The following is a 45138-nucleotide window of genomic DNA, read 5'->3' on the forward strand; positions in this document are numbered from 1 at the left end:
TATCTCACCGCTAACTATTTTACTAGATAGGGTTTGGTTAGCAGCTCATTTTAATTGGAGGTCTGATGGATTGGAAAATATCTGAAATTTAGAATATTCATCGATCGCTAGAGTGGAGGGCGGGTTTGTTATAGATTTTTAGCAGGATCGCAAATCCTGGCATAAACCCGCCCCTACAGATCCATATAATATTTGGCAACTATTCACTATCCACTATTCACTATCCACTATTCACTATCCACTATCCACTAATGAACATCTCTCGAATTATTATTAGTATCTTTCTGGCTTGTATTCTCGTCTTGAGTTGTGCGACTCAAGCGATCGCCTTTTGTGGTTTCTATGTCGGTGGAGCTGATGCCAAACTATTTAATAAAGCCTCGCAAGTAGTTATCGCCCGTAATGGCGATCAAACCATCCTGACAATGGCCAATGATTTTCAAGGTGCTGTCAAAGATTTTGCAATGGTGGTGCCCGTTCCTGTCGCCATCAAAAGAGAACAAGTCCATGTCGGCAAACGCATCGCGATCGAAAAATTAGATGCCTTTAGTCAACCGCGACTAGTTGAATATTTTGACCCCAATCCTTGTGCTACACAATTTAATGAATCTGTAGGGGATGCCAGTAAAGTAGCTCCAGCCGCACCAATGGCAAGCAGAAATCGGGCACCAGCAGGAAGAGATGGCGTAACGGTTGAAGATACATTCAAGGTCAATGAATACGAAATAGTTATCCTGAGTGCTAAAGAATCCAAAGGATTAGAAACGTGGTTGCGTCGCAGTGGTTATAACATCCCCAAAGGTGCGAGCGCATTATTAAGTCCATATATCAAGCAAAATCTGAAATTCTTCGTTGCTAAAATCGATCTCAAAGAATTCGATAAATCTGGATATAAATTATTGCGTCCGCTGCAAATTGCTTATGAATCACCTAAGTTCATGTTACCAATCCGGTTGGGGATGATTAATGCGCGTGGCGATCAGGATTTGGTAGTCTATATTCTTTCGCCTAAAGGCAGAGCAGAATTGACAAATTATCGGACGGTGAAAATTCCAACAGATAAGGCAATTCCTGAATATGTCAAATCAGAATTTGGAGAATTCTATAAATCGACATTCCAGAAAGTGTACGAGCGCGAACAGAAAAAAGTTGCTTTCTTAGAATATGCTTGGAATGTTTCTAATTGCGATCCTTGTTCAAGCGATCCACCAACTGCTACTGAATTAAAAGAAGTTGGTGTTTTTTGGCAGAATAGTGGTGATATATCTAAACCTTCATTCCCTTCAAGACGTCGATCTATCTCCTCTGGTAATACGTTTATTACGCGGCTGCACGTTCGGTATACTCGCGATAAATTCCCTGAAGATTTGATGTTCCAAGAAACTGGCAATCAAGAAAACTTCCAAGGTCGGTATGTGATGAATCATCCGTTCAAAGGAAATCTCAGTTGTGAAGCTGGCAAAAAATATCAACGCACGCTGCGCACCAGATTGGAGCAAGAAGCGGGGACTTTGGCCAATCTGACTGGTTGGAGTATTCGTGATATCAATCGCAAGATCGATTTCTCAATTACTCAGCCTAAAAAAGCTGAGGCGAATACTCAATTTTGGCAAAATGTCTGGAAAGAAAACTAATTTTAGAGATCGCGATCAAAAATCGATAAATTAATGGAGTAGAGACTACCTCAATTGGATGACTCTACTCCATTTTCTAGCTCACGCCCTCTGCTAGTAGCTAATGTCGATGCCAAGAAGTCGGGGATCTGATGATGTCCAAATCACCAGAGATAGGAAGACAAACAGGTAGGTGTGGTTTTAGTCTGTAGCTCAGCGATGGTGAGTTCCGCCGTTGCTGCCGTGCTGGTTGTCAAATCGTTGGGGGCACGAGGACGATCGATATTAGGGGGGGTAATTGAGAGCCTAAATCGATCGTTGAGTGGCACGATGGTGCGAGTTGATTCGAGCAGGAGAATGCCCTTGCACAGGAGATCGTAGATAATTTGACGATTGCCAGGATTGACATATCCACCACATTGGGGCTGAGTTGTCAAAATCTCTTGCAATAGTCGATCGAGTTGTGTGCCGATGGGATAGGTGGTGAAGTAGAGATTGTCTGGGGCAAATAACTCGATCTGTTGCGTTCCCGTCTGCGGATCGAGTTCGTACCGACAACGGAGCGCGGGGTTGAAAGTGAGATAATATTTACCTACTTGTGGCGCACTCAGGCGATCTCGTTGCTCAAAGTATTGCTGCACCTGAAGATCGATCGGTTGGTGGGGATTGTGAATTGTGCGGGTGTAATAGGTGCCGGCACGATCGCGGCTGGTAATCCGTTCGATCAGAATATAACCAAAGTTGACAGCGGTTAAGCCAGCGGCGCGGAAATTGCTCACCCAGCGATCGAGTTCGGTATTATAGTCAGTGATACTTTGCCCGAAGGGTGCGTGGGCATGGGGGACAGAGAATAAAATCTCATCGCGATTGGCTGTATGCAGGATTAAGGTATCCGCCGCACCACCTTGCCACCACTGGGCGAGTTTAGTCTGATAGGTGGGTAAGTCTACTAAATCGGTAACGATAAATAATCGGCCGTTAGGAGTCAATCGAGCAGCACTACCACGGACAATTTCGGCGAGAATTTCCTCACCATTAGCACCGCCATCACGGAAACGGTAATCTTGGCTGGGGCTAGGTACGAAGGGGGGATTGGCGAGGATGGTATCAAATTGGCCGATAACTGCGGCATAAAGATTGCCCAGCCGGAAGCTCACATTTTCAATCCCATTGAGTTGGGCGTTAAATCTGGCAAACCGGAGCGCGCGCGGATTGATATCGACACCGATGACTTCGCAGGCATAACGACTGGCGGTTAAAGCTTGAATGCCGCTACCCGTACATAGATCGAGCGCGCGATCGACCAGATCGCGGGGAGCTGTATATACCAGCCCCATACTATCCATCCCCAAATACATCACCGGATCTTCATCGATCCGATCTTCGGGCAACAGCATGTAACGGCGATCGGTCGCAATGTATAATCCTGCTGCCTCAAATAAATTCACCCGCGCCGCCCAATCTTCGCCGCGTGGCATCAACAAACCTAACTGAATCAGGGCAACAACTAGCTCATCGCCAAATAGTTCGTGCAAACTAGAGATCGGCAAGGCTACTTGGAGGTGAAACAGGCGAATCAGATTACCTAATGGTAGATCCGGTAACAGATAGCGATCGTAGTAATGGAGGCGAGTTGGTTCGATGTGTTGTTGGGAGGTAACGCCTAATCCAGCAGCGATCTTGGCATCGGTATATTCGGCACGGTGGAGACAATCGGCAAGTTGCGATAATATTTGTCGTGCCGAAAAATCAGGATCGGCAAATGGTGCGAAGGTACGATCGGCTGTCTGAGTGAGGATTGAATCCGATGTCATCGACTCAAGCTGCGGCGGCAGGGGTGTTATGTGATAGCGATCGAGTTGTTGTCGCGCCCAAGTAACTCGCGCCTGGAGTTCGCGGGGGGTGAGTTGACGGGTGTGGCGCAGTCGCTCTAGCTCGCCAGTCGTACCGCCCTTGACGGTCAAAATTAGTTGTACTTCTGGCCAAGTATAGGTTGTGGGCTTAATTTTGCCCCAGACATCGACGATTGTCGATTTACCCAAGGGATCGGGTAATAGCAAGACATCCGGCGCAAGTTGGGTCTGAAATCGATCGATTCCCGGCGGATCGGGAAACAGGTGGCTAGTTTCTTTGTAGATCGCACCAGTCGCTGACAACTGTTGCAATTCGGCCACCGACCACGGACAATTAGTGGTTTCGCCATTAAATAAGGCTCGATCGAGTTGTGCCATGAGATCGGTCACTGCGGGCACTTCTGCCGCTAAGCCTTGAGGGAGAGTACTATCGCCGACTTTTGATAAGTGTTCGGTATAGTTGAGGACAGGGACATGTTGCTTGCCAATCCAGAAATTTTCGATCGCCAGGTAGTCGATATCCGTATCCAAGAAAGTCGCGATCGCTTCAGCAGGAGTTTCGACAATCGGTTGTCCGGCGACATTAAAACTAGTGTTTAATAATACGGGTACACCTTGACGGGTGGCAACTAACCGATGGCAGAGCTGATAGAAAAAAGGATTAGCCGCTGCCGTGACTGTCTGCACTCTGCCCGTCCCATCAACATGCGTCACTGCTGGAATCAGATCATGAAACTCCGCTTTGATTTTGGGCACCACTAGCATAAACGGTGCGGCGACCTGTTGCTCGAAAACATCTGCTACCGCTTCGAGTGGAATCACTGGGGCAAAGGGGCGAAATGCCTCGCGAAATTTCACCCGCGCATTGATGATATCCTTCATCCGCACAAAGGTCGGATCGGCGATAATCGATCGCTGCCCCAATGCCCGTGGACCATACTCGGCACCACCTTCAAACCGAGCTACGACATGCCCTTTCGCCAAGGATGTGGCCGTGCGATCGAGCATTGCGACTGGATTTAATTCTTCGACAATAATATCCCCCGCAAACTGCGCGATCGCTTGCCGCACATCGTCGTTACTATATTGTTTGCCCAAACTGGCCTGAGTTAACGTGACTCGCTTGGTACCACCCGCGATCGCCTGATAAGCCCACAAGGCACAACCACTAGCAATGCCACTATCTCCCGCCGCTGGAAAAATAAAAATATCATCGAGCTGGAGTTGGTGGAGCAGTTGATAATTTGCCACTGAGTTTAAACCCACTCCGCCAGCAATACACAACTTACGGACACCCGTGCGCTCGACAGCGACATTGACGATATGGCATAAGGCTTGCTCTAATTCCTGTTGCACCTTATAAGCCAGATCGACCAGATAGGGGCGTAAATACGGTTTGCCCTCGCCATTGTCATAAAGTTTGGCTAGTGCCGCAACTTCGAGGAAAATATCATAGGCAGCAATCTTTAAGCTAAAATCATCCGCCATCGTCTGCACCCAGCGATGAAAATTGGGTTGATGCTTGCCAAAAGGAGCCAAACCCATTAATTTACCCGATTCAGGGTGGCGAACTCGTTCGCTAATTTGACTGACAAATCCCGCTTTGCGAGTGATATATTCATACATAAACCCCAGGGTAGACAGTCCCGCTAAATGAGCGGCAACAGTCTCACAATGTAGGGTCGTCAGATTTTCGCCGCCACCATTATATAGGGTATAAGACTCGGTTTGCCGATCGATGGTTTGCCCCGAAGCATCGGCGACTAACACGATCGCGCGATCGAATCCTGATGGATAATAGGCCGAATAAGCATGAGCGAGGTGATGACTGGGAATGCGATGTACTTTACTTGCTAATTCTGGTGCTAATACTCGCTGTAAAATATCGGGCGCGTAATCGACACCGGGCATATTGCCCGTAATTGTTTCGAGATCGGCGAAACTAATCCCCACCGTATCGAGTGCATATCTAATCGCTTCATGGGGTAACTGGATCTGATTCCCATCGCCAGGAGAATGCAACATATATCCAGGACTGTATTTCTGGCGATCGAGTCGCTCTTGCTCGATCGCGACTAAAATTTCCCCATCTCTGACAATTGCGACTGAGCGTTCGTGCCCTAAATTCATGCCCAAATGGTAGCTCATCTCGATATCTCGCACACGACACGTAAAATAATTATTTAAAGTTTATACTACTGCTGGAACTTTACACTCTGCGATGGGGCGATGGGGCGATCTGAATCGAAGTCCGCAGGCAAGGATCTTTAGACATTTCACACGGTCATGATCTAGCCAGAATGTCGGAGCGCAGCAGCATCCAGCATTTGCAACTATCCGGCGATCGGGAGATCTTCTGCGGCGATCGAGATATGTTTGCCAAGCTGGATGTTACTGTAGATTGAGACACATTTGGATCGATTTGCACCGAGTGCTAGCGATTGAATACCAAGTGTCCCATCCTCAATAAACTTGTAATAATTAACTCCCAACTGTTGGCTTATGGATGCTAGAGAACTGTTTGAGAAAGGTGGCCCCGTCATGTGGCCATTATTCGGTCTATCAATTTTATCCTTAGCGACTATTTTGGAACGGCTGTGGTTTTGGTTTAAGACGACTAGGCGAGAGGAAGAACTAGTCGAGCGCGTGCTAGAAGCTGGATCTAATGACGAATGGGATATCGCCGCTCAGATTGCCAAACAAGAGCGCAACCTTAAACCGATTGGGCGGTTTCTCTACGCGCCGCTCAAGCGGACAAATCCCGATCCAGAGACATTTAAACTCGCACTCGAAGCTTCCGCAGAAGATGAGATCGCGACGATGCGCAAGGGTGACAAGACGCTCGAATCGATTATTGCGATCGCCCCGTTGTTAGGATTGTTGGGTACAGTACTCGGATTGATTCGCGCGCTCAGTGGGATCAAATTGGGCGATTTAGGAACGGCGGCTGGTTCTAACCTCGTCTTGGGGATTAGCGAATCGTTAATTGCCACAGCGACAGGAATGCTCGTCGCGATCGTCAGCCTCAGTTTTTATCGCCTGTTCCAAGGTTTGATTTTCAATCAAATCAAATTGTTTCGCGGTGCGGGTAATCAGTTAGAGTTGCTCTACCGCGAACATTGGCTCAAGCTCCAGCGTCAGGCTAATGAAGATCCTGAGACAGAATTTATCCGCTGAGTTTAGGCTTGAGGCTTGAGGCTTGAGGCTTTAAGAGGGTGGGCAGTGCCCATCCTTTAGATCTCAGGTGGATAGAGTGAATCCTCTACTCAAATCGCCATCTTTGGGCATTTCTTTGGATATCTGTCGCAAACCGATCGATCGCCGCAATCACCGACTGATAAGGCTAAATCTTTCGGGTCTAAAATAAATGTATCGATCGGCACCCAACCATCGCTAAACGATCGACAATTAACTAATATTCTGTGGTAACTTAGCATACCAAATCGATCGGACATCATCACTGAAGGATCGATCGCCGCCCCAGTAACTAAAACATATATTTAATCCTAAACTCGTGAGGTTTATTTGTGGTCTCCCAACGTGTCATTGAAGTCGCAACTACCCAACCAGCATCAATTGTGACCGCTACCCAGCCAGTATCGATCGTCAATGCGATCGCTCAACGTCAGACTGGTGCTTACGCCCTCCTCGACAGCCTCCACCGTCATGGCGTCCAACATATTTTTGGCTATCCAGGTGGGGCGATCCTGCCCATCTACGATGAAATTTACCGCTTTGAAGCCGCAGGTAAAATCGAGCATATCCTCGTCCGTCACGAACAAGGTGCCGCCCATGCTGCCGACGGCTATGCCCGCGCGACGGGGCAGGTAGGGGTCTGTTTTGCGACTTCTGGCCCTGGAGCCACCAACCTGGTTACGGGCATCGCCACCGCCCAAATGGACTCGATTCCGATGGTCGTTGTCACCGGACAAGTCCCCAGTATGATGATCGGTACCGATGCCTTTCAGGAAACCGATATCTATGGGATTACGCTGCCGATCGTCAAGCATTCCTACGTCGTCCGCGATCCGGCAGAGATGTCGCGGATCGTGGCTGAAGCATTCTACATTGCCGCTTCCGGTCGTCCGGGTGTCGTCTTGATCGATATCCCCAAAGATATCGGAGCCAAAATGTGCGACTATACCCCCGTCGCCCCTGGTAGCGTCAAATTACCTGGTTATAAACCCACAGTACGCGGTAATTTTCGCCAGATCGACCAAGCCGTCCAACTGATCGCCAAAAGCCATCAACCATTACTTTACGTCGGTGGTGGCTCGATTTCGGCCAGTGCGCATGAAGAAATCAAACAACTCGCCGAACTCTTCCAAATCCCCGTGACTACCACCTTGATGGGTAAAGGTGCCTTTAATGAAATCCATCCCCTTTCGGTAGGGATGCTGGGGATGCACGGGACGGCGTATGCGAACTGGGCAGTCACCGATTGCGACCTGCTGATCGCTGTCGGCGCGAGATTCGACGATCGAGTCGCCGGTAAATTAGAAGAATTTGCCGCGACCGCCAAAGTCATCCACATCGATATCGACCCCGCCGAAATCGGCAAAAATCGCACTCCTGATGTCCCAATCGTCGGGGATATCAAACAAGTTCTGATCCAACTACTCCAACGCGTGCGGGAACTGAGCTTGGGTGGCAATCTCGACCAAACTAGACCGTGGCTCGACACGATCGAAGGTTGGCGGGCAGACAATCCGCTCGTTGCCCCCAGCTACGATGGATTGCTCGCACCCCAAGAAGTCGTCGTCGAGTGTCGCCGTCAAGCTCCCGATGCCTATTACACTACCGATGTCGGTCAACATCAGATGTGGGCAGCACAATTCCTCAATAACCTCCCCCGCCACTGGATTTCGAGCGCGGGTTTGGGGACGATGGGCTTTGGCGTACCCGCAGCGATGGGCGTCCAGAAAGCCCTTCCCACCGCGCAAGTGATCTGTATCAGTGGTGATGCCAGTTTCCAGATGAATCTCCAGGAACTCGGCACCCTCAAGCACTATGGACTGAACGTCAAAATCGTCATCATCAATAATGGCTGGCAAGGAATGGTCAGACAGTGGCAAGAAGCCTTTTATGAGGAAAACTACTCTTCCTCGGAAATGGCACCCTCTCAGCCCGATTTTATGCTGTTAGCACAGGCTTATGGCATTAAAGGGATGAGTATCAATAATCGCGAAGACTTGCCAGACGCGATCGCGGCAATGCTCGCTCACGATGGCCCCGTCTTGCTCAATGCCCAAGTCAAACGGAACGAAAACTGTTACCCAATGGTACCTACGGGTAAATCCAATGCTGAAATGGTCGGATTGGCCAAACCCAAGCGATCGATTTCGGGCGCATTAGCGATTCATTGTGGCAGTTGTGGGGCAATCCATTCGGTACAGCATAAATTCTGTCCTGATTGCGGTAGTCACCAGTAGATTCGGACTCGATCGATCGAATTTTGCCGAATTTCATAGGCAAAAGGTGGGGTTAATTCATGAATTGACCCCACCTTTTGTAGATACGAAACTTGCTTAACATGAGTTCGGGATAAGATTAGCCTGGAGACTGTTCGCGTTCGCGTAGCGTCTGCCTCCGCAGAAGCGTTCCCTTTCGCGTAGCGTCTCCGCAAGGATATGAAGGAACAAAAGAAGGTTGCTATGGATTTTGCACGTCGAGGGGGCTTTTTTTCGACCATTGTTGGGTACGATCGGTCGATCTAATTGTCGATCTTACAGCCGACCAATTTGGTGATGCAGCAGTCATCATCACCTCAATCAATGACTCTAGATACCATCCAAACTTAGAAGAAATAGATCTTGATAGAGAGATTACCAAACTGTCTCATCGTTCAGAAAGATGGCTACGATCGTGGCATGAGCAAAATCGCGATCGCTCATCAAATACGCTCTGGATGGAAAACCGCCAGCGCATCTTCTAAATGATTGAAAAATCGAGTCTCCCCTGGAGCGGCTCCGCCACCACTGTCGATCAAATCTGTCAACCCATCTCGATCGAATTGTCTTTTGACATCTGGCGAGAGACCAGAAACGACGAAAGTGATATCTTGACTCGATAATTCCATCACCACATCTCGAATCGTCAGGGACGCCGAATAGTCAATGCCCGTAATCGCTCTAGCCTCTAAAATCAGACATTTTATCGGCGGTTCGGCAGACTTCGCCAAGCTCTCGATCTCCTCTGCAAAGAAGGTCGCATTTGCATAAAACAAATCGCGACTAAAGCGGTAAATAATCAAACCTGGTGCCGACACACTCCCTGGACACACGGGAATTGGCTGCCAAAAGCGATCGCCGTCAGGCACGATCACCGCTGAATGCGGTCGGTAGCTATGACGTACATGTAAAATCAGCGACAGCATCACAGCGACAATAATTCCCTCCTTCACCCCCACAAATACGACTGTAGCCGCAGTGACGATCGCCAGATAAAATTCTTCGCGGTGAGTGCGATAAATCCCCCTCAGCCCCCGCAGATCGACCAATCGGAGTCCGATTAAAAAGACAATTGCCGCTAAAACAGGATTGGGCAAATAACCGATCGGTCGTGTCAAAAACAGGATAACCGCTAACACGACTGCGACCATACTCAATTGTGCAACTTGGCTGCGGCCTCCGGCTGTATTCACAATTTCGGTTTTGGTAGGACTCCCATTCACCACAAATGTCCCACTCAAACCAGCCGCCAAATTAGCCACTGCCAAACCTTCAAGATCGGTGTTTTCATTAAAGCTCTCATGATAGCGAAAGGCATAAGCGCGTGAAGTAGCAGCACTTTGGGCGATAATCACGATCCAACAGGATAAAGCGATTCCGACTATTTGGGGAATTTCGCTCCACTCGACGGCGGGCAACCCTAGAGATGGCAGCCCCATCGGAATATTTCCGACGATCGAAACCCCGCGACTGGCAAAATCAAACAACCAACTAGCGATAATCGAGCCAACTACCGCCAGCAATGCCCCTGGAAACTTTGGCATCAATTTGTCAAATACCAAGATTGTTATCGACACAGCTCCCGAAATCCCGATCGTTAAGGGATTGACATGCGGCAGTCCCCTAGCTACCGCGAGTATTTGCGCGATCGGATCGCGCCCCCCGCCCTGGAGATCCAGCAACCCTGGCAATTGACCGATCGCAACCTGAATGCCTACTCCAGTCAAAAAGCCAATTAATACCGTCCGTGAGAGGAAGTCTGCCAAAAAGCCGAGCCGAAATAGGCGTGCTAACAGCAATAGTCCTGCCACTAAAATAGCCACTGCTGCCGCTAAAGCTAAATAATGTGCGCTGCCCACCGGAGCCAATCCCGACAACCCAGCCGCCAAAATCGCCGCAGTTGCCGAATCCGCCGCTACGACTAGATGTCGAGAAGATCCCAGGATGGCAAACATCACTGCTGGCAGGAGCAGTGTATATAGTCCAGTCGCAATCGGCGTTCCCGCAATCTTGGTATATCCCATCACTTCTGGTATTCCGATCGCCGCCAGTACCATCCCCGCAACCAGATCGTTCCCGATTGTCGATCGTTTCAAAGGTAAAATTCCTTGGCACAAGCGAGAAAGCTTTTTCACTAGGTTCTGGGTGATATTTTCGTTTGAACTGACAGGCAATTTAGCCATGTCTAGTAGTCAGAACGATAATTTGCGATCTAAAATGAGTCGAACAGCCACAGGTGGCGTAGTTCTAGGGTGGAGATAGAGCACCTAGTTTGAAGACTGGATAAGAATTGAGATTGCATCGTCTCAACTACAACAGCGTGAATCTCGATCGGTGCTGCGAATATCCCTATGCCATCACCATTCCACCATCGACATTAAAAGTTTGACCTGTAATATACGCCGCCGCCGGATCGGCAGCCAAAAATCTCACCATCCCCGCGACTTCTTCGGGTTGTCCGTATCTGCCCAGGGGAATAAATTGCAAAATCCCTTCCGCTTTGAGATCGTGAGTCATATCGGTGGCAATAAACCCTGGTGCCACTGCGTTGACGGTAATTCCCCGACTGGATAATTCCTTCGCTACCGTCTTCGTAAAGCCAATCACCCCAGCCTTAGACGCACTGTAGTTTGCTTGCCCAGGATTACCCATTTGTCCGGCTACTGAGGCGATATTAATAATTCTGCCGGACTTTTGTTTGAGCATAATTTTACTCACGGCGCGGGTGCAGGAAAATACGCCCGTCAGGTTGGTATCGATCACAGCTTGCCAATCTTCCAATTTCATCCGCAACAGCAAGGTGTCGCGGGTAATGCCAGCATTGTTGACGAGGACATCGATCCGTCCCCATTTGTCCATGACGGTACTCACCAGTGCATCGACTTGTTCGGCTTTGGAGACATCCGCACCGACAGAAATCGCTTCGCCACCACCGCTGACAATTTGAGCGACTAATTCATCAGCAGCACCGTTAGAACTTGCATAATTGACGGCTACTTTCGCACCAACTTGTGCTAATTGCAACGCGATCGCGCGACCGATGCCTCTCGATCCACCTGTGACGATCGCGACCTTTCCTGCTAATAAATCTGACACTTTTCAAATCTCCATCTATCACAAATACAACTCATTTATCTAATCGAGAATTATTAATCCTCGATTAATTACTTACTTACTGCTAACGACTAACCGACGACGCAAGGACTCACCCCGGCGTTTGGCTGTTTCATTATTTGGCTCGATTGCCAAGGCTTGCTCATAAACATCTAAAGCTTGAGGCGTCATTTTTTTCTGTTCGTAAGCATGACCGAGATTATTCATCGCCATCACATATTCTGGTTCGAGTTTAATCGCTTCTTTATACTGGCGAATTGCTAGATCGTACTGTTCTTGGCCAAAATAAGCGTATCCCAAAGCATTATAGATCGGAGCCATTTCGGGGATTTTGTCGTCTTCAATCGCGATCGCTCTTTTGAGCATCGCGATCGCTTGAATAAACATCTTTTTCTCTAGATAAATACTCCCCAGTTCGTAATATTCAGGAACGGTACCGCGTTCGTTTTTGAGTTTTTTCTCTAATTTTGAGAGCGCGTTTTCAATTTTCTGGGTTTTCAGAATTTGTTTGAGGATAAAGAATGCCGCGACGCTCAATAGCAGGAGGAAGGCACTCAGGTAAACGATAAGTAAATTTTTATCTGAAAAGTCCATTATTAAGCAGTGGCTAGTGACTAATTAATTAATTGCGGCTGGTAGCGATGCTCCAGTGGAGAGGCTATGCCAACGATCGCCGCACCACTAGGTAATCCATACCTAGCTATCTATGATAACTTGACTCCCATCTGACGATCCTGGGGCTTGATAACAATTAACTAGGCTTTAGGTAGAGGGTTATGAATTTAGATCCCCAGTCTCCCAGTATCCCAGTCCCCCCGTCATCATTGCAATCCCCAATACTCAATCCGCTGCTTTAGCCAGCCATCGGCTTGCCAGCGGACGATCGCGCGATCGATTAGTTCGCGCAGTGGCTCGTATTGCTGTCCTTTGGGGATGACGACACCTAGGGCTTCGGTGGATAATTTATCGGGTAAGAGATGATATTTGGGATCGGCTTTACGCCAACCGATGAGCATGCTGCGATCTGCGGCGATGGCGACGACTTTGCCACTGGTGAGTAGCGATCTCGCTTGTTGGTAACTATTTACACCGACTAACTTTGCATTAGGAATAAAAAATTGCAATGACGCGATCGTGCTGGAATTATTTAAGACGGCAACGGGTTTCCCGACTAAATCGCTATTTTTAACGATATTAGCACGATCGGTAATTATTGCTGTCCCGTCCAAATAATAATACCGACTAAAATCGACTACACGCGATCGAGTGGGCGTAATTGTGACTCTGGCAATTGTCAGATCGACAGTACCGTCAATCGCTACTTTCAGGCGATCTTGATTGGCGACGGGGACGAGCTGAATTGATTCGGGATTACCAAAGATTTCGGTGGCTAATTTACGAGCGATATCGATTTCCAAGCCCTGTAAATTACCAGTACGATCTCGCGATCCTAGCAGTGGGAGATTATCTTTGACAGCGACAATGATTTTTTTGCGTTGCTGAATTTCCTTGAGCGTTCTCGCTTGGGTTGGGGTTTGCCAACCACTGATAATGATACTAGCGATCGCTAATGAGACGAAGAATAAAGACTTGCATCGATGAAATTGTCGCTGATTCTTCATACCAAATTAGTGGATGGTCTTAAAGTAAATAGTGGATAGCGAACAAGAAGAACTATCCACTATCCACTATTCACTATCCACTTACCTTTCGATCTATGTTGCTGCGGCAGCCAGTTTAACTACTGCTTCAAAACTAGCCGGATCGAGAATGGCGATTTGGGCGAGCATCTTGCGATTGAGCTGGATGTCAGCTTTTTTCATATTGCCAATCAGTTGGCTGTAGCTCATGCCATGCTGACGCGAAGCGGCGTTGATCCGCGCGATCCACAGACGACGGAAATCACGTTTTTTCTTCTTGCGATCGCGATAGGCATTCCGTAATGCCTTCATTACTTGTTGGTTAGCAATCCGATACAGTTTTGAGTGAGCACCTCTAAAACCTTTGGCTAACTTGAGAATCTTGTTGCGGTGCTTCCGCGCCACGTTACCGCGCTTTACCCGAGTCATAGTTTAAATTGTGTTAGTTGGTGATTAAAATTGCTCTACGGCATTGTTGTGAGCGATTTGCTATCGTCAGTCCTCAAGCTACCAGTGTGTGGATCGTGCGATAATTTACGGATAGTCGATAAATTACAAGTAGGGGAGCATCCCACGTACTCTGAGTACATCAGTCTCATCAACCGCAGTTGCCTTAGAAAGGCTCCGACGACGATCGGCGTTTTTGTGTTCGAGCAGGTGGCTTTTGAAAGCCTTCCGGCGCATGATTTTACCAGTGCCGCTAGCGCGAAAACGCTTCGCTGCTGCCTTACGGCTTTTGAGTTTCGGCATTTTTTTAGTATGTTCAGACACAATTTATTATTATACTCGATCGCTGTCGTAAATAGCTAGTTTTGGATCTATTCTGAGTATTGCCGATCGAGATCGCTTGACTCATCAACAAAGATCGGTTATGATGCGTAAGCGTAAAAACGCGGACGGTTAGCTCAGTTGGTAGAGCTCCTGCCTTACAAGCAGGCTGTCACAGGTTCGAGTCCTGTACCGTCCATATTTGCGATCGCGGTCTTAAATATCTATGTTGTGACTTCACGCATAACGTAGCCGCAACAATATTAACTTTAAAAATCCCCGATTTCTATATCAGAAATCGGGGATTTTTTGACTATCGATTGGGGAGAGTACACTACCGATAGTGTTTGACAATAGTCAATATCCCTAGATTTAATTCTTCTTCATAAAATAGCATACTATTATCGATCGATACGACAACTACGAAAGATCCGCCATTCGGACGATCACTATTTTGTCATTAGTTAATTACAGAATAGATGAACTATTAGTTTGTCCATATTACGCTATCACTAGTGTTTTAAAAAAGTCAATATCCCTACATGCAATCGAGCAAATTCTTTTTTATCGATCTCGGTTTTTCCGAGAAATTTCGATTAGAATATGAATCCCTCCTCGCACTTGCAGATCGTCATGGTACAAACCAATTTAGATCGTGCCCACCATAACGAACTAGTTACTGCTAGTAATATCGATCGTGAATTAGTCACTCTAAATTTTAGATCTTTACGAGGAAATTCTACTTACGATTGCTTATTTATCTCACCACAAATTCCGCGCAATAATAGCGGTCAAGTCATTCCTAGTTGGATGAAAAGATATAACCACTGTGCTAAAGGTGGTTGGTGGTGTCATGGTTTAGATCCCTTAAATGATTGGCAGCCGATGGAGTGGGGGACTTTCAAGCCCAATTCTCCGGCGAAAAGTCAAGATGGCAAGGTTATTAAATACGAACACCCACCGAATATATCGACGCGATTATTTTGTTTGCGCGTAACGAAAGAAATCTGGACAAAAACGGCTAATTTATTTAAAGCAAAACTACCAGCAAAGATTGAAGTAGATGCTCAAGGTGAAGCCATTGGCTTTTGGGAGTGGATTCTCGATCGTCAAATTCCGATCGTCATCTGTGAAGGTGTCAAGAAAGCCGCTACCCTATTGACTTATGGCTATCCAGCGATCGCCTTGCCAGGGATTAATAGTGGTTATCGAGTCGTGCGCGATTTTCAGGGCAATACGATTGGGAGAAACCTCATTCCCGAATTGGCTATCTTTGCAAATCGTAAGCAAGAGTTATCGATTTGTTTTGATTATGAAATTATTCCCCGTAAGGCTAAGTTACTCGATACCGCGATTGTCCATTTAGGCGAGCTGTTACAGCAAGCTGGCTGCAATGTTAAAGTAATTAGGTTGCCAGGGATTGAAAAGGGTGTTGATGACTTTATTGTCGCCCAGGGAATTGATGCTTTCCACTCAATTTATCAACAATCATTAGAATTAGAGATCGATCTCGCCCAATCAAAAAAGCACAGTGAATTAAGTTATCCGGCTAATCTGTCCTTGGAGACTCGGTATTTACATAATATTGATTTTCCCGATGCTGGAATCGTCGGGATTAAGTCGGCTAAAGGGACTGGTAAAACAACAGCATTAATTCCAGTCGTCGCTGCCGCGCAAGCCAATAATCGCCCCGTATTGTTATTGACACATCGGATTCAATTAGGTCGATTTTTGTGTCAGCGCATTGGGGTGAATTGGATCAACGAACAGCTCCCCAAACAGCAATCTGATAGCCTCGGCTTGTGCTTAGATTCGATGTGGAAGCTCAATCCTCAGGATTGGGAAGGGGGTGTAATTATTTTAGATGAAGTCGAACAATCGCTGTGGCATTTACTGCATAGTTCTACCTGCAAAAAGAAGCGACTGGCAATTTTAAAAACCTTTCAACACTTAATTGCCAAGGTGGTAGAGACAAATGGACTGGTGATCGCGCAAGATGCCGACTTATCCGATATCTCGATCGATTATCTCAAGAAATTAGCCGATTGCGAAATCGAGCCGTGGATTGCGATCAATCAATGGCGCGCTGAGAAGGGGTGGGAGGTGTATTTCTACGATAGTCCCAATCCGACTGCGTTGATTCATCAGCTAGAGCTAGATCTCCGCGCTGGACACAAATGCTATGTTACCACTGACAGTCGATCGGGTCGCTATGGCTCCGATACGATCAATCGCTATATCCAACAAACGCTCAAGCAACTCGAAGATAGTTATACCAAAACCTTGGTCGTTTGCAGCCACACTACTAATACCACCGGACACCCAGCCGTCGATTTTGTCTCGTCGATCAATACTCAGGCTCCCGAATATGATGCGGTATTTGTGACACCGACTTTAGGTACAGGCGTGAGTATCGATGTCAAACATTTCGATCGCGTCTACGGGATTTTTCAGGGCGTAATTCCCGATACTGAAGTTCGCCAAGCTTTAGCCAGAGTTCGGGCGAATGTGCCGCGCTATATCTGGTGTGCAAAACGCGGGATGGGGACGATTGGTAGCGGTAGTAATAATTATCGATCGTTGGCTTATTGGTATCAAGAAAACTACAAAGAAAATTATGCACTAATGTGTCCATTGACGCGGATCGATGTCGATTTACCTTTTGTATTCGATCCGGTACATCTACGCACCTGGGCAAAATTTGCCGCGCGGATTAATGCCTCAATTACCCTCCATCGCGATGCCGTCAAAGCTGGCTTAATCGGTGAAGGACACCAGGTCTATATTATCAGTGAAGATCGCGATCGGGAAAGCTTACAAGAACTCAGAACAGCCCTGATTCACGCTACTAAAACAGATCCCAAAAAATCGATAGAAATTTTCAAGCAAATTGCTGACATTCATAAAGAAAAAACTCAACGCGATCGTGAGTACAATCTGATCGGTACTCAAACTAAAAAAATTCAGCAACAGGTCAAAAGCCAAGCAGCCCAAGCAATTGCTACCGCACCAGATCTCGGTCATCGCGATTTTCAATATCTATCTAACAAACGCTTTCTCAGCGATCTAGAACGTGCCCAAATCGAGAAATATACGCTCCAGCAACGCTATGGAGTCACGATTACACCCGAACTAAAATTAAAAGATGAGAAGGGTTATTATGGGCAATTATTAACCCACTTTTATTTACTCAATCACCAACAGTATTTACCCCAGTCAATCTATCTAGTTTGGGATCGAGATTTAGAGGCAAGACCGGATAAAGTATTCTTACCCGATGCTAATCATCATATTCTCAAGATTCAAGGTTTATTGGCACTAGGAATCATCAATTTCTTAGATCCCGATCGTCAATTACAAATGACCGATCCCGATCTGATTTCCCTCAAGCGAATTAGTTATCTCTGTAGCCAGCATATCAAACGCGCAATCGGGATCGATATGCCCAATTACAATAATGGTGAAGTCAGTCCGATTTCCGTCCTCAATCGCTTCCTGCAACTTTTGGGATTAAAGGTACAACCAATTACATCTGGATCGAAATCATCTCGATCGAAAAAGCAGGATAAAGCAACAAGTATCTATCAACTCGATCGATCTCTATTAAACGATGGTCGGGCTGAAATTTTCCAAGTCTGGCAAAAGCAACAAAGTCGCGAACTCCTCCGTTCGGCTTGATCCGGCAACGATTCTACTGAAACAACAAAAAGAGTAGGGGTAATTCATGAATTACCCCTACTCTTTTTAGATCGATCGTGTTTCGATCGACCAAGTAATTAGTAATGCTAGCGATTGCGGCTCACTGAGGGAATCTTGACTGGATTGGGAGTAGCCATATTCTTGTTTTGCAAGACCGCGACGGCGCGTTGATACTGGGGATCTTGATTGCTACCTAGCAACGATGGCGATTCAGATAGGTTCTTTTGCTCGTTAGAGTTGAGATCTACCTTTACATCCGGCGTGACGCCTTTGTGACCGATATCGGTACCATTGGGGGTATAGTAATGCGCCACAGTTACTGCCATCCCCGAACCATCGGAGAGCGAATGTACCGATTGAACTAGTGCCTTACCGAAGGTTTGCGCGCCGACGATTTGGGCGCGGCGATTGTCCTTGAGGGCACCAGCTAGAATCTCGCTGGCACTAGCGGAGTTACCATCGACTAACACTGCCATCGGGAGCTGAGTCAGCGCGCCCTGAACTGCTCGAAAATCTTCATTACCACCTTTGCGATCGACTGTTTTGACGATCGTGCCATTATCGAGCCACATCCGCGCGATCTCGACGCTGGCTTGGAGCAACCCGCCAGGGTTACCGCGCATGTCCAGCACATAGGCGTTGACTTGCTTGCGATTGAGATCTTTAATCGCCTTTTGCATCTGCTCGGAAGAATGTGAGCTAAATTCAGCTAGACGGATATAACCGACTTTCAACTTGCCCTCTTGTTTAACTTCCGAAAATACCGACGCTACTTCGATCTGGGCGCGGGTGAGGGCAATATCAAACGGACTCTTGCCACCACGCGCGATTTTGAGCGTAATTGATTTACCAATTTCACCCCGAATCAGGCTAATCGCCCCTTCAAGATTCATATTCTTGGTAGACTTACCATCGATCGCGACGATCACATCGCCAGATTTGATCCCAGCTTTGGCAGCGGGTGAATTATCGATCGCTTCGGCAACTATCAATTGCTGAGTGCGGGGATTGGCTTCTAGTTTGATCCCGACACCCGACATTTCACCACTAGTTTGATTGTTGAGCGATTGAAACTGCTGCGGATCTAGGAATCGGGTATAAGGATCGCCGAGTTTTTTGAGAGTGGAGCGAATGGCGACGTATGCTTCTTGCCGATTGCGATAGTTGCGCTTGAGCAACTCCATCCGAGTTTTTTGCCAGTCCAAGCGGTTGAAAGTCCCGTCTACATATTCCCGATTGACGATCTGCCAAGCTTCATCCACGATCGCTTTCGGGCTATCTTTAGACACTGCAAGAGCAGAACTGGCGGCAACTGGCAACAATGTAGTAAGTATGGCTCCGGCAAACATCGCTCCCCGCAGAACTAGTTGATGGTGCCAAACAGATCGAAATGTGGATGGTTGGGTCATAGTGACAATGATGACATTCTCTAAGAAGGTGAGGATCGAACTGATTGCTGACGGACAGGGATAGTCTAGTCGCTCAATATTGTTTATCTGCTAATCTAACTTAATCTCGATGGATTTGTTGCATGGATTATCTGTTTAGCGGCGATCGAGTTACTAAACTTTATAAATCTTAACCGATTCCTAGTTTTAAGAGTTATGTCCTTGAAACTGCCCGATCTAGCGGCGAGTCTTCCCGATCTCAATTGACAAGATTTTCATCAAATTGGGAACGCGGGAATTTGGGACAGATCGATACTAGCGGCGGATCGATCGTCCAGATGCTGACGATCGCACCGGACGGCAAAGTGACAATGTTCGCACAAACCCGTAGACGCCGCTACTTGGGGAAAAGGTTCCTGGTGGGCGCGGTTGGCATCGAGCCAAGTTGTTAAATTGGCTAGTAAAGCGAGCACATCAAGCTGAGTTTGACGATGTTGCTTGAGGGTGTAATTAATATTGACAGATTTAGGTTGGGGGGCAGATTGAATAAACCAGTAAGTAAAAGTAATTTGCTTGGGTACATAATCGCTAGTTTCCGCTAGTAGATATAAGTACAGTCGCGTTTGCCATTCGAGATCGAGATCTTTTTTGTACTTAGGCAGTGGATAAGTTTTCCAATCGATAATCTCGGCTCGTTGGCGCAGCCTGTCCTTGGGACAATCGGGTTGTAAAATCAATAAATCGTAAATCGCTGTAAACAAATAATTGCCAATTTCTAAAGTGCGAACGTGTTCGCTCTGTCTCCAGGCTTGCGGATTGGGTGCAAATAATTCCGGCGCAACCTGAAGCATCGCCTGCATCCAGGTATTGAGCTGGGGCGATTTGGCTAAAATTGGCTCGATCGGTAATCCGAGTTCGCGCTGGTGCATCAGCAAGTGAAAATCACTTCCCAACTGCGTTTTGCTCTGTTGAGTCGGTGACATCGGCAATGTCAATCGATCGCAAAATGTCTGCTCGAATTGACGCGGGCAGGTTTCGAGGATTTTGAGATGTCGTTGGGAGATTCTCAGCATAATTATCGATCGACCCAGTTTTCTACCTTCAATCCAGGAATTTGTTTAAAGTGACGCAAATTTCTAGTTACTAAGGTGGCTGATTTCAAACGCTCCGTAACATTAGAATTACCAAAATGAAGATGTGTAAGGGTGTCAGTGTCGAGCAAATACATTAATTAGAGCCTATACTATCATCAATTTCAGGACGTTCTCTGGCTTGATAAATTGATGCTCTTAATTGAGCTAATGAATCATCGTCTGCGAATACACCTGATTGAGAGAGTAGAACTGAACTACTATTCTTAGCACTCAACCAATCATCAATCGCCGATTTTAGAAATCTCCAGTCATTTTCGATTTTTCGACCGGGAATATTTCCTTTTAAAGCTTGACTAGTAACTGTTTCGATCGACAACCGTAAGTAAGCTGAAGTCTCTTCTAATGTTAAGACGTCAGGGATAGTAACTTTGTCCATAATTTTTATTGTGCCGTTTAAATTAAATTCAGATTTACTTTCATTTTAATAGATTATCGATCTTGCACTAAAAACTTCATCAAGAATTGGATTTAGTTAACACAAAAACACTTCCTTCATTACCTCGACTAATACGGAGATCTTCGTCGAGATAGGTAATCTCCAGCCATGCGGGTGCTTTATCTGTGGGGCGACTGATGGGCAGATCGATCGCGGTAAACTTGCGACCATTTTCGATTTCCATAATCAATCGATCGGGATCTGAATAGTCAATTAGCCGCTGTAAGCCGATCACCGATCGATTAAATTGGACGTTGACTCTAGCTTCACTAACAGCGGTAAATTTAGCCACGATCGCCACCAAACCATTTAATCCTGGTACAAAACTTGCAACTTCGGCAATATTATAAACCGCACTCGTCGTCGGGCGAATGCACTGATAAATCGTACCGAGTGTCACTAGTGGAAATTTGTCGATACCTAGTAAACTCTGACTGCTAGTGTAGAGCAGCCGCCAATTCCCCGCCAATAAATCGATCGCGGTAGTCAACGGACGCGGATGGGGATTGCGAAACTCCAGTTCGGTAATGGCGGCGAGGATGGCTTGTTTTTCTAGCGGCGTAGCCAGAATCCCCCGATTTTTGCTGGCGATCGCATCTAGTAGTTTAGCTTTGGGCATAAAAATTCGCCAGAGTTGGCTATAAGTATCCAAACAGAAGTCAGATCGCGATCGTCTGAGCGCAATATTCCCCATCCCCTAAAATGATAGACTATGAGAACTTCAAGCTAATCAATTCCACCATGTCCGATACTCTCGATCTCGATGTCCTGGATTCATTTGTCAATCCAGCCCTCAAACAACAACCGCGCTATGAACCAGCACCAGTTATTGCTGTACAACGCAATACTTCAATCTTGGAATGGTTGGAATCCCAAGGTCGGCTGATCGAACGGGACGAACGCGATCCAGCGATTTCGGCACTCGATCAACCTAATCTTGATGAAGAACTCTTTGAAGACGATCGCGCTTATCAGGAAGAAGAAGAAAGTGATGATTCCGACGATGTCGATGAAATCTAGGCAGATTGCTGTCACCCGATCGCGATAAAATAGCGAGCTGTTCGAGACTGAATTTTTTAACAGCTCGACGTAGTGATGAAATTACCTCGGAGGAATATAGATGGAGGGTAAATCAGCATCTGTCAGGGGTTTTAATCCTACGGGCACTGTCTTACTAATTGGATTAGCTACTGTCTTGACGGGCGCATTGTTGGGGTTGAACTGGCAGCAGGGTGAGAGTCTGATGACATCTCTACTCTTACCATTTTTGGTGTCTACTGCATTGGTAGCCGCGATCGGCTTTCAAGCCATTCCCATGCTCAAGCAATTGAAAATGGGTCAATTTATCCGTGAGGATGGCCCCCAAGCACACCTCAAAAAAGCTGGCACGCCCACGATGGGCGGCGTTTTTGTCGTACCAGTCGGCGCGGTTTTAGGCGTGGTCTGGTCGCAGTTTAATCCCGATGCGATCGCCGTGGCGGTCACAAGTTTGAGCTATTTGGCGATCGGTGGCGTGGATGACTGGAAAAGTTTGAGTAATCGCAAAAACGAAGGTCTAACTCCCAAGGGGAAATTAGCATTGCAAGCCGCGATCGCGATCGCCTTTTGTGGTTGGGCTTTTTATAGTCGCGGTCATGCGATTACCAATGTTCATTTACCCCTGAATATCGTCTTACCTTTAGGATTATTCTTTTGGGGCGTCGCCATCTTTGCGTTGCTAGCTGAAAGTAATGCGACCAATCTGACAGATGGTGTTGATGGCTTGGCTGGTGGCACGGGGGCAATCGCCCTCGCGGGTTTGGCGGCGATTATCTTACCCAAAGAGCCAAGCTTAGCGATCTTGTGTATCTGTCTGAGTGGTAGTTATCTCGGCTTTGTCGTCCACAATCGCAACAAAGCGAAGGTGTTCATGGGCGACACTGGTTCGCTCGCGCTCGGTGGCGCACTCGCCGCAGTGGGGATTCTCACCGAGAATCTCTGGGTGCTGTTTATCATCAGTGGAATTTTTGCGATCGAGTCCCTCTCGGTAGTCCTCCAAGTCGGATATTACAAAGCTACTAAAGATGCTGATGGCAAAGGCAAGCGACTGTTTAAAATGGCACCGATCCACCATCATCTAGAGTTGAGTGGTTGGACGGAAACTCAAGTAGTCGGCATGTTTTATGCGATCGAGATGCTGTTAGTCGGTCTTGCTTGGGCAAGTAGGTAGATAATTGATAATTGATAGTTGATAGTTGGGAGTTAATTAAGGACGCTTGCGTTCTCTCCCCGCTCCCCGCTCCCCACTCCCAACTCCCTGTCTTGACTGAAACACATGCGGAGGGAACCTCCGCGTGATCTCAGTCGCAACTCCCAACTCCCAACTTATGGATCTCAGCCGAGCGATTGCCGCAGCAGATAACGGGATGTGGTCGAGTGTTATCGACTGTCTCCAAGACTTCCCACTCGATCGACTCAAAGATAACGATCGAGTTTTAGATTTAGCACTACAAGTATTGCTCCACGGCGATCTCGAACAGCAGTGGACGATCGCCAAAATCATCCCCAAACTAGGTGAGATTGCCCTCCAACCACTGATAGAACTGGTTAACAACCCTGACATCGATCTGGAAGATCGGTGGGCAGCAGGGCGAATTTTGGGCGGATTTAATCAACCACAATCGATCGCTGCCCTCGTCACCTTAATTCAACAAGATGAAGACCCAGAACTAACGGCGATCGCGACTGGTGCTCTAGCTCAAATTGGTACACCCGCGATCGCCGCTCTCACTGCACTCTTAGTTCCCACCGCAGCGGGTGGATCTTCCCAACTCGCCTTGGCGGTGGGGACTCTGGCGCGAATTCGTCATTCCCAGACGATCGAGCCATTATTACAATTAGTTGACAATCCCGATCCCCAGATCCGCACTCTAGTTATCGAAGCCTTGGGTAGTTTCCACGATCCGCGCGTTCTACCGCTGCTGATTTCCAAACTTACCGATGTCTCCGCTAGCGTACGCAAAGCGACGGTAGTTGCTCTATGTCTGCGCGGCGATCTCGCCACCGAACTAAATTTACTAGATCGGTTGCAGCCGTTATTATTCGACCTAAATCTCGAAGTCTGTCTAGCCGCAGCACGAGGGTTAGCTAGAGTGAACGATCCTGGTGTCGTTCCATTACTTGCAAAAGTCCTCGGCTCTTCACAAACACCCGATCGACTCAAATCTGCCGTCATCTTGGCTTTAGGCTGGATCGGCACCCAACCCGCGATCGATGTCCTAATTGCCGCACTAACTCAGACAGATCCATTTGCACCAGAACTGATGATCGCGATCGGCAAAACAGAGCGCGAACGCACATACGCCAGTCAACAGTTGGTGGCTTATTGGCGATCGTCCCACCTCGCCGCTACACCGTTGCCATCGATTGTCAAACAAGAGATTGCCACCGCCTTGGGGAACCTGGGGAATCTAGCTACCGTCCCAGATTTAGAGCAATTACTCACCGATCCAGACGATCGAGTCAGACTCCATGCTCACACTGCAATCGCCAAATTATCATCGACTATTTGACTTAAAGAGTTACTTATCAGCCAGTCTTGCCACCATGATGATCTCTGAATCGATCGTGAAGTTGCGATTGGCGATCGGTTGCATCGATTGCCACAGTCAAAACCTCAATGTTAAATTGTAAAAGCGATATCGATCTCTCGATCGTGTGGGTAAGCTAATTGCAATTGTATCGATATTACCACTCAACTTTTTAGAGTAAACTAAGTTCAATCATGTCCCGATTCTCAACTGCTCTAATATTTAGGACTGGACTCGCGATCGCTGCGCTGTTGGCGACACTCCCCACCAAGCTTTACGCCGAAACTTATCACCCAACCAGCCCAAATACCCAATCGCCAGCATTATTAGCACTAGAACCACCAGCGAAAGCGAGCAACTCTCCAGCAGCACCACGGCAGCCACAACGAGATCTGCGAGCGGTACCAACGGGAGAGTCAACTCTCGTAACACCAACGAAAGCAACCCCAGGGAATAATCCCCTCCCCACCGCAGCCCCAAACTCCACCACCAAGCCTGTGTCTGCTAATAACGAGCGACCGCCAGTCGAAAACGTGGTCAGTCTGATCCTCAAACTTAAAGAAAAGCGGGTCTATATATATCGAGGGGACAAGCTGCTCAATAAATACCCAGTTGCCATCGGCAAAAAAGGGCGAGAAACGCCGACAGGTGAATGGCAAGTGATGGAAAAAATCAAAAATCCAGCCTGGACGAGTTTTAAAACTGGTGAGGTGCTCTTACCGGGCAAAGAAAACCCACTTGGATCGCGGTGGATTGGCTTTTGGACTGATGGTAAGGACATGATTGGTTTTCATGGTACTTCCAATATCAAATCGATCGGTACAGCCGCTTCTAATGGCTGTGTGCGGATGTACAACCGGCATGTCAAAGCACTATATCCATTAGTGAAGGTCGGGACGACAGTTAAAGTTGTAGATGAGTAGTTTCATGATTACTTACTAAATTAAATCTAGAAAAAAGGAGTGGAAACTTAGTTTCCACTCCTTGAATTTTTATTCTACTTAAATGGAATTCAACTACTCAACCTATACCCTAGTACAGATGGATTCAATCTCGCAAAAGTTCCAGCGATCGACATTAGTTATTATTTATTAATATCCCTGTGCAAAGTGCGCCGATTCGATCGATCGGTATTAATAAATCGAATCGGCGCACAGCAAGTTTTAGCAGCTATAACCTGGTTGGATCGGCGTTGTGTCGATCCTCTCTACCGATCGATAGAGAAATTCATACACTGCGAATGTCGATATTTGTAAATTAAAATATCTATCCTACAGAGATTAGACTTACAGAGATTAGAAACTAAAACTGAGAAGATCTAGAAATTAAGTATCAAGATTGACAGCAATCGATCGCCACAGCTCGGTATCAGTGAGATAAGTTTAACAGTTCTGTCATTTGCTAGCTAATGGACATCAATCGCATCTTTAAGAGTGCTCGATTTTTGCAACCGAGCGATCTCGAACCAATCCGTTCGGTCGTGACTGCCACAGCCGATGCCACTGTGGTCGCTTGGTATGTGGGAGCGCACCAAAAAATTCCCGCACATCGCCATCCCTACGGCCAAGATACTTGGACGGTACTATCTGGTCGGGGCGAATATTATCTCGATCGAGCTGGCACAACTACCGCGATCGAAATGGGGGATGTGGTCATCGCCCCAGTTGGAGCCGTGCATGGTGTGATTAATGATAGTGATGAGCCATTAATTTTTATCTCGATCGTCTCCCCATCTGAAGCTGGCTATGAACTGGTAGATACAGGTTCATGTGTAGCGTATGGAGGGTAGAGGGTAGAGGGTAGGCGATCAATCTCGGAACAATCCTCCCACTTCCCACCTCCCACCTCCCACCCTGTGCTTCTGTAACAAAACTTATCTTTTTTCTAATATTCTCCCGCCAATCCTCTACGATCTTTTGCAGACCACTTTTTAGGGAGTTCGATCTCTACACACTTCTTCATAAACAAACTATCGGTAAGCGAAACGTTTTAATCTAAGAGCTGTCCTGGTTTTGCTAGCGACAATTTTTATCGGCGGGAAACCGAGATTAAACATCTCGACAGACCCGATTTATTCAAACTTCGATCGAGTTAACGATCGTGATGTAGACTCACACTCGACCTTCCAGTTGGCTAGTGGGCATGAGATGAGTGTTTGGCTGAAGATCGCCGCGATCGACAACCGATCCCCATCTGCTACAACCATCGGCAGAGCAGGTAATAAACCATCGCTCGGTACTCGATTAGGCTTAATGCAGTAAAAAAATATTCGGTTGGGAGATTTAGGATCTAATGAGTGTTAAGGCAAGTGGTGGCGGCTCTCTATCCCGTCCAAATTTATATCAAACACTACCAGTTGCGACCATTTCGCAAGCAGAGCAGCAAGATCGGTTTCCCGCAATCGGCGAACTGAGCGAGCTAAACAGCTACTTTCAGTCTGGAGCCAAACGGATCGACATCGCCAAAATTATCACTGATAATTCTGACTTGATTGTCTCCCGCGCGGCGAACCGGATTTTTGTCGGCGGATCGCCAATGGCCTTTTTGGAAAAGCCAGTGGTTTCCGAACCAAAAGTAGCGACGACTTTTGCGAGCGGTACCAAGCAAACTGAGTCTACACTGGGAACTGTAACTTTTGTCGAAGCCAAAGGCGGCTTCTTCTCTAATCTCACGTCTCTATTTACGGCCACTGGTGCGGGGGCGATTCCCCAAGGTTTTCAGCCGATTAATATCTCCTTGTATGGCCCTGCAAATATGCAGAAATCCTTACGGGATATGAGTTGGTTTCTCCGTTATGTGACTTATGCGATCGTCGCTGGCGACCCAAATATCATTACGGTGAATACGCGCGGCTTAAGAGAAATCATTCAAAATGCTTGCTCTGTTCCCGCGACGATCGTTGCCCTGCAAGAGATGCGGGCGGGTTCGATCGGCTATTTTAGCAAAGACAAAGAAGCTCAAGATATTATCAACCAGTATTTTGAAATCCTGATTAATGAGTTTAAAGCCTCGGCACCAGCCAACAAACTCCGGCAGCGTCCTTCCGACGACCAACAGGGGCTAGAATTGCCGCAGCTCTACGCTGCTGCTGCCGAACGTCGTGTCAAGTATGCGATGAAACCAGGTCTGGCGGGGGTTGAGAAAAACGATGTCATCAAAGCGGCCTACCGCCAGATCTTTGAAAGAGACATCACTCGCGCTTACAGCTTATCGGTTTCCGACTTGGAATCGAAAGTCAAAAATGGCGAAATCTCGATGAAGGAATTCGTCCGCCGCTTGGCCAAATCGCCCCTGTATCAGAAAAACTTCTTCCAACCCTACATCAATAGTCGGGCACTAGAACTCGCCTTCCGGCACATTCTCGGTCGCGGGCCGTCCTCCCGTGAAGAGGTCCAGAAGTACTTTAGCATCGTCTCCGCTAAGGGCTTAAATGGTCTGGTAGATGCTTTGGTAGATTCTTCCGAGTACTCTGACTACTTTGGCGAAGAAACAGTACCTTACATTCGCGGTTTGGGTCAAGAAGCCCAAGAATGTCGCAACTGGGGGCCACAACAAAACCTGTTCAATTACAGCGCACCGTTCCGCAAGATTCCGCAGTTCCTGACCACCTTTGCAGCTTACGAGCGACCATTAGCCGACCAACACGTCTACGGTTCGGGCAACGATCCGCTAGAAATTCAGTTTGGTGCGATCTTCCCCAAAGAAACTCGCAATCCTAGCAACTCGCCAGCACCATTCGGTAAAGATACGCGCCGGATTCTGATCGCTCAAGGGCCAGGGATCAATAATCAACTGAGCAATCCTGGCGCGCGGGGAGTTACCCCTGGTTCCTTGGGGGCAAAAACCTTCAAACTCGATCAATTACCTGGCTTTACCGGCATTGGTAAAAAATCCAAAACTAGCCAAGGTCGCAGCACCTCCTTCACCGAAAGTTCGACCCAAGCAGTAATTAAAGCAATTTATCTGCAAGTAATGGGTCGGGATGTCTATGAAGGACAACGCCTGAAGGTTGAGGAAATCAAGCTCGAAAATGGTGATATCTCTGTGCGGGAATTCGTCCGCGCGCTCGCCAAATCTGATAATTTCCGCAATACCTACTGGACGAAGTTCTACGTCTGTAAAGCGATCGAATTCATCCACCGCCGTCTGCTCGGTCGGCCGACCTACGGTCGTCAGGAGATGAATAAATACTTTGACATCGCCGCCAAAAAAGGTTTCTATGCGATCGTCGATGAGATGATCGACTCGGTAGAGTATAGCGAGAGTTTCAACGAAGACATGGTGCCTTACAACCGCTACCTCACCCCTGCGGGTGTCAGTGGCCGGAATCTGCGAGTCGGGAGTATCGCCGATACGGGTGTCGGGATCGTCACTCAGGCTCAATCCGAAGCTACACCTCGATTTGTCGAACTCGGTGCGACCAAAAACAATCGTTCTCAGCCCGATATCGAATTCCGCATCAACCAAGGCGTCAGCAAAAAACGCGAACAAACTAAGATCTTCAAGCTGACTCAAGCTGTCGATAAAACACAGCTCAAAACTGTGATTCGCGCTGCTTATCGTCAAGTGTTCGAGCGGGATATCGAACCCTATATCGTGGCTAATGAGTTTAGCGCGCTCGAAAGTAAGCTCGGTAACTCGGAGATCAACCTCAAAGAGTTCATCGAAGGACTCGGTTGTTCTGGGTTGTACCTCAAAGAGTTCTATACTCCCTACCCCAATACCAAGGTCATCGAACTTGCGACCAAACACTTCCTCGGACGTGCGCCCCTCGATCAAGCCGAAATTCGCAAATACAACCAAATCCTGGCCACTGCGGGGATTAAAGCCTGTATCGGTGCCATGGTCAATGGTGCGGAATACGTTCAAGTATTCGGTGAAGATGTCGTGCCTTACAACCGCTTCTTGACCTTGCCTGCTGCCAACTATCCCAACACTCAAACCCTCTACAACAAACTTACTAAGCAAGATAAGCAAGTTGTGGTACCGAGTTTTGATACGATCAAGCCTCGGATGGATATGGCCAAGCTGCCGATGACCGGCAAAGCGATCGCCGATAATGCGGCTGCTGCCCGTCAGAAGGAGTCTGAGCTAGTCTCTTTGGGTCGTTCCTCTAGTCTGACCATGACGGAGCCTAGCCTAGCGAACACGGCGCAAATTGCTCGCGATTGTGCCCGCATTTTTCGGATGAATGCTAGCACGAGCCAAACTGAAGCGACATTGGCGATCGAATCGCTATATATCCATGTGATGGATCTCAGTAATGGTGAAATTCCCGCACAGTTCCGGCGTGCAGATTTAGAGAGCCAAGTGCGCACCGGCCAAATCTCCATGCGGCAGTTTGTGGCGACCTTAGTGAGTTCGGATGCGTATATCGATCGCTTCTACACTCCTTACCCCAATACTAAGGCGATCGAATTTTTATTCCGTCACCTCTTGGGTCGCGCGCCACTCAATCAAGCAGAGATCTCCGATTATAATCGGGTCATCGCCGAGCGCGGTTTTGGTGCCGCAGTCAATCTGATGGTCGATAGCGTCGAATACTCCCGCTACTTCGGTGAAGATGTCGTACCTTATCACCGTTCGCCGTCTTTAGCTGCTGGTAACTAAAAGTTGACAATTGACAGTTTAAAGCTACATCCCAATTAGCTAAAATCCACTCGCTCGAACCCTAAATCTCGATCGAAAAATCCCAGATAGGTGAGAAATTTTTCTCACCTATTTTTTTACGCTTAACTCCCTGTCTGATCTCGCGCTCCTCGGCAAAGCCGCAACTCCCAACTCCCTGTCTTGACTGAAACACATGCGGAGGGAACCTCCGCGTGATTTCAGTCGCAACTCCCAACTCCCAACTCAAAATGTCCCAACTAGATCCCGCTCAAACCCCGATTATCGATGCCCTTCAGGAATGGGTTGATATCGCCCACGCGCCGTTTTACACCCCAGGACACAAGCGGGGACTGGGTATGAATCCGCTGCTAAAACATCCGTGGGGCGATCGAGTATTTGGTTGGGATCTGCCAGAGTTGCCAGGACTGGACAATCTCCACGCACCTAATGGCGCGATCGAGTCAGCACAACTACTGGCCGCCCAAACATTTGGCGCACAACAAACCTGGTTCTCGGTTAATGGTTCGACGGCTGGCGTCATCGCCGCAATCTTGGCGACTTGTGGCGACGGGGACAAGCTGATTTTGCCGCGTAATATCCATTCCTCAGCGATTGCTGGCATCATTCATGCTGGCGCGGTACCAGTATTTGTGAATCCCATCTACGATCGAGACTTGGATATCGCTCATAGCATCACGCCAGCGGCGGTTGAATTCGCCTTAGAGCAGCATCCCGATGCCAAGGCTGTGATGATGGTCTATCCGACTTATTACGGTGCCGGTGGCGATTTGGGTGCCATTGCGGAGATCGTGCATAGTTACGATCTCCCGCTGTTAGTCGATGAGGCTCATGGCGCGCATTTTGGCTTTCATCCCGATCTCCCGCCATCAGCATTGAGTCTCGGCGCAGATCTGAGCGTACAATCGACGCATAAGTTGTTGGGTGCGCTAACCCAATCGGCAATGGTACACGTTCGGGGCAATTGGATCGATCGAGATCTGCTCAGTCGCTGTTTGCGATCGATTCAAACTACCAGTCCGAGTTATTTACTCCTAGCCTCCCTCGATGCCGCCCGCCAACAAATGGCCTTGCAGGGCAAAGAATTGATGTCGCAGACGATCGAATTAGCCAAAATCGCCAGGGCGCGGATCGCGCAGATTGAGGGACTCTCTGTCGTCGAACTAGATCCCGCCACACCGGGCTGTAAATATTTCGATCCGACGCGATTGACAGTGACAGTCACGGGTTTAAATCTGACTGGTTTTGCTGCCGATGAGATTTTAACTGATCGACTGGGAGTCGTCGCCGAATTGCCCTCATTGTGCCATTTGACGTTTATCATCAGCTTGGGTAATACGCTGACAGATATCGATCGATTAGTGGCGGCATTTACCGAATTAGCGACAAATTATCGTCAAGATCTCGCGATCGAATTACCAATGATCGAGCCACCAGCGGAGATGTTAACAACAACAGCGATGACCCCGCGCCAAGCCGATCGATCGCCGCAGCTACGGGTGTCGATCGCGGCTGCGGTTGGTAAAATTAGTGCCGAATCGATCTGTCCCTATCCTCCAGGAATTCCGGTGGTGATGCCTGGGGAGATCGTGACTGCTGAAGCCCTAGACTACTTGCGACAGGTATTGGATTTAGGCGGTGAAATTGCTGGTTGTAGCGATCTGGGATTAGCAACGATCGCGATTGTCGATCATTAATTTAGCCTTGCTGTGAGTGAGTTCGCACGGTGCAGAATGGGAATTAATCGGCAGGTGTTATAAAGTAAGTTAGACAACCCCAGTACAACGACAACGGCGATCGCATCCATCAACCATGCAATTTATCTTAGGACTATGCTCGATCCTCTTCGCGGAAGTGGTGCGAGATCTGTATCATATCGCCGGACATTATTGGCAACCGATTAAGCAGTTTCATTTACTCCATCACAAAGCCTATCGAAAGGATTTTTCGATCGCCAATATGGAGGTTTATCAAAAAGCCCAGCTCTACAATGATGTCCCCGAAGCCCTCTGCATGGTGAGTTTGTCAGCGAGTATTGCTTGGTTGACTCAAAACCCCTGGATGTGGATGGGTTGTGTCTACTCTGTTGCCTTTTTGATTCCCGCCGCATTACGTTCGCAGGGAATGTTAATGTTTACCGATTTCAGTCATGAGCCAGGAGATCTAGTCGGGATTCCCGCTCAGTGGCGCGTAAATCGAACCTATCACTGGCGACATCATTTCGACGAAACAAATGCTTATTATGCCGGACACTTTACCTCGGTCGATCGAATTATCGGTACTAGTCTCTCGCTCAAAGGTAAAGTAGTCGCAGTTACTGGGGCTTCAGGTGCCTTGGGACGGGAATTAGTTAGGGAATTGTCTGGGCAAGGTGCGAAAGTTATCGCCATCACTACCAATCCCAGCCCGATTTTCGATCGAGATGTCCAAGTTTTGACTTGGCAATTGGGTGCTGAATCTGAGTTATTAGATCGTTTGCAATCGATCGATATTTTGATCGTCAATCATGGTGTAAATGTCTACGGAGATCGATCTGGTGCCGCAGTTAGCAAATCATTTGAAATCAATACTTTTTCGATAATCCGATTAACCGAATTATTTCTGAGTACGGTGACAGCTTCGAGCGATCGAGCGACCAAAGAACTCTGGATCAATACCTCTGAAGCCGAAGTAAATCCCGCCTTTAGCCCCTTGTATGAACTATCAAAACGGACACTAGGGGACTTAGTTACACTTCAGCGATTGGATGCACCCTGTATCATTCGCAAACTCGTCTTAGGCCCATTCAAAAGTCAGCTCAATCCTTATGGGGTAATGTCTGCACGATGGGTTGCTCGATCGATTATTTTTCTAGCCAAGCGAGATTTTCGGAATATTATCATCACAATTAATCCGCTGACTTATTTATTCTTTCCGATCAAAGAATCGTGTCAATCATTGTATTTTCGCTTATTTACCAAGCGCAATAAGATCGCTGCCGATTCATGACAGAAAAAAGGTAGTAGTAGGGGTAATGTCTTGTCGGTTTTTTTATTCGGAGGGAACCTCCGAATAAAACCGCCGCTTCATGAATTACCCCTACTACTACCTTTTTGACTTATATGTCAGCGATAACATGGATACCACCCCAACGTTTAGTCACTGACGAAAGCTAACTTAATTACCGATATTGCTAAAATAGCTATTATCCAGAATTAAATGCCGATGTCGATCGAGTGTCATCAAACCTTTGGCTTGAAACTGCGCCATCATCCGACTGACAGTAACGCGTGTCGTCCCGATCGCACTAGCGAGCTGTTGATGGGTAAACTTATAATTAATCCGTGTCTGAGCGTTGGGTAGCGATTCGCCCATCTCATCTCGGAGCAATGATAGTAGACCTTTTAACCGTTCCACCGTATGACGGCGACCGTTGATAATCAGTAGCATTTCCGCTTGACGCATCCGCTTGACTAATTGGGGTAGCAAAAGCTGCGACAAGCGCATCGAACCCTCAATTTCATCCAGTCGCAACCAGCGTAAATAGACGGGGGATAGTGCGATCGCCTGATAATCTACAGCTTCCGAGCCTTGAGTACCAAACCAGGCTCCAGTAGCCGCCCAGCCAAACAAGACTTGCTCGCCATCTTCATAATTTGCACTCAGTTGCACTAATCCTTGAGTGACTTGCCACACGCCCTCTGGAAATAAGGGGATTTCATCGCCTTTGGTGTGGAAATATAGCCGCTTGTTAAGTACGGAAGGTTGTTGCTGTTGTTGTGTTGAGTAATCAATGTCTGTACTTTGAACGATTGACAGCATAATTTTCGCTCCAAAATCTGCAATCAGATTACTCGGTCAAGGTAAAATCCAGGTAATGGATAGATTAAGACTAGTGGATAGTGGTTGGCGAATAGTGGATAGTAGATAGTGCAGAGCCTAAATTATCGATCGGCTACTCTCATTAACCCTCTTTGCCAGCAGTAACGACTACATTACTCATCGCTTATGCTATTAGCCGACAAATCGACAGAACTCAACTGGAAACCGATTATTGCACAACTAACCGCAGTTGTCGGTATTAAAGGCATCATTCAGCGGCGAGAAGAATTAATTACTTACGAGTGCGATGGTTTGACTAGCTATCGCGAACGTCCCGCCCTAGTGATTTTGCCCAAGACGACAGCGCAAGTAGCAGCGGCGGTCAAAATTTGCGACGAACATCATGTAGCTTGGATCGCGCGGGGTGCGGGGACGGGCTTGTCGGGTGGCGCATTACCTGTGGAAAATTGCGTGTTGATTGTCACGGCATTAATGAATCAGATCCTCAAAGTAGATTTGGAGAATCAACGCGTCGTCGTCCAACCTGGCGTCATCAATAACTGGGTGACTCAAGCTGTCAGTGGCGGCGGCTTCTATTATGCCCCAGATCCTTCCAGTCAGATTATCTGTTCGATCGGCGGTAATATTGCCGAAAATTCCGGCGGCGTCCACTGCCTCAAGTATGGAGTGACAACCAACCACGTCCTCGGCTTAAAATTAGTGATTCCCAGCGGTGAAATCATCGATGTCGGTGGCGAAATCGCCGAAATGCCAGGATACGATCTGACGGGTTTATTCGTCGGCTCCGAAGGCACCCTCGGCATCGCCACCGAAGTGACTCTCAAAATCCTCAAAACTCCCGAATCCATCTGCGTCCTGCTGGCTGATTTTGCCAGCGTTGAAGCGGCAGGTAGCGCAGTCTCCGGCATCATCGGTGCGGGGATCATCCCCGCTGGGATCGAGATGATGGACAACTTCAGTATCAACGCCGTCGAAGATGTCGTCGCTACCAAATGTTATCCCCGCGATGCCGCCGCCATTCTGCTCGTCGAAATCGACGGCTCGGCGGTAGAAGTCGCCACCAATCAAGCCCGAATCGCTGAAATTTGCCGCGAGAACGGGGCGCGCGACATTACGATCGCCACAGAGCCAGAAGAGCGGTTGCGGCTGTGGAAGGGGCGCAAAGCCGCCTTTGCCGCAATGGGGAAAATCAGTCCCGATTATTACGTCCAAGATGGGGTGATTCCCCGCACGCAACTATCCTACGTGCTCCAAGAAATCGCCAAACTGGGTGAAAAGTATGGATATTTTGTTGCCAATGTCTTCCATGCTGGCGATGGCAATTTACACCCCTTAATTTTGTACGATAACTCCGTTAAAGGTGCACTAGAACAAGTCGAAGCCTTAGGCGGTGAAATCCTCAAACTCTGCGTCAAAGTCGGCGGCAGTATCTCTGGCGAACATGGCATCGGTGCGGACAAACGTTGCTATATGTCGGAGATGTTTACCGAGACAGATCTAGAAACGATGCAATGGGTACGCACGGTATTCAATCCCAAAGAATTAGCCAATCCAGGTAAAATCATCCCGACTCCTCGCACCTGTGGCGAGTCAGCTAATTCTGGGCATAAGTTTCCCGCGATCGAGCAATATTAAATTAATTGAGAATTGAGTAAAAATCTTGTAGGTTGGATCGAGCAACTAGACAAAGACGTGCGCATCCGCAACCCAATCTACAGATCTCACTCAAGGCAAGTCTGCTCACAAGCTTACTTTGATCGAAATAAAAATGATTGCACCAACGGGTAACATCTTTAATTTACCGCCTAACTTATCTTCCGCAGAGATATTCGAGCCACTCATCCACAATGACTCGGTATCGATCGAACGGATTATTTCTACAGGTCAATTCACCCCAGTAGATCGATGGTACGATGGAGCGCAAGACGAGTGGGTAATACTATTGCAAGGTGAATCCGAACTCACCTATGTAGATGGTTCGCGCTGTCAACTCAAAGCCGGAGACTATGTTTTGATCCCCGCTCACCATCAGCATCGAGTGACTTATACCAGTTCAGATCCTCCTTGTATTTGGCTCGCTATTCACGGAAAATTTGAGATTTGAACGATCGCATAAAGTGACGATCGCTGGCGATTTTCACTTTAAAACTCGTGTTTTTAAGGCGTATGAAAAAAACATCTTGTAGTTTGGGTCGAGGCACGAAGCTCAAACTACAGATTTTTCAAATAAATAAGCCAGGAGAAACATTGAAAAATTCACCTAATGCCTTGGCTTGCGCTTTACTTATTGCTCTTTTACCATTCACCACTTCCGACATAACTCCCCGCGAACCAATCAATCCGACGAGATCGGCTTGACGAGTATTGTTAGATTCCATCAAATGCTGTAAAAGTTCATGTGGAGTCACATGCTCCATCGGATAATGCTCGGCTTCATAATCTTCAATTAACACAACAATTAGCTTTGAAAGCTTGATTTCTGCTGCTGTTTTATCCTGTTTAAATGTCAACCGTTCGGCGATCGCTAGTGCCTGATCGTATTCTGCCTCAGAATCGATCGCTTGAGGCACAAATTCAGCTAACAACTGTGGATAGTTATCTCTGTCTAATATAAGAGTCATTCATTATTAAAAATAAGGATTGTTTTTCCAATCATCTTTGTCATATTCAGCTAGATCCACACGAAGTTTTGAGATACAAATTAAATGCATGATTTATCTGATACTTTCTTGGATTTATTTTTTGTTTTTCCACAGTACTTACTTCCATATGATCTCAAGACATTCTCTACGGGTTATTTTTTGTCGATCGACCTATAGCTCCAATAATTAGAACTATTTCACAAGCTGGTAGACCCGCTCCACCCATTAAATCGGTGCTTGTGAGAAGTTGATGCGATCTTCAATACATCTATGATTTCAAAACGAGAGCATTGTGTCAAGACCTTCGTGTTTAGATTGACTTAGATCTTGCGAGTGCTAAGTTTTGCCTTGATTCCGATCTGATGCTAGTGAAGATTGATCGACATAATTATCGATCGCTTATATAATGCTATTTATCTCCCGAACTGATTAATTTTGAGATGACAGCTAACAGCAAAGCAACATTAACGCAGATTGTTATTTATCCAGTCAAATCTTTGGATGGGATGGTAGTCGATCGATCTCAGATCTCCGCAGGTGGAGCGTTAGCATTCGATCGGCGGTGGGCGATCGTGGATGCTGTGGGTAAAGTTGTCAATGCAAAACGTACAGCCAAAATTCAGCAGTTACGATCGCGATTTGACTTGATTAATACGGGTTCGGAATCAGATTGTCGATCGATAATTCAGCTCCAAACAGTGGATGATGTGAGTACTTATACATTCTGCCTTATCACCGAATTAACCGAATTATCGCGATGGTTGAGTCAGTTCTTTGGCTTTGCTGTCAGCATCATCGAAAATCCAACTACAGGGTTTCCAGATGACTTAAATGCTTACAGCCCGACGATCGTCAGTACGGCTACCTTGGAGGCGATTTGTGAATGGTTTACAGACTTAGATTTGGCCGAAGTTCGCCGGCGATTTAGAACTAATTTGGAGCTAAGTGGGGTGCCAGCTTTCTGGGAAGATCGACTATTTGGCGCACCAGACGAAGTAGTTGATTTCCAACTGGGAAATGTCCAATTTTATGGCATCAATCCTTGTCAACGTTGTATCGTTCCCACTCGTAATTCGCTTAGTGGTGCAGTCACTCCCAAATTTCAACAGATATTTACGCAGCAGCGTCAACAGACACTGCCACCGGAAATTAATATCGCCAGATTCAATCATTTTTATCGACTGGCTGTCAATACTCAGATTCCACTTGTTGAGGCTGGTAAGTTTTTAAATACTGGCGATCGATTGATGCTCTCATCTGTAGACGATCGCTAAATTCTTCAATTGGATTAGATCGAACATCCTCCAATAAAAATACCACCAACTTTATTGAGTCATGATTAGAGCCAATAAAGTTGGTGGTAACCGCTTTGTTTAAGAAAACCTAACCTTTAAAAAAAGACCGATCTTCATCAAACCAGATCGACTAAGGTTTTTTAGGAGCATCAGTAGCGGGTTTAGTTTCAGTTTTGACTTCAGTTTTTGTAGTTGTGCTCTTGATTGCATCAGTAGCGCCTTTAGCACCGTCTTTCATTGCATCACCAGCACCTTTAGCACCGTCTTTCATTGCATCGGTAGCGCCTTTAGCACCGTCTTTCATTGCATCACCAGCGCCTTTAACAGCATCAGCGGGCTTGGTTTCAGTAGCTGCGGGAGTAGTGGTATCAGTCTTAGTAGCGTCGGGAGCAGCAGCTTCTTTGTTACATGCAGTCAAACCAGCAGACAAAGATAGGCTGGCGATTACCAGTAAAGTTTTCCAGTTCATTAAAATTTCCTCACACTTAGATTTTTTTGGAACCGGCTTGCGGTTACAAATATTATCATAGCACTGACAGTGGCAAAATTCAGGGGCACAGGACACAGGAAACCGTATTGTTTTGGGAGTTGGAGATAGTGGAAACCGAACAATCACTGGCTACCGAGATCTATCTATGTGCCCAGAAAACGTTGCTGAGACTTGCTTCTGTGAGAATAGATCGAATAAACGTCAATTGGATGTTTGGTTTCGATTGAGTCGTGTCCGAGCTGTTGCCCGATCGATCGGTGCCGGTTTGGGACTTAAGAGTAGTTAACAGCATAAATTTGCGACTCAATCCACACGGTCAACGCTACGGCTCTATGATGGAATGGTGAGCGAGAGTATAACTTCGACACATTTACATCCCCAACTCCCAACACCAGTGAAATCACCACTTTCCGATCTGACCTTAGTCGATATCTTGGAACGGATGATCGAGTTAAGCCAGACCGCCGCAATCATCTTAAAGTCTTATTATCGAGGCAGTCGTGAACAGCTAGAAGTACTGGATAAAGCCGAAGGCCCGGTGACTGTCGCCGATAAAGCCGTCGATCGACATCTATTAGAGGGCATTCAAGCCATGTGTGGCGATAGTTGTGGCTATTTGACCGAAGAGAGTTATCAAGCTGACGATCTGGAACTGCCACAAGAGTGGGTGTGGATTATCGATCCGTTAGACGGGACGCGAGACTTTATCGACAAAACTGGCGAATATGCCATCCATATCGCGCTAACGTATCAACATCGCCCAGTCCTGGCAGTTGTCGCCATCCCCGAATCCGATCGATTGTATGCGGCAATTGCTGGCGGTGGTACTTACCTAGTTACGCCCGATGGCATCCGTAAACCCGTGCGGGTAGCGGATGGAAAAAATTTGAATGAATTAGTTGTGGTTGCCAGTCGCAATCATCGCAGCAAAAAATTAATCGAGCTATTAGCACGGCTGCCTTGTCAGCAACAGCTCAAAGTCGGTAGTATCGGCTGTAAGATTGCGGCGATCGTCGAACACCGTGCGGATATGTATGTATCGCTCTCAGGTACCTCCGCGCCCAAGGATTGGGATCTGGCGGCACCTGAACTGATTTTGACCGAAGCAGGGGGCAAGTTTACTTACCAAGATGGGAGTGCTCTCAAGTACAATCGCGGCGATGTCAGTCAGTGGGGTTGTCTAGTTGCGAGTACTGGGAAATGGCATCAGCAACTTTTGGATGCGTGTGTTTAGGCTTGAGGTTTGAGGCTTGAGGTTTGAGGTTTGATGACTTGTGATGATATTTATAGATTTAAAGATTGGGTAGTACTTACCCCCGACGCCTAGTTATGCGGATCGAACAGTTACAGGCATTTTTAGCAATTACGGAAACTGGGAGTTTTCAACAAGCGGCGCGCCGTTGTGATTGTACTCAGTCCACGATCAGCCGCCAAATCCAATCGCTGGAAGAAGATCTGGGGATTGCCTTATTCCATCGCCATCATCAGGCTAAACTCACCGTTGGGGGCGAACGGCTCTTGCCCCACGCATTGAAAATTTGTCAAGAATGGCAGCTCGCACATCAGTCGATCGAAACTCTCCTCGTCGGCAAACAACCAGAACTCAGCGTCGCCGCCATTCACTCCGTGTGCGCTCACATGCTGCCAGCGATTTTGCAACTGTTTTGCGATCGTTATCCCCATGTCCAACTGCGCGTCACCGCCTTGGGGAGCGATCGCGCTCTCAAAGTCCTCAACGATGGATTGGTTGATGTGGCGATCGTCATGGATAATCGGATGATTACCGCCAGTTCCGAGCTGGTCGTCCAAAATCTTTATCAAGAGCCGATCGAGATTTTGATGTCTGCCACTCATCCCCTAGCAGCCTACGCCCCCGTACCCTGGACAGAACTAGTCAAATATCCCCAAGTAGTCTTCAAAGATGGCTATGGAATGCAGCGGCTGGTGCAAGAACAATTTAGCAAGCTGGGAAGCACGCTCCAGGCAGTGTTAGAATTAAACACGCTAGATGCTTTTCGGGGTGTCGTCAGACAAGGAAAACTAATTGCACTATTGCCAAAATCGGCACTAATCGACATTCACAACGATCCCACCTTGGCCGCTCGATCGATCGAACCCATCCCCCACAGCGGCATCAATCTCTCCCGTCAAGTCGTCCTCGTCACCAGCAGCGACAGACTTCAGATTCCCCCGATTAAATTTTTTTGCGATTTAGTTAGCGAGCAATTAACAGGGGATAGGCTTTAGGCTTTAGGCTTTAGGCTTTAGGCTTTAGGCTTTAGGCTTTAGGCTTTAGGGGAGAAGGGAGTAGATAGTGGATAGTGGATAGTGGATAGTGGATAGTGGATAGATTTGGAACGATCTCCCAGTCTCCCAGTCTCCTCGTCCCCCTGCTCCCTGCTCCCCGCTCCCCGCTCTCTGCTCCCCGCTTAAAAATCCAACCCATACCCCCTACCCTCTAGAATGAGCGATCGATTTCGGAAATTCGTCCAAATAATTGGCAGTGGACCCCACACCGGAAAAAATTTAACTCGAGAGGAAGCGGCCACGGCAATGGAGATGATGCTGATGCAAACAGCAACTCCCGCTCAAATTGGGGCATTTTTGATCGCGCATCGGATCAAACGACCGACTGGGGCAGAGCTAGCGGGAATGTTGGATACTTATGCCAAAATTGGCCCTCAATTGCAACCTGTCGCCAGTCACGCCAGATCGCCTGTCATTTTTGGCATCCCGTATGATGGTCGATCGCGGACGATGCCGCTTGCGCCTTTAGTATCGTTAATTATGACTGCTGCGGGAATTCCCGTAATTTTACATGGTGGGGATTGGATGCCGACCAAATATGGTACGCCGCTAATCGAGATCTGGCAGGAATGGGGGATCGATTGGACGCAGTTGTCACTCGATCGCATCCAACAGACTTTTGCGACGACGGGTTTGGGTTTTATCTACGCGCCGACTCATTTTCCGACAGCCGCAGGGCTGACGCCTTATCGAGATCAAATCGGCAAACGTCCGCCGATCGCGACCCTAGAATTATTATGGTGTCCTTATGCTGGTGATGCGCATCTGATCTTTGGGTACGTCCACCCGCCGACCGAACAAATGGCACTAATTGCCGCCCAGTTGCGCGAGACGCCGCACAAAATTACGACAGTTAAAGGTTTAGAAGGCAGTACCGATCTGCCCCGCGATCGCGCCGTGATCGTGGGCGTACATCAGCAAGGGCAAGAATTAGCACGGATTTTCCTCCATCATTACGACCATGGATTGAGTAATATCAATCCAACCCTACTCGCTAACCCCGAAATGATGGCTGAATTTGCCCTGGTGCTGGCGGGCAAACCTTCTGAAGTCCTGAATTCAGTCCTTTGGAATGCGGGTTTTTATCTGTGGCATTGTGGAGCGGCTCATGACATGGCTGCGGGGATGAAATTGGCACAGGAGCTACTAACTAGTGGTGCGGCGATCGCCCAATTAGAGCGGATTCGGCAGTCTCTGTGAGAGGATGTTTGGAAAGTATAAGGGTATCACTCGCAAACCCCAGAAGATCCCCCCTAGCCCCCCTTGAAAAAGGGGGGAACCGGACTCTTAGTCCCCCTTTTGAAGGGGGATTTAGGGGGATCTCCGTATTTCCAAACATCCTTTAAGGTCGCTATCACGATCGCGATCGCTTTTTTATCCCGATTTGCCCATTTCCCAGCAGAATAAGAGTAGAGCATATTGCTAGCTCTAGAATAGAAAGCGGTGGGATCTCGTGAATATCAAAACAAGTCTAACTGGGATTGAATATACGGCAATTGGGTTGTCAGCACTGGGAACTGTAGCCGCAGTGATTACTCAGCAAATAGCTTATGTCGCTGCGCCACTCACACTTTCACTATCATTGAGCTTAATCGATCGCCAAAAAGCATTGAGTAAAGTGACAAAACGCCTTGCTAATTTAGAGCAGCAGTTTACCAGTGAGATCGAGTCAGTAGTCAAGCAGTCTCAAGCTATTCAATCTGAACTTCATGCTTTTCCGCCGACAGTCAGTAAGAGTGATTTCGAGAAATTAGCACAACACCTCAGTACAGATCGCCAAGAATTAAAACGGTTGAGCATAGCCTTGCACAAACTAGAGCAAAGAGGTCAAGATCTCATGCCCTTCTTAACCGAGATTGACTTAACTAAGGATTCACTCAAGCAACTCAGTTTGAACTTTTCCAATTTTGAGCAACAATTTGCTCGTCGTCAAGGTACTAATGGTATCGATCGAGCTACTGACGAAATCAGAAGTAATCGCCAGTATCCTAGCCAGATCGATCGATCTCCGCGCTTAGAAGATCTCAGCATGGATCTTTTGGAGCCAAGTGATTCGATCTATTTATCGATCGAGCAGATTAAGTCAAAAATTCAGTTATTGGAAGAAAGTTCTAAAGTAGCCGAGGATTCAATTAAACAAGTTGGCTGGAGATTTTTAGAGTTAGAGCAATCTTTTTCAGACCGCCAAGAGCCGATCTCGATTGCCGAGATTAGAACTAGTATCGAACTTGTTTCAACAGATTTGTCCACTACGAAGACTGACTATATCCTGAAGCAGATCGAGTTAAGTTTAGATAAAGATCTGCTTCAGGAATTTATGGATCGAACTAATCTCAAAATTCAATCTTTAGGAGATGGGGCGATCGCCACCGATCTGCTCGATCGAGTCAACGATCTAGATGCTAGCCTCGGTGATTTGCACGATTACAATCTGAATCTAACTAATCGCATTGATAATTATCCGCAGCATGAGATCGTCGAAATTATTAACACTGCAATCTCAGCGCAAAATATTGGCACTCTAGTTCAGCAAGAGGTCGAGGATCGGTTTGAGATCATCAAACAAATATTGCCAAAAAACTATGGGTACGATTTAATTTGTGGTAGAAAGGAGAGCCGTACGGTATTTTTACAAGCTTTACAATATTCACAACAGCGGCTAATTCTAGTTTGTCCTTGGCTGACAGAATTTGCTGTCAATTTAGACGTCCAAGATCTGATTAAAGCTGCTCTAGGTAGGGGCGTAGCGATCGAGATCGGTTGGGGTCATTTAAATGATGCCAATAACAATCGATCGCAATTATCAAAAGAAAGACTATTAGCATCGAGTGACTGGGCTTATAGTGCCATTCCTTGGCTATATGAACTTCAGGTTGAATATCCCGATCTTTTGAAGCTGAAAATTTTAGGTACTCACGAAAAATTCTTGGTTTGCGATCGCCAGTTTGCGATGTTGGGCAGTCACAATTATCTGACTTCTAGTACTAGCTCTAGCGAACGTGAAGTCGGACTCAGAACTGATAGTCCCGAACTCATCGACAAACTCATCGAAATATTCGATCACGCTGAAGCTTAAAATTCGATCGCCACAGGCAGACTAGAGGTTAACATCGCAGTCTACAATGGGGAGTTGCATCTCCCAAACTGCTTTGTATATGCTCAATCCCTCACCACGTCCGTCGATTCCTACTGCTACTTGGCAACGTCAGTTTCATCAAGACTGGGAAAAACCCTACACAGTTCGCTACGAGAGCAATCTCGATGATGGCCCTTTTCATGGGATGCCATTGGGGGGATTTGGAGCGGGATGTATCGGCAGATCGCATCGGGGTGAGTTCAATCTGTGGCACATCGACGGCGGCGAACACGTTTTTAAAAACCTCTCGGCTTGTCAATTTAGTGTCTTCGAGCAGTCAGAGAATGGCGAGTCTCAGGCTTATGCCATGTCTACGCAAGTACCTGAAGATGGCAGCTTGAATCGCTGGCAATGGTATCCGAAAACAACCTTGACAGGGCAAACTACAGGTACTTATCAAGCTTTATATCCGCGCAGTTGGTACGGTTATGAAAACGTCTTCCAGGCGCAATTAACTTGCGAACAGTTTTCGCCGATTTGGGCGGATAATTATCAGGAGACTTCATATCCGATCGCTGTATTTGAATGGACGGCTCACAATCCTACCGACAAACCGATTACTCTGAGCATCATGCTCACCTGGGAAAATACCGTCGGTTGGTTTGCCAATAGTAGTCCGTCTAGTCAGGTAGAAATTCGCGATGATGGTAGTCCGGTATATGACTATCAACCGTGCATTGGTGAAAGTGAAGGGAATTACAATCAGTGGATTATCGATAATTATCGCGTTGGTTGTTTATTAGATAAAGCCCATAAATCGGATACGCCCAGTGAAGGTGAAGGACAATGGTCGATCGCGAGTATTGCCAATCCCAGTCTGGAAGTATTTTATCATTCGCGCTGGAACCCGATCGGGACTGGTGGCGAAATTTGGGATAGTTTTGCTGCTGATGGTTCGCTATCAGATATCGATGATGAAAGTGTCGCAAAAGCAGGGGAAAGAATTGCCGCTGCGATCACAATTCGATTTACTGTTAAACCCGGACAAACGAAAAAGATTCCGTTTATTCTCGCTTGGGATTTCCCCGTTACCGAATTTGGCAAAGACGTAAATTATTATCGTCGCTATACCGATTTCTTCGGTCGATCGGGTGAAAATAGTTGGGCGATGGTGCGGACTGCGCTCAAACATTC

Annotated in this window: 34 protein-coding genes and 1 tRNA gene; 21 read left to right on the plus strand and 14 right to left on the minus strand. The window is 47.3% G+C overall.

Going from position 1 to position 45138, the window contains the following annotated elements; all coding sequences use genetic code 11:
- Positions 1-251: 251 nt before the first annotated feature.
- Positions 252-1634 (plus strand): DUF2330 domain-containing protein, encoded by a 1383-nt coding sequence (locus tag RMO27_RS13520; RefSeq protein ID WP_309733326.1) that lies wholly within the window; start codon positions 252-254, stop codon positions 1632-1634.
- 143 nt (positions 1635-1777) lie between these two features.
- On the opposite strand, the gene RMO27_RS13525 is transcribed toward RMO27_RS13520, so the two are convergent.
- Positions 1778-5614: a carbamoyltransferase C-terminal domain-containing protein gene (locus RMO27_RS13525; RefSeq protein ID WP_309733328.1), complete on the minus strand. Its 3837-nt coding sequence runs from the start codon at positions 5612-5614 to the stop codon at positions 1778-1780.
- A gap of 354 nt (positions 5615-5968) precedes the next feature.
- Here RMO27_RS13525 and RMO27_RS13530 point away from each other — a divergent pair, with 354 nt between their 5' ends.
- On the plus strand, positions 5969-6643 hold the full coding sequence (locus RMO27_RS13530) for a MotA/TolQ/ExbB proton channel family protein (protein ID WP_309733330.1): 675 nt from the start codon (positions 5969-5971) through the stop codon (positions 6641-6643).
- 401 nt (positions 6644-7044) lie between these two features.
- Positions 7045-8898: a biosynthetic-type acetolactate synthase large subunit gene (gene ilvB, locus RMO27_RS13535; protein WP_309733389.1), complete on the plus strand. Its 1854-nt coding sequence runs from the start codon at positions 7045-7047 to the stop codon at positions 8896-8898.
- Positions 8899-9359: 461 nt separating this feature from the next.
- Here ilvB and RMO27_RS13540 read toward each other — a convergent pair whose 3' ends face one another.
- From RMO27_RS13540 to rpmI, 6 genes are all read right to left on the minus strand, one after another.
- Positions 9360-11051, minus strand: a complete 1692-nt coding sequence (locus RMO27_RS13540; RefSeq protein WP_309733332.1) for a SulP family inorganic anion transporter — start codon at positions 11049-11051, stop codon at positions 9360-9362.
- Between the two features lie 214 nt (positions 11052-11265).
- A complete protein-coding gene (gene fabG / locus RMO27_RS13545) occupies positions 11266-12012 on the minus strand; it encodes a 3-oxoacyl-[acyl-carrier-protein] reductase (RefSeq protein WP_309733334.1) in 747 nt (248 codons plus the stop codon).
- A 72-nt stretch (positions 12013-12084) separates the two neighbouring features.
- Complete coding sequence (locus RMO27_RS13550; RefSeq protein WP_309733337.1) at positions 12085-12624, minus strand: tetratricopeptide repeat protein; 540 nt, start codon at positions 12622-12624, stop codon at positions 12085-12087.
- A gap of 227 nt (positions 12625-12851) precedes the next feature.
- Positions 12852-13652 carry a transporter substrate-binding domain-containing protein gene (locus RMO27_RS13555; RefSeq protein ID WP_309733339.1) on the minus strand — a complete coding sequence of 267 codons (801 nt, stop codon included), beginning with the start codon at positions 13650-13652 and terminating at the stop codon, positions 12852-12854.
- 93 nt (positions 13653-13745) lie between these two features.
- The gene (rplT, locus tag RMO27_RS13560; RefSeq protein ID WP_309733341.1) at positions 13746-14099 is read right to left on the minus strand and encodes a 50S ribosomal protein L20; all 354 of its coding nucleotides are present in this window, start codon (positions 14097-14099) and stop codon (positions 13746-13748) included.
- A 123-nt stretch (positions 14100-14222) separates the two neighbouring features.
- Complete coding sequence (gene rpmI / locus RMO27_RS13565; RefSeq protein WP_295615932.1) at positions 14223-14420, minus strand: 50S ribosomal protein L35; 198 nt, start codon at positions 14418-14420, stop codon at positions 14223-14225.
- A 144-nt stretch (positions 14421-14564) separates the two neighbouring features.
- On the opposite strand from rpmI, the gene RMO27_RS13570 reads away from it, so the two are divergent.
- Both RMO27_RS13570 and RMO27_RS13575 read left to right on the plus strand, forming a co-directional pair.
- A tRNA-Val gene (locus tag RMO27_RS13570) sits at positions 14565-14637 on the plus strand.
- A 404-nt stretch (positions 14638-15041) separates the two neighbouring features.
- Positions 15042-18116, plus strand: coding sequence for a plasmid replication protein, CyRepA1 family (locus tag RMO27_RS13575; RefSeq protein WP_309733343.1), 3075 nt, complete (start codon positions 15042-15044; stop codon positions 18114-18116).
- 107 nt (positions 18117-18223) lie between these two features.
- Here RMO27_RS13575 and ctpB read toward each other — a convergent pair whose 3' ends face one another.
- The 4 genes from ctpB to RMO27_RS13595 form a co-directional block, all read right to left on the minus strand.
- Positions 18224-19546, minus strand: coding sequence for a carboxyl-terminal processing protease CtpB (ctpB, locus tag RMO27_RS13580; RefSeq protein WP_309733344.1), 1323 nt, complete (start codon positions 19544-19546; stop codon positions 18224-18226).
- A 257-nt stretch (positions 19547-19803) separates the two neighbouring features.
- On the minus strand, positions 19804-20598 hold the full coding sequence (locus RMO27_RS13585; RefSeq protein ID WP_309733345.1) for a PD-(D/E)XK nuclease family protein: 795 nt from the start codon (positions 20596-20598) through the stop codon (positions 19804-19806).
- 154 nt (positions 20599-20752) lie between these two features.
- Positions 20753-21055 (minus strand): helix-turn-helix domain-containing protein, encoded by a 303-nt coding sequence (locus RMO27_RS13590; protein WP_309733347.1) that lies wholly within the window; start codon positions 21053-21055, stop codon positions 20753-20755.
- 79 nt (positions 21056-21134) lie between these two features.
- A complete protein-coding gene (locus RMO27_RS13595) occupies positions 21135-21734 on the minus strand; it encodes a PAP/fibrillin family protein (RefSeq protein ID WP_396133711.1) in 600 nt (199 codons plus the stop codon).
- A gap of 122 nt (positions 21735-21856) precedes the next feature.
- On the opposite strand from RMO27_RS13595, the gene RMO27_RS13600 reads away from it, so the two are divergent.
- From RMO27_RS13600 to RMO27_RS13635, 8 genes are all read left to right on the plus strand, one after another.
- Complete coding sequence (locus tag RMO27_RS13600) at positions 21857-22135, plus strand: DUF3134 domain-containing protein (RefSeq protein WP_309733351.1); 279 nt, start codon at positions 21857-21859, stop codon at positions 22133-22135.
- 100 nt (positions 22136-22235) lie between these two features.
- Positions 22236-23324: a phospho-N-acetylmuramoyl-pentapeptide-transferase gene (gene mraY / locus RMO27_RS13605; RefSeq protein WP_309733353.1), complete on the plus strand. Its 1089-nt coding sequence runs from the start codon at positions 22236-22238 to the stop codon at positions 23322-23324.
- A gap of 157 nt (positions 23325-23481) precedes the next feature.
- Positions 23482-24666 (plus strand): HEAT repeat domain-containing protein, encoded by a 1185-nt coding sequence (locus RMO27_RS13610; RefSeq protein WP_309733355.1) that lies wholly within the window; start codon positions 23482-23484, stop codon positions 24664-24666.
- Positions 24667-24878: 212 nt separating this feature from the next.
- A complete protein-coding gene (locus RMO27_RS13615; protein WP_309733357.1) occupies positions 24879-25607 on the plus strand; it encodes a L,D-transpeptidase family protein in 729 nt (242 codons plus the stop codon).
- A gap of 485 nt (positions 25608-26092) precedes the next feature.
- Complete coding sequence (locus RMO27_RS13620; RefSeq protein WP_309733360.1) at positions 26093-26473, plus strand: cupin domain-containing protein; 381 nt, start codon at positions 26093-26095, stop codon at positions 26471-26473.
- A 503-nt stretch (positions 26474-26976) separates the two neighbouring features.
- Complete coding sequence (locus tag RMO27_RS13625) at positions 26977-30294, plus strand: phycobilisome rod-core linker polypeptide (RefSeq protein WP_309733362.1); 3318 nt, start codon at positions 26977-26979, stop codon at positions 30292-30294.
- Between the two features lie 248 nt (positions 30295-30542).
- Positions 30543-32009 (plus strand): aminotransferase class I/II-fold pyridoxal phosphate-dependent enzyme, encoded by a 1467-nt coding sequence (locus RMO27_RS13630; protein ID WP_309733364.1) that lies wholly within the window; start codon positions 30543-30545, stop codon positions 32007-32009.
- Positions 32010-32124: 115 nt separating this feature from the next.
- On the plus strand, positions 32125-33300 hold the full coding sequence (locus RMO27_RS13635; RefSeq protein WP_309733365.1) for a bifunctional sterol desaturase/short chain dehydrogenase: 1176 nt from the start codon (positions 32125-32127) through the stop codon (positions 33298-33300).
- A gap of 168 nt (positions 33301-33468) precedes the next feature.
- Here the strand turns inward: RMO27_RS13635 and RMO27_RS13640 are convergent, their stop codons facing one another.
- The gene (locus tag RMO27_RS13640) at positions 33469-34113 is read right to left on the minus strand and encodes a Crp/Fnr family transcriptional regulator (protein WP_309733366.1); all 645 of its coding nucleotides are present in this window, start codon (positions 34111-34113) and stop codon (positions 33469-33471) included.
- A 186-nt stretch (positions 34114-34299) separates the two neighbouring features.
- Here RMO27_RS13640 and glcD point away from each other — a divergent pair, with 186 nt between their 5' ends.
- Together glcD and RMO27_RS13650 are read left to right on the plus strand one after the other, a co-directional pair.
- Positions 34300-35769, plus strand: coding sequence for a glycolate oxidase subunit GlcD (gene glcD / locus RMO27_RS13645; protein ID WP_309733369.1), 1470 nt, complete (start codon positions 34300-34302; stop codon positions 35767-35769).
- Positions 35770-35902: 133 nt separating this feature from the next.
- Positions 35903-36238 carry a cupin domain-containing protein gene (locus RMO27_RS13650; protein ID WP_309733371.1) on the plus strand — a complete coding sequence of 112 codons (336 nt, stop codon included), beginning with the start codon at positions 35903-35905 and terminating at the stop codon, positions 36236-36238.
- Positions 36239-36356: 118 nt separating this feature from the next.
- Here the strand turns inward: RMO27_RS13650 and RMO27_RS13655 are convergent, their stop codons facing one another.
- Positions 36357-36755: a transcriptional regulator gene (locus RMO27_RS13655; RefSeq protein ID WP_309733373.1), complete on the minus strand. Its 399-nt coding sequence runs from the start codon at positions 36753-36755 to the stop codon at positions 36357-36359.
- Positions 36756-37216: 461 nt separating this feature from the next.
- Between RMO27_RS13655 and RMO27_RS13660 the strand changes: the two genes are divergently transcribed.
- Positions 37217-38050, plus strand: coding sequence for an MOSC N-terminal beta barrel domain-containing protein (locus RMO27_RS13660; protein WP_309733375.1), 834 nt, complete (start codon positions 37217-37219; stop codon positions 38048-38050).
- Positions 38051-38201: 151 nt separating this feature from the next.
- Here RMO27_RS13660 and RMO27_RS13665 read toward each other — a convergent pair whose 3' ends face one another.
- Positions 38202-38540 (minus strand): pentapeptide MXKDX repeat protein, encoded by a 339-nt coding sequence (locus RMO27_RS13665; protein WP_309733377.1) that lies wholly within the window; start codon positions 38538-38540, stop codon positions 38202-38204.
- Between the two features lie 463 nt (positions 38541-39003).
- Here RMO27_RS13665 and RMO27_RS13670 point away from each other — a divergent pair, with 463 nt between their 5' ends.
- From RMO27_RS13670 to RMO27_RS13690, 5 genes are all read left to right on the plus strand, one after another.
- On the plus strand, positions 39004-39795 hold the full coding sequence (locus tag RMO27_RS13670) for a 3'(2'),5'-bisphosphate nucleotidase CysQ (protein ID WP_396133712.1): 792 nt from the start codon (positions 39004-39006) through the stop codon (positions 39793-39795).
- Positions 39796-39890: 95 nt separating this feature from the next.
- The gene (locus tag RMO27_RS13675) at positions 39891-40808 is read left to right on the plus strand and encodes a LysR family transcriptional regulator (RefSeq protein ID WP_309733382.1); all 918 of its coding nucleotides are present in this window, start codon (positions 39891-39893) and stop codon (positions 40806-40808) included.
- A gap of 216 nt (positions 40809-41024) precedes the next feature.
- Positions 41025-42068 carry an anthranilate phosphoribosyltransferase family protein gene (locus RMO27_RS13680; RefSeq protein WP_309733385.1) on the plus strand — a complete coding sequence of 348 codons (1044 nt, stop codon included), beginning with the start codon at positions 41025-41027 and terminating at the stop codon, positions 42066-42068.
- 253 nt (positions 42069-42321) lie between these two features.
- A complete protein-coding gene (locus RMO27_RS13685; RefSeq protein ID WP_309733387.1) occupies positions 42322-43944 on the plus strand; it encodes a phospholipase D-like domain-containing protein in 1623 nt (540 codons plus the stop codon).
- A 79-nt stretch (positions 43945-44023) separates the two neighbouring features.
- Positions 44024-45138 (plus strand): GH116 family glycosyl-hydrolase (locus RMO27_RS13690; RefSeq protein ID WP_309733388.1); only part of this gene is annotated, 1115 nt, incomplete at its 3' end.

Origin of the sequence: Chamaesiphon sp. OTE_75_metabat_556, assembly GCF_031378165.1 — a bacterium.
Lineage (GTDB): Bacteria > Cyanobacteriota > Cyanobacteriia > Cyanobacteriales > Chamaesiphonaceae > Chamaesiphon.

Bases quoted from the DNA above. Each gene is read 5' to 3' on its own strand.
- rplT (WP_309733341.1), bottom strand. From the start codon at position 14,099: ATGACTCGGGTAAAGCGCGGTAACGTGGCGCGGAAGCACCGCAACAAG.
- RMO27_RS13665 (WP_309733377.1), bottom strand. From the start codon at position 38,540: ATGAACTGGAAAACTTTACTGGTAATCGCCAGCCTATCTTTGTCTGCT.
- RMO27_RS13590 (WP_309733347.1), bottom strand. From the start codon at position 21,055: ATGGACAAAGTTACTATCCCTGACGTCTTAACATTAGAAGAGACTTCA.
- RMO27_RS13620 (WP_309733360.1), top strand. From the start codon at position 26,093: ATGGACATCAATCGCATCTTTAAGAGTGCTCGATTTTTGCAACCGAGC.
- mraY (WP_309733353.1), top strand. From the start codon at position 22,236: ATGGAGGGTAAATCAGCATCTGTCAGGGGTTTTAATCCTACGGGCACT.
- RMO27_RS13630 (WP_309733364.1), top strand. From the start codon at position 30,543: ATGTCCCAACTAGATCCCGCTCAAACCCCGATTATCGATGCCCTTCAG.
- RMO27_RS13635 (WP_309733365.1), top strand. From the start codon at position 32,125: ATGCAATTTATCTTAGGACTATGCTCGATCCTCTTCGCGGAAGTGGTG.
- RMO27_RS13625 (WP_309733362.1), top strand. From the start codon at position 26,977: ATGAGTGTTAAGGCAAGTGGTGGCGGCTCTCTATCCCGTCCAAATTTA.
- glcD (WP_309733369.1), top strand. From the start codon at position 34,300: ATGCTATTAGCCGACAAATCGACAGAACTCAACTGGAAACCGATTATT.
- RMO27_RS13650 (WP_309733371.1), top strand. From the start codon at position 35,903: ATGATTGCACCAACGGGTAACATCTTTAATTTACCGCCTAACTTATCT.
- RMO27_RS13660 (WP_309733375.1), top strand. From the start codon at position 37,217: ATGACAGCTAACAGCAAAGCAACATTAACGCAGATTGTTATTTATCCA.
- RMO27_RS13530 (WP_309733330.1), top strand. From the start codon at position 5,969: ATGGATGCTAGAGAACTGTTTGAGAAAGGTGGCCCCGTCATGTGGCCA.
- RMO27_RS13655 (WP_309733373.1), bottom strand. From the start codon at position 36,755: ATGACTCTTATATTAGACAGAGATAACTATCCACAGTTGTTAGCTGAA.
- RMO27_RS13550 (WP_309733337.1), bottom strand. From the start codon at position 12,624: ATGGACTTTTCAGATAAAAATTTACTTATCGTTTACCTGAGTGCCTTC.
- RMO27_RS13640 (WP_309733366.1), bottom strand. From the start codon at position 34,113: ATGCTGTCAATCGTTCAAAGTACAGACATTGATTACTCAACACAACAA.
- rpmI (WP_295615932.1), bottom strand. From the start codon at position 14,420: ATGCCGAAACTCAAAAGCCGTAAGGCAGCAGCGAAGCGTTTTCGCGCT.
- RMO27_RS13610 (WP_309733355.1), top strand. From the start codon at position 23,482: ATGGATCTCAGCCGAGCGATTGCCGCAGCAGATAACGGGATGTGGTCG.
- RMO27_RS13520 (WP_309733326.1), top strand. From the start codon at position 252: ATGAACATCTCTCGAATTATTATTAGTATCTTTCTGGCTTGTATTCTC.
- RMO27_RS13585 (WP_309733345.1), bottom strand. From the start codon at position 20,598: ATGCTGAGAATCTCCCAACGACATCTCAAAATCCTCGAAACCTGCCCG.
- RMO27_RS13575 (WP_309733343.1), top strand. From the start codon at position 15,042: ATGAATCCCTCCTCGCACTTGCAGATCGTCATGGTACAAACCAATTTA.
- RMO27_RS13555 (WP_309733339.1), bottom strand. From the start codon at position 13,652: ATGAAGAATCAGCGACAATTTCATCGATGCAAGTCTTTATTCTTCGTC.
- RMO27_RS13680 (WP_309733385.1), top strand. From the start codon at position 41,025: ATGAGCGATCGATTTCGGAAATTCGTCCAAATAATTGGCAGTGGACCC.
- RMO27_RS13670 (WP_396133712.1), top strand. From the start codon at position 39,004: ATGATCGAGTTAAGCCAGACCGCCGCAATCATCTTAAAGTCTTATTAT.
- RMO27_RS13525 (WP_309733328.1), bottom strand. From the start codon at position 5,614: ATGAGCTACCATTTGGGCATGAATTTAGGGCACGAACGCTCAGTCGCA.
- RMO27_RS13600 (WP_309733351.1), top strand. From the start codon at position 21,857: ATGTCCGATACTCTCGATCTCGATGTCCTGGATTCATTTGTCAATCCA.
- RMO27_RS13615 (WP_309733357.1), top strand. From the start codon at position 24,879: ATGTCCCGATTCTCAACTGCTCTAATATTTAGGACTGGACTCGCGATC.
- RMO27_RS13675 (WP_309733382.1), top strand. From the start codon at position 39,891: ATGCGGATCGAACAGTTACAGGCATTTTTAGCAATTACGGAAACTGGG.
- ctpB (WP_309733344.1), bottom strand. From the start codon at position 19,546: ATGACCCAACCATCCACATTTCGATCTGTTTGGCACCATCAACTAGTT.
- RMO27_RS13595 (WP_396133711.1), bottom strand. From the start codon at position 21,734: ATGCCCAAAGCTAAACTACTAGATGCGATCGCCAGCAAAAATCGGGGG.